The following is a 57671-nucleotide window of genomic DNA, read 5'->3' on the forward strand; positions in this document are numbered from 1 at the left end:
AGTAGATCTACCGCTGCGGGGCGGCGAAGGTGTACCGTTCCGGTTCCCTCGGCGGAAGCGCAGCTTCAGCGGGCGTATTCCTTCGCGATGTTGGCGATGAAGTGCCGCGAGGCGTCGACGTTCAGAGCCTGGGCGCGCAGGTGTTCGTACATCACGCTGTACTTCTGTACGTCGTTTGCCTTCTCCAGGTAGAGGTCGCTCGTGACGCCCTCGATGTAGACCACGCTGGAGTCGGCCGCGTCCGGGAATTCCAGGATCGCGTAGTGGCCGCTGATGCCGGGGTGCGCGCCCATGTCGAACGGAAGTATCTGGACCGTCACGTGGGGCAGCTGGGACTGCTCCACCAGGTGCTCCAGTTGCTCCCGCATGAGCTGTCTGTCGCCGACGACGCGGCGCAGCGAGGCCTCGTCGATGACGGCCCACAGGCGCAGCGGCTGATCGGCCGTGAGGATGCGTTCCTGCCGGCGCAGTCTGACGTTGACCCGTTTCTCGACGTCGGAGGCCGCCGTCTCGGGCAGTGCGCCGGTGATGAGGGCCTCGGCGTACCGCGGGGTCTGGAGGAGGCCGGGGACGATCTGGGGGTCGTACACGCGCAGTGAGGCGGCGTCCGTCTCCAGGCCGATGTAGACGCTGTACGGGATGTCGCCGAAGGCGTGCCACCAGCCCTGCTGGCGGGAGTCCTTGGCCATCTGCATCAGCGAGTCGACGATACGGTGATCCTCCACGTCGTACACGCCGCACAGGTCGCGTACGTCGCGCTGGCTGATGGAGCGGCGGCCGTTCTCGAGGCGGCTGATCTTCGACTGCGAGACCAGCAGGCGCTCCGCCACCTCCTCGGCCGTCATGCCCTTGAGCTCACGCAGCCGGCGGAGCTCTTGGCCCAATCGGCGTCGCCTGACGGTGGGATTGACGTTGGACGCCACGGGAACTGCACCTCCGGCTGAGTGCGTTGTGCGTATGTACTGCTAGACGCTCTACTGCTCAGCAGACTGCCACCAATGGTCATGTCCGCGCTGGGAAATGCCCACACAGGGTGCCGACGCGAGCGCGCGGGGTGGCGGTACCGGTCCGGTCCAGGATGGCCTGGACGACCGGGTCCACTACCCCGCGCGCTTTGCTGCGGCTCCCGAACCGGGTCTTGGGGACGTCGGTGCGGCGTTGGTTGTACGGGTGCTGTTCGGGCTGCGGCCCGGCTCAGTGCGCTGCGACGCGCGCCATGCCGTCGCGGCGTGACTGTGCTTGCTGTGGTTGCGACTGCACAGGTACGGCCGTCTGTGGTCGGCCGCCCGTTGCGGGCGCTCGGCGCGGCTGTGCCGCCACACCGTTCTGGACGTCCATCACGGCGTGCGCCACGAGGCCGCCCATCGGGTCGTGCCTGATTAGATCCCGGAGCCGGGAGCGTGATGAGCGCCCCTCGTTGCCGGGATAAAGGTGCTTGCCGAGTCCCACTGCGTGAGCGAGCGCGGCGAGCGCCGCGGTCCGCGGGTCCGGCGGTACGCCGGTGCGGATCGCACTGTCCAGCCGGGACCTGATTTCCCGGCAGAGCGCCGATTCCGTCGCTTGGTAGCGAGTCGTCGGCAGCACTCCGCACATCTGTCCCGCCACGGCATGCACCATGCCGCACCGTTCCAGATGCGAGAGATACGTCTGGCGGAGCCCCAGTCGAGGTCCGCCGATCCAGTGGACCGCCCGGACCGGGCTGCCGCGCCTGCGCAGCAGTTCCAGTGCGGAGTCCAATGTCGGATCTCCTGTCGGCCGTGCCATCACCACGGCGATACGATCCCCGTCTGGGGCTATCCGTCCTGCCAGAGCCAGCTCTACTAGCTGTGCCCCGGCCAGGCCGAGGTCGAGCGACTGCGGCTGCGCTGTGGTACCCGTTGTCGGGTCCAGAGCGAGCAGCAGAAGCTCCTCCGGAAGTGTTCTGCGGCTCCTGCCCATCCATGCCTCCCCGCGTGGATGAATGACAGGGTGACCCCTCTCACATTCATCTGTCGAGAGCGCCTGGGTGCTTCGTACGGGAACCGGCAGGTATGTCGTTCTCGTCTAGCGAGGAGGCCGGGGTCTCAGACAGGACACTGGTACATGGTTCGGACATCGGACCGCGGACAGCGGACGTATGCGCGGGCGCGTATGAAGGAGGCATCGGTGGCGGGCGAGTCCCCCGACAAGTCGGAGCAGCGGAAGTCGTCGGGGAAGACGGCCCCGGGCGAACGCGATCCGCGGCTCGCCGTTTTCCGGGAATCGGCCGGTACGGCCGAACCGGAGAGCAGCGACCGCGTGGATCAGCCGACAGCAGTCTTCAAGCTCCCCCCGGAAGAGCCCTCCTCGGCGGCCACGGAGGCCGCAGACGCCGAGGAGTCCCCGGGGCACGCTGAGTCCCCGGAGTCCCCGAAGACCCCTGAGGGCGATGCGCGCCTGCGGGAGGCGGTGGCGGCGTGGGTCGCCACGGCCGACACGCCGGACGGCACGGACGGCGCGGAGAGCGCGGAAGGCGCCGACGAGGATGTGGCGCCCGAGGCGGAGGATGCCGGTGCGGACCGCCCCGGCGCCCGCGCTGCGGCCGCCGCCGAGGCGCGGGCCGACGCGCCCACCGCCGAGACGGACCGCGAGGGCGGCCGGGCGGCTGCTGCGGCACAGGAGCCGGAGGGTGCGCCCGCCACGGGCGAGGACTCCGACGAGCCGTCGGGTCGAACCGCTGAGCCCGCCGACGGGCCGCCTGCGGTCGCGCCGGAGGCCGAGGCGGCGACGGACGCCCCCGGTGTGACGCGGGCGGCTGCCGCCGCTGAGGCGCCGGGACGGGCCGAGCAGCCGGTGGACGCGTCCGGCACGGACAAGGACGGCGACGAGCCGTCGTCGTCCGACAGCGCTGCGGGTGCGCCGCAGGCAGGCGCGGACGCGCCGGGTGCTGCCGCCGAGGCGCGGGGCGACGCGCGTACGGCCGGTCCGGCGGAGGCCTCGGTGGCCGCGTCCGACGACACGGATGCGAACGCAAATACTTCGAGCGCTTCGGCTAAGGCTGAGAGTTCGGCCGGCAGCTCGGCCGCAGGGCGTGGTGCTGAGCAGGCCGGGGGCGCGGTCGATCAGGCCACCGCCGTGTTCAAGGCCGTACGGCCGCGGCAGGCCGTGGACCAGCCGACCACCGCGCTGAAGGCCGTCGGCGCGCTCGAGTCCGCAGAGTCCGCCGTCGAGCGCACCAGCAAATTCGTTCCGCTGAAGCGGGACGAGGTACGGCCGGCGGCCGGCAGGCCGCGCAGCACGCCTGCCGCGCCCCCCGCCGGACCCCCCGCACCGGCGGCCGCTCCCGAGTCCGCACCCCTGCCGGAGGCGGAACGTACCCGGCAGCAGCCGCTGCCGCCCAGGCCGCCGCTCGACCTGCTCGCCGAGCTGACGAACACCCCGCCCCCGCCGGAGACCCCGGTCAGGACCGCCGTGCGGCGGGTCAAGATCTGGGCACCGCTGGTTCTGCTGCTGGTGATCATCGTCGGCATCGCGCAGGCCGTACGTCCGCTGCCCGCCCCGCAGCTGACGATGACCGCGGAGCAGGCGTTCACGTTCGACGGCGAAAAGCCCTCGCTGCCGTGGCCCGGGAGGGGCCAGGCATTCATGGCGGCTTCGGGAGTGGGCACGCTGGGCTCGTCCGGCGAGCAGACGCCCGTACCGATCGCGAGCGTGACGAAGGCCATGACGGCGTACGTCATCCTCAAGGACCACCCGCTGAAGCGGGGCGAGGCCGGCCCGCTGATCGAGATCGATGCGAAGGGCGAGTCCGACGGCCAGCTGGACAAGACGGAGAACGAGTCCACGCTCAACACCGTCAAGGAAGGCGACAAGCTCAGCCTGCGCGACGCGATTGCGGCCATCATGATTCCGTCCGCAAACAACATCGCGCGGCAGCTCGCGCGCTGGGACGCGGGTTCCGAGGAGGCGTTCGTCAAGAAGATGAACGACGCCGCCAAGGACCTCGGCATGAAGAACACCACGTACACCGACCCGTCCGGTCTCGACGCGACGACGGTGAGCACGGCCGAGGACCAGGTGAAGCTCGGTCTGGAACTGGTGGAGATGCCGGCGCTCACCGACGTCACCAAGCTGCCGACCTGGACGGACCCCACGGGCAAGAGCTGGCGCAACTGGAACGACCTCGTTCCGTACGACGGGGCGCTCGGCATCAAGACCGGCAGCACGACGAAGGCCGGCGGCAACCTCCTGTTCGCCGCGCACAAGCAGGTCGGCGAGACCGACCAGCTGATCGTCGGTGCGGTCCTCGCCCAGCACGCCACGCCGATCCTCGGCACCGCCATCGGGGCGAGCAAGGAACTGATGCTCGCGACGCAGGACACCCTGACCTCCCGCACGGTCGTGAAGAAGGGCGACGTGGTCGGCACGGTCGACGACGGACTGGGCGGTACGACGCCGGTCGTGGCGACCAAGGACGTGAAGGCGGTCGGCTGGGGCGGCCTGACGGTGAAGCTCGTTCTGTCCGACGGTGGCTCGGCCGTTCCGCACTCGGCGAAGGCCGGTACGGAGGTCGGCATGCTGACCGTGGGCGAGGGAGCCAGTCAGGTGAAGGTCCCGGTCGCGCTCCAGAAGGACCTGGCCGAGCCGGGCTTCGGCGACAAGCTGACCCGCGTCGGCTGACGCCGGGCCGATGAGCGCAGTGCTGCCGCCGGACCCGGGAACCGGCGGCAGCACCGCGATGCCCGCGTGTTAGCGTCCGGGCAACTGTGGGACGCGGGGACGGCGTCCTTGTGTACGTCGGGGTTGTTGGTACCCGGGGGAGACGGGGAGAGCCGTAATGACCACCGCTGAGCCCACGCGCGCTGCGGGCGGGGATGGGGACGAGGACGGCCGCAACGGCCGTAATTCCGGCACGCGGAGCGATATACAGGACGGTATACGCCCCAGTTCGGAGCCAGACCTGGTGCCAAGTTCGGAGCCGGGTCTGAAGTCGAGCCCGGCGCCAGGTCCGCAGCAGCGGGAGCGAGCAGTGCGCATCCGGGTGTCCATGCCCGTGAGCACCGACTCCGCGCCCCCGCCTTCGCCCCTCGCTCCGGACCACGACCGCCGGCGCCGCGTCCTGCGGCACCCCGTGACGGTCGCGACGGCCGCCGCCGCGGTCGTCCACATCGTCTGGTTCTTCTTCTTCGCGAACAGCGGCGGCGACCTCGCCGCCCAGGACGCCTGGGCCGAGTTCGTCGGCCGCCACCCCGACTCCGCGTACAACCTCGCCTGGTACGGCGGGATGCACCCGGTGTCGTACAGCGTGGTCTCGCCGTATCTGATGTCCGTCCTCGGTGTCCGTACGACGATGATGATCGCCGGCACCGTGTCGGCCGCCCTGACCGCGCTGATCCTGGTCCGCGTCAAGACGGTCCGCAACCCCCTGTGGTGCGCGCTCGCGGGGGTCTTCGCCTTCCTCTGCAACGCCCTCTCGGGCCGCGTCACTTTCGGCCTCGGCACGATGTTCGCGCTCGGCGCGGTCGCCGCGGTGTTCTGCTGGCCGCGTCGCTGGGCGGCCAACCGGTGGGCCAAGGCGGCTGTCGCCGCGCCGCTGGCCGGGCTCGCCACGGCGAGCAGTCCGGTCGCGGGCCTGTTCCTCGGCGTCGTCGCGGCCGCGCTGTTCCTCAACAAGCGCCGCCCCGGCGCCTACGCGCTCGGTCTCGCGCCGGTCCTCGTCGTCGCCCTGTCCTCCTGGCTGTTCCCGTTCTCCGGTACGCAGCCCATGTCGCTCGCGACGACCTCGCTGCCGTTCCTGTTCGGCGTCCTGGTGTTCGTGCTCGTACCGAGCGACTGGAAGGCGGTCCGGACGGGAGCCGCCGTCTACGCCGTCGGCGTGCTGCTGACCTGGCTGATCGACTCGCAGATCGGCAGCAACGTCTCGCGCCTGCCCATGGTGTTCGCGGGCGTCGTGCTACTGGCGGCGCTGCCGTTCGCCGCACCCCGGACGGTTCGTTGGTACGCCCTCGTCGTCGCCTTCGTCGGCCTCAACGTCTGGATCGGCTTCAAGAGCGTCGACGACATCGTCCGTACCGCGCCGACGGCGTCCTGGACGCGTGAGCTGGCGCCGCTGGTCAACCAGTTGCAGGAGGTCGGCGCGGAGAAGGGCCGGGTCGAGGTGGTCCCCGCCAGCAGCCACCGGGAGGCGTCGGCGCTCGCTCCGTACGTCAATCTCGCGCGCGGCTGGAACCGGCAGGCCGACATGGAGCGCAACCCCGTCTTCTACGACGACACGCTCCACACCGACACCTACCGCGAATGGCTGGACCGCTGGGCCGTGCACTACGTCGTACTGCCCACGGGTGACCCGGACCGGTCCGGCGCCACGCAGGAGTACGAGCTCGTACGCGCCGGCCAGCCCTACCTCGAGCGGGTCTGGGCCGACGCCAACTGGCAGCTCTTCCGCGTGGACGACCCGACGCCGCTGGCCGACCCGCCCGCGAGCGTGGACCGCGCGGGCGCGGGCGAGCTGACGATCCGGGTGAAGAGCGCGGGCCGGGTGCTGATCCGTATCCCGTACTCGCCGTGGCTGGGCCTGGTCGACGCCGACGGAGAGCGCGTCGAACCGCCCGCCGAGACGCCGGAGTCGAAGCTGCGGGGCGAGGCGACGGGCAGGACGTTCACCAACCCGAACGGCTGCCTGATGAAGGCGGACGAGGACGCGGCGGGGGACGAGTGGACACAGCTGCTCGCGCCCGCCCCGGGCGTCTACCGACTGGCAGCGCCCTACGGCCTGACCCGGGGCACGGCCTGCCCGGAGGAGCTGCGCCGCTGAGTGCAGGAGCGGGCCCGGGCAACTGTCGACCGGAACCGCGGGCACTCGTCTCCTCGGCCGTACCGACGACGGTGTGCCGTTTCGGCCGGAGTCAGTCGAGGTAGACGCGGGCTGCGGCGATCGGGCGTGCGGCCACCTTGTGCGGGGTGGAGGTGTTGACGCCCCAGCGGTAGCCGGCGAAGAGCTTCGTGGTGGGGTCGGCGTAGAACACCATGTGGCCGTAACCGGCGCCGTTGTGCTCGGTCCACTCCGGGGTCCCGCCGGGCGTCTCCTCGATGCGGGTGTCGGGGAAGCCGCGGTAGGTGGCCTCGGCGGTCTCCGAAGCGGCCGGGTTGCCGTGCGGGTTGCTGGTGCAGTCGATGATGTCGAAGACGTAGGGGACGACACCGGTGCCGACTTCGCTGTCCACCGGTGAGCTCCATGTCCCCTTGCGTTCCCGGATCATCACGATGTGTCCGGTGTACGGCTCGCTGGTGCCCGCCGGGTCGTAGTCCAGGGCTACGAGGTCTCCGGGGCGGAGGTTGACCGGCTTGGTGACCGCCGTGAAATGGGGGACGTTAGCAGCGTTCGCGAAGCCCTCGCGGAACTTCTCTGCCGTCGGGTAGAGCTTTCCTGCCTCGGTGTTGAAGTGCTGGCTGAAGTATTCCCTCGTCGCCCATCCGTACGCCGTTCCGGTGCCGTAGGCGCGCTGCAGGACCAGTGTGATGAACGAGGAGCACTGTGCGAACGCGGAGAACTGCTCCGGGTGACCGGGCGCGCCCCAGACGACCGAGGAGTTCTCGTCGGGGAATTCTCCCGCTGTCTTGTAGCGGTTGGCGCCGTCGCTCCAGGGACGCATCCGCAGGTAGTCGATCAGTGCCTCCGCCTCTGTCTGGTGCGGAAGTCTGGTGGAGTAAGGGCTCGGCGGCGGCACTTCGGCAGCCGAGGCAGTTCCCGCAGCCGAGCCGGCGAACACTGCCGCCCCCGCACCCGCGGTGGCGGTCAGCAGACCACGGCGGCTGATTCGGTCAAAGGACATGGAAGTTCCCCCTGTGCGATCGAATGATCACTGATGTGATCACTGATGTCTGCGGGATCCTATGGCAGACGGCAGGTGCGCACGCGGGTCCGGTGGAGCCGTCCCATGCCCGCCCGCGTTACGTGTCCGGCGGCGCCGCGCAGACCGACGGGACGCGGAGCGTGCCCATCCTGTGGTGGCGTTGCGTCTCGTCTTCGAGCTGTCGGAGCAGGCCCGTCAGGAGCCTGTCGTCCGTCGGAGCCGCGAGGAACTCCAGTACGGCGCGGTAGAAGGCGCCCCGTACCCCCGGCGGCATCACGTCCGACGCGTCCGCGCACAGCCGATCGGCGCCCGTCAGTGTCTCGTTCACCGCCCGGTTCGCCCAGGCGTCGCCGTACGAGCCGACGGAGACCGGGAAGAACGGGCGGTTGCGCTCCGGGACGGCGCGCGCCCAGGTGGCCCGTGCCTGGTCCCCGGTGAGGAACGTGATGAGCGCCCGCGCGCCGGCCGTGTCCCTGAACAGCGCCGCCATGTCACCGGCCACCTCGTACGCGCCCCGGTTGTTGTCGAGTTCGGCGACGGCCTCCGTGGTCGGGACGTACGCGATGTCGTCGCCGTACAGCCGCCGGGCGAAGCTGCCCTGGTGCTCGCGCCCGCACCCTTCGTCGGACCGTTTCAGCAGCCCGTTGCCGTCGTTGCCCTCGAAGTCGTTGCTGAGAGCGGCGTCCGCCCGCGATCCGATCAGCCGGCCCCACGTCTTCCACGCCTCGCGGACCTCCTTGCTGTGCCAGGGCAGGTCGCCGGTCGCCCACTGTTCGTACACCGCCGGTCCCGACTGCTGGAGCAGGATGTCCTCGATCCAGTCGCTGCCGGGCCACCCCGTCGTCGCGCCGGAACCCACGCCGATGCACCAGTCGCCCTGCTGGGGAGGGCGGCCCGGATAGTGCCAGACCACGCTCTTGAGGTCGACCTTTATCGGCGTCCAGTACGTGTTCTTGCGGCCGCGGATCGTGAGTTCGGGGGCCCACGGCTCCGGGGAACGCTCGCGGACCTTCTCGGGAAGCGGTACGAGCACACCGTTGTCCGCGTATTCGGTGAGCTCACCGAGGCTGTTCAGTACGGCGATGTCGGGGGGCGATCCGGCCTGCACCTGGGCGAGCAGCGTCTCGCGCAGCGACGTCGTGCCCTGGTAGTCGTACTCGATCCCGTACTCCTTCGTGAACTGGTCGAGCACCGTCTCGAAGCTCTCCTCCTCGTCGCCGGTCCAGGGGCCGAGCACGCTCACGGCCGGGCGTGGCTCCTCGGCGCAGGCGGCGGAGGTCAGGGCGAGCCCGGCGAAGAGGCAGAGGGCCAGCAGCATGCGGAGGGGCCGACGGGGGCGGCTGCGGCGGTTCACCGGCGGCCTCCCGTGCGGCGCCGGGGAACGGCGTACTCGACGAGGAGCGACTGGAGCGTCCACAGGATGACCGCCCCCATTGCCGCGGCTGCGAGCGGAATGAACGCCGTGCCCCGGACCCAGGCTTCGGTGTTGCCCTCCTGTACGGCCCTGTCCATGCCTTTCTCGGCGTCCGTGATGGCCGCCACCTGCGCACTGGGGGAACCGGCCGGTGTCAGCAGGGCGGCCGCGTCCTGCATCAGCGTCTGGCTCGCGTGCGCCTGCCACGTCCCGAACGCGAGCACGGGAACGGCCGCCAGCAGCAACGTCACCGCCGCCAGCGGGATGCTCACCCGCAGCCGGAAGCGCTGCCGCAGGAACACCTGCGTGCCCACCAGCCGCACGCCGAGCAGCACACAGGCCGTGACCGCCACCGGCCAGGCCAGCAGCGGCGCGGCACCCCAGTCCTCCTGGTGGTCCAGCGCCGCGCTCTGGCGGGCCCGGAGCGCGTCGATCCGGGCGAGGACGCTGGTCTCGCCGACGTACATCATCCGGTGTGCGTACGAGAGGTTGGCCTGGCTCAGCAGCGGCCGGTTCGCCTGGGTCCACGCCCCGTCGATGCGCAGGGCGTAGCTGTCGACGAGGCCGGACGCGATGCGCAGGGTCTGCCGGTCCTCGCGGTTGAGGGCGCCCGTGGCGGAGGCCCGGGCGAGGCTGCTCTTCGCCTCGGCGGACTGGGTCCGGAACTCCTCGCCGCGCGCCAGGATGTCCGGCCACGCCGGGTTGTCGGACCGGTACTTCAGGTGGGCGCCGGCGGTGACGTGGGCCTGTTCGAGCAAGGTGTGGGCCCTGGCCAGTTCGACGACGGCCGGGCCGGTGCGGTCGCGGATCGCCACGGAGTCGCTGTGGACTTCGTCGTACGCGCCGAAGAGCGCCGCGCCGCCCACGGCGGTCAGCGTGAGCAGCCACACGAGCTGGCCCCGCAGGTATCCGACGGTGCTGACGCCGTCGGCTCCGGTGGCTGAACGCCAGAACTGGCGCGGCAGGTGTCTCATTCCCCGTCCCGTTCCGCGTCCCGCGGATCGGGCTTCGGCTTGCGCGGCGACGGCAGCATCGTGCTGTGGGCGCGCAGCACCATCGCCGAGTTGATGTCGAGCGGCCGGATGTCCGGGCGTATCTCCACCTCACCGGCCGCCGCGTCGATGATCCGTACGACGTCGCCGAGGCGTTGCAGCATGGGTTCGTTGCCCATCGCGTGGGCGCGGCGCACGGCCTCGCCCCAGGCGGCGCGGGCCCGCGGCGCGTCGTCGGCGCGCAGAGCGGTGCGGCCCTCTTCGAGGCCGCGGACGAGGGCGTCGTGGTGGGCGTAGTGCGCCACCTTGGGGTCATAGGCGCTGTAGAGGTCGCGATGGCGCGTCCAGTGCACCAACAGGGGGCGAGCGGGCGGAAGCCGCGGCGACGGCCTGGACTCGGCCTGTGACGGTACGGCCCCGTCCTGCGACGGCTCCTGGACCACCTTCAGGTCGGCCAGCCACAGCGCACGGTCGACGGGCTCCTGCGGCGTACGGGCCGCTGCGACGCACACCAGGTACTCGCGGGTCTCGTCGCCCCACGGCGGCGTACGGAACTCCAGGCACCGCTCGCCCGCCGTCATGCGTTCGCGCAGCAGGTCGCGGCGGGTGGGGTGGACCTGCTGGACGGTCAGCGGGGCGCTGCCCGGGCGGTGGGTGAGGCGCAGTCGCAGGCCGGTGAGGTGCCGGCCCGCCGACTCGGCGGTGACGGACCGGAACTCGCCGGGCAGCGCGTCGAGGTCGCGTACGGCGTCGGCCCGGCCGTCGAGGCTGTCGGCGACCAGCTGGAGCTCGTCGGGGTCCCAGTCCTCGCCGATGCCGATGGTGTCGCAGGTGAAGCGGCCGGAGCAGGCGGCGAGTTCGGAGCTGAGCGCGTCCGGCCGCTCGTGTTCGTTACGGCCGTCGCTGAGCAGCAGTGCGTGCCGGACGGCGGGCCCGGGGCGGCGCCCGAACAGCTCGCGGGCGAGGGCGAGCCAGCTGCCGATGGCCGTGCCGCCGCTCGGCACGAGGCGGGCCACGGCGTCCTGGGCCTCCTTGCGGGTGGTGGCGTCGGCGCGTACGAGAGTCGTCTCGGAGGGACGGGTCGCGGCGGGGTAGACCAGCTCCGCTGTGTGACGTCCGGCGACGATCGCGAAGTACGTGCCGTCGGGCAGCGCGCGTACCGCCTCCGCCGCCGCGTCCTGGGCCGCCCACAGTTTTTCGCGCGGGTAGCCCATGGAGGCGGAGCAGTCGAGGAGCAGCACCTCGGCCCGGGAGGGGGGCGCGGGCGCCGGAGCCCCTTCAGAAGCTGTGCCGAGGTCCACCTGCACGGTCACCACGGCGCACATGCGCGTCCCTCCCTCGGCTCCGCGCTCCACCGAGACGTAGGGCTGCTGGCTCACTTCGAGGGAGACGGTCCCTGCGGCTGAAGCTCCTGCGTCGACTGCGTCGCCTGTGTCGCCTGTGTCGTCTTCCACGTTTCTCGCAGCTGCCGAATTTTCTGTGCCGTCCTGAGCCATGTGTGCTCCTTGTGTGTCCAGCGCAGTGGCCGGATCCCGTTGGCCAGGTCGAGCAGCGCGTGCGCCCTTACGTCGCCGGCCTGCTGGGAGAGGCCCCGGTACGCCTCCTCCAGGCGTCTGCGCAGCCTGTTCTCGGTGATGTCCCGGTCCTGGACGCGCTCGCGCAGCTGCGCCAGCCGCCGCGCCCTGCTGTCCGGGCCCCCGGGCGCTCTGCCGTCCGGGCCGCCCGGCACCCGGCCGTCCGGGCCCCCCTGCGGTGCCCCGCACACCCAGTCGAGTACCACCTCTCTGATGTGTGTCTCCAGCCGCAGCACCGCGTGCCGGTCCGTCAGCCCCTCTTCCTCCTGCAACTGCGTGACCCGCGCGAGCGCGGTGACGATGGACTCCAGGGGCGGCGGCCCGCCGTCCGGGGGCCGCCGGCCCGCCAGGATGCGTACGATCGCGGTCCGCGCGGCCGTGCGGTGCCGCGAGTCCTTGGGTACGTGCTCCAGGATGTCCAGGGCTTTCTCCCGCTCCTCCCGGGCGAGGTGAATTCGCGCCAGCCCGAAGGCCGCGCTGCCCAGGGAGTGGTTCCGCAGCCACACCGCCTCGTAGTAGTCCCTGGCGCGGGCCGGGTCGCCGAGTCGTTCGTGGCAGTAACCCAGGGCGAGTTTCGGGGCGTACTCGCCGGGGAGCGAGTCGTAGACGAGGTCGAACTCCTCGCGGGCCTCGGCGATCCGGTCGTCGGCGAGGTGCAGCAGCCCGGCGTGCCAGCGCAGGCGCCAGTCGTGCGGGGCCATGGCACCGACCAGGTCGGCGGCGAGGCCGAGTTCGGCGCGCGCCCGCTCGTGGTGGTGGGCGCGCCACCTGGTGCGGCGGGCGAACTTCCGGCGGGCCAGGCCGAGGTGCAGTCGGCAGCGCAGGAGGTGAAGTTCCGGGGACGGCGTCCAGTCCGCGAGCAGTTGCAGCAGGCCCGGCGCGTCGTACGAGATGCGAGCGAGGGAGGCCGCCTGCGGGTCGTCGGGGTCGGTCTTGGGTACGGGCAGACCCGCCGCGACCTCGTCGGGGGAGGGGCGCGCGGCGTTCAGGGGCAGGCGGTGGGTGCCGTACGCCCAGCGGTCGAGGGCGGGGGCCTGGCCGAGACCGCCGTCGAGTGCGGCCGACGCCGGTTCGAAGAGGCGGGAGGGCTCGAAGGTCTCCGTACCGAGCCGTAAGGACCGTAACTCGCGGATGACACCGCGCAGCTGGAGCGACATCTCGGCGGCCGTGGCGAACCGTTTGCGCGGCTCTTCGTCGGTGGCGCGGGCGAGCGCGCGGTGCAGGGACTCGGCTCCGAGTCCGGGGGCCGGGTGGTGCGCGGAGTCGGCGAGCTCGCGCAGGGTGACGCCGACGCTGTAGAGGTCGGACTGCGGGTACGCCCGGCCGTCCCGCTCGACCTCGGGGCCCTTGTAGGGATCGGTGTACGGCCCGGGAGCCCCGAACTCCCGCACCCCGCCCACATCGATGATCTTGATCCCGTCGCCGCAGTGCATGACGTTGTCCGGCTTCATGTCGCCGTACACCTTGCGCTCGTGCGTGTGCAGATAGCCGAGCGCGTCGAGAATCCGGATCCCGTAACTCACGATGAACTCGTGCACGCGCGGCCCGGCGAACGGCTCCTCGTCACGCGCGATCCGCTCGGCGATCTGGTGCAGCGCCATGCCGCCCGCGAACTCCATGACGATGTAGTCGGTGCCGGTGGGGCGGTGCGTCGCGTAGTTGATGACGCGGATGATGTCCTTGTGGTTGAGGTCGGTGAGATGCCGGCGCTCGCGCAGCGCGACCTCACGGGCCAGCGAACTGTGCGGGTTGCGCAGGCCCTTGAGGGCGACCGGCCGGTTGTAGAGCTGGGCGTCCTCGGCGAGATAGACCCATCCGAGACCGCCGTGCGCGATGGGGCCGACGACCTGGTACTGGTCGGCGAGTACGTCGTCGCCGGAGAGCTGGGGCTGGAGCGCGTACGGCGTACCGCAGCTGCAGCGCCCCTCGGACGTCACGACGCCGATCAGCTCCGTGCAGTCGGGGTTGCCGCAGCGCATGACGTGGGAGGTGGGCTGGTCCTCGACGGGCCCGACGAGGAGGGCGGGGTCGGGGACCTCGACGAGCGGCAGGTCCATGAGGCGGTCGCCGGCGGGCGAAAGTACGAACTGGGCGGCCTCGGAGCGCTTCTGGCCCCGTTGGGCAGCCGCCTTCGCCGCAGCAGCAGCCACCTTTGCCGCCGCCGCCGCAGCCGCCGCCGTCGTCTCCATCTCGGCCGCCGCCTCCGCCTCGGCGTCCACGGGCAGCCCGGTGAGATCGCAGAACCCCGTCTCGGTGACCTTCCCCTTGCACCCGGGGTGCGGACACGCCCTCATCCCTGCCCCTCCCCGCGCGCTGCGAGAGCCTCGCGGGCCTCCTGCACGAACCGGTCGACCGCCGCCTCCGCCACCCTCAGCTCGCACGGCCCGCCGGTCAGCAGCCGCTGCGCCTGCTGGTGCAGGGAGGCCGCCGCCTCGGCGATGCCGTGGGCGGCCAGGCGCGCCTGGTGACCGTCGAGGAGGCCGCGCAGGTTCTGGTGGCGGGCGAGCTGCCGGGTCAGCAGCCGGTGGGCGGTCTCCGCCTCCAGCAGTGCGGTTTCCGCGGTCCTTTCGACGTACGACAGCTTGACGAGGAATCCGGTCGTGCCCTGCTGCGGATCGGCTTCGAGGCGGGCCGCCTTGAGCTCCAGGTCCGGGGCGTACCGGGGGACGGACGGGAGGGGGCTGACGCAGGTGGCCGCCCGTCGGCGTAACTCCCGGGCTTGTTCTTCCGTACGGGCGAGAGCGTCGATGCGGCGGCTGATGCGCTCCAGCCACTGCTGGGGGCGGGCCGGATCGAGGAGGAGTTCGTACGTACGGTGCAGGGCGGGGGAGTCGAGCTGCCGGAAGACCAGCAGGAGCCGCCCGCCGCGCCGCACGAGCGTGTGCAGCAGCTCTACGGTCTCCAGCGGCTGGAGGGCGTCGTCCACGCCACGGGCCACGGTGGTCAGCGGCAGGGCGTCGGCGGCGATGCGCGCGGGCAGGGGCAGGATGCCGGGGCCGTCGAGCGCCATGCCCTCGGCGATCTCCTCGGCGATCTGCGCGGGGCTCTTGCCGCTGACGTCGACGGCCAGGTCGAGGCTGCCCGCGCGGGGGGTGGCTGTGCCGGTGTGCTCGGGGCAGGAAGTCGCGACGGAGGTGCGGGGGGACTGCTCGCGGTCGGCGAGGGTGAGCGTGGTGCGCAGGGCGAGGGCCGCGTGCTGGTCCTCGTCCCGTACGAACGTGATCTCGACGTCGGCCAGGTCGTCCTCGCCGGCGAGCCAGCGGGTGAGCCAGCGCGCGAACCCACGGTCGGGGGTGGGGCGGGGGGTTTGTTCGGGACCGGCGGGGACGGCAGGGGTGGTGATGAGGCTGTCCGGGGTTGCCGGGGAGGCCGGATCGACGGCGAGGGTTGCCGGATCGGCGTTGAGGGTTGCCGGATCGATGGCAAGGGTTGCCGGATCGGCGTTGAGGCTGAGGCTGGGCGGGACCGGGGGCCGGCCGCTCACGAAGCGCTCGCGCACGAGGTCGAGGTGCTTGACGATCGTTCCGGTCGGGATCATGTAACCGTGCCGGTAGTGCGCGCCCTCGCGCTCGGAGTCGAGCTTGCTGACGACGATCCCGATGACGCGGCCGGTGCGGTTGTCGACGACTCCGGCGCCGCTGAAGCGCCGCATCAGGGTGTCGGCTTCCGTGACCGGATCGATCTGCACCCACTCGTCGCCGGGACCGCCGGGGCCCTTGATGAGCGCCTCGGCCCACTTGCCGCCGGTGATGCGGGAGGGGTAACCGGCGAAGTGGACGCGACGGTTCCAGATGGTCGGCAGCCGGTGGAGGACGGCGTGCGTGTCGACGGGCGGCGGCCCGGCGAGCTGGAGGAGTGCGAGATCGCCGCTGTGGTCGTCGGCGCGTGGGACCCAGTGTTTCGGTACGACGGTGGCGCGCAGGCCGGCGGAATCGCCCCCTCCGGAGCCGGGGAACTCGACGGTCACGAACGGCTGGTGATCGTTGGTTCCAGCGATCCGGATGACATGTGCGCAGGTCAGCACGAGCCCGTCGCCCAGTAGCACCCCGGCGCCGAGCACCTGGCCGCGTGGGCCGGACGTACGCAGCCGTACTCGCCAAGTCTCTTGATCAGTACGGAAGTTCGTTTCACGGATTGGCGCCCCCATGCTGTACCAGCATAGTCGCGGTAGGTGACAATGGGGCCTTCGCTGCACCGGGGGGATGTGGGCAAGTTGAACATGGACGACGCGACGCAGGGTGTGGAACTGGCGGATGTGATCAGCCAGGTACGAGCCGAACTGGAGGAGGCCCAGCGGCGGGGCAGGGACAGCGGGCTGCGCTTCCGGGTGGAGAGGGTGAGCCTGGAATTCACCGTCCAGGTCCGTCGCGAGACCGGCGGCAAGGGCGGCCTGCGCATCGGGGTGGTCACGGCGGACGTGGGCAGGACGACGGCGCACGACGCGAGCCACCGCATCCACGTGGAACTGCAGCCCCGAGGCCGGGACGGCGGGGACGTGGTGGACGTGGGCGGCGAAACGACGTCCGGGTCCGAGGACGACTGACGCCGGGCCGCGCCCCCAATTCTGCGCATCCTCTGTCTGGCGGCGGCGCGCTCATGCATAGTTGGGCTCTTGGCGACCGGCCGGCCGACTGCCTCACTGGCTGACCGACCTGTTCAGGACGATCCATAGGCTCGGGCGCGAGAAGGTCTACATGGTGTGCGAACGGTGCGGTGGCGGCCGAAGGGGTGCGCTGCCGGGCATGTTCTGCCCCGGCTGCGGGGCCGACGCGGGCGACGGCAGGGTGGCGAGTGGGTCCTGGGTCGCCCGCGAGACCGTCGGGGGGCGGCTCTCCACGCTCTCCCGTCCGCGGAAGGCGCTGCTGGTGACGGCGGTTGTGGTCGTACTGGCGGTACTGGTCACCTCGGCCACGCTGCTGGCCGACGCGGACGGTGACAGCGGCGGCGGTACGGGCGGCCCCGCGGGCAACGCGGACGACCTGGCCCGCGGAGTACCGACCCGGATTGGCCCGACGGACCCGCCCGGCGCCCCGGCGTCCCCATCGGTCAGCGCGAAGCCGACCCCGGACCCGAGCACTCCGGCGGCCACGTCCCGGCCCCCGGAGAAGAAGCCGAAGGCCCCCGAGAAGCCGCCGCCCGTCCAGTACCCCTCCTACACGGCTTGGGCGGGACCCGGCTGTTCCTCCGGCCACTACGAGGAGTCCGGCCGGTTCGAGAACGGCGACGCGGGCTGGTACACGGTCAAGTCCGGCGGTCACGACGCCGATTCGTGCGACGGGCGCTTCTCCGCCGTCCCCATGTCGGGCGCCCCGGACAAGGACCGCGACAACAGCGCGACCTGGTCCTGGCAGGTCGGCGACGCCTTCGACGAGTGCGCGCTGTCCGTGTACGTACCGAAGAGCCGTCGCGACCTCGACGTGGCGGGCAACCCCACCTTCTACCGGCTGCTCGCCGACCCCGACGACAAGGAGTCGTCGTACGCCGCCTTCGCCGTCCGCCAGACCGCCCACCGGGGCAGCCTGGTGCCCGTCGGCAGCTACGAGGTCAAGGACGGCCGGTTCGCGGTGCAGCTGCTCGACCGGGGCCGGGACTGGGGCGACGCCGACTTGGTGGGCGCACACCACGCGGCAGCCCAAATGAAGATCACCTGCCGCGCCTGACGGGGAAGCCCCTTCGACCAGCGGGGCGTGGTGCGCTCATCGGCGTTCAAAGCCGGGGCGGCTGCTGCGGCGGCCCCGGCTACCGGCCGCGCACGCTGCGAGAAGTCAAGGAACGGGTGGCGTACGCGGAAGCCACCGGCGAGCCGATCGCCACAGCGCTCGTGCGCGGCGAACTGCCTTAGCCCGCCACGAGCGGCGACGGCCGGTCGTGCACGGCAAAGACTCCGTACCGTGATCGGTCCGCACGGGGGTGGCCGGCATGCGTACGGCGACTCAACGTTTCTGAGCCCTGTACCGCTTGAGAAGCGCGGTGATCTTCTCGCGGTTGGCGGCGCCGTTCAGTTCGGTCAGGAGATCATCGGGGCAGAGCTCGTAGTGGTCCCCCCACCAGCGACGCCCCTTGTTGTCCCAGATGCGATAACCGCCCGGGACCCCTCTGGCCACATAGCGCCTTCTGCTCACGCTGTGCTCCCTCTTGTCCCGACACGGCCTGCCACACGGTACCCGGAGGTCGCCGGAGCGGCCCTGGGCTGGAGCTGCTGCGGGACGAGTGACCACGGCCCCTTACACCGCCCGCGACCCGGACAACACCGGCCCCTGGCCGGCCTGTAGACCTGCCCGCCTGCCGCGTTCCCGTGCTGCTCACGCCTTCCGCGCTTGATACGCCCCAGAGAGCATCCGAGCCGCTGTTGCCGCCGCTCGGGTCCCGTTGGCCGCACACACAGGCTGTCGCCGCGCGGCCGCCGAAGCACCGAAGGCTCGGCCAGAGAGTGAGCGGTACCTCGTCGTCGACACCTATGTGGCACCCGATCACGCAAAGCCCCTGACCAGCTAACCAACTTGTGCCCACGGCAGGATTCGAACCTGCGACACCCGCTTTAGGAGTTCGATCCGAGCCCGCTCCGGCTGCGGCCGTCGACTGGTGCGACGGCGGGCAGAGACGCTGGTGTTCGCCCCCGTCCGGCGTCGTTGATGTCAGCCGTGGATGTCAGAAGCCCTCTGCGTGCGGTTGCGGTACTTCGCTGCGGTACCGCAACAAGCGGAGAACAGAGCGACGAGGTCTGCAGGTGGGGTTGTCGGTGGCGCGTACTAACGTGCCCGCAGCGTTCCGTCGATGTTTGTACGCCTTGAGGAGCCACGATGTCCGCGAAGGATCTACGCACCCTGATACCGGAGTACGCGGGTCTCGCCCGGGAGACCACCCTCCTCAACCCGGAGCCCGGCGACCCTGGCGTGCGGGAGAGTTCGCTGGGGGGCGAGTTGCTGTGGCCCGTAGACGAGCCGTGGCCGTACTGCGCGCAGGAAGACCACTGGACGTACGGGTCCGACTGGCGCAACCGCACCGAGATCGTCCCGGGTGCGGTGCCGATGGTGCCGATCCTCCAGCTGTTCGCCCGGGACGTGCCGGGGTTGGAGTTCCCGGAAGGGAAGGATCTGCTGCAGCTGGTGTGGTGCGCGCTGATACATGAGCAGGATCCCGGGCCGGTGATGCCGCAGCTGTACTGGCGCAACGAGGCGGAGGTCGTGGCTGGAGGACTGCTGTCCGAGATCCCCGGGGTGAGCGAGGGGGAGTATGACGAGGACCACTTGCCGGAACCGTCCACGTTGTCCCCGACTACCGCGGAGGACTATCCGAGGTGGCTTGATCTACCCAAGGACTTGTGGGAGACCTGGGAACCTCGTCTCCGGTTGCCGACGGGCGGCTCCATGTGGCCACCCGACTCCAACGTCATCGGGACGAAGGTCGGCGGCTGGCCCGCCTGGACGCAGCCTGCCGATTGGCCGAATTGCGAAAGCGGACACCGCATGGAGCACCTTCTGACCATCACCGGCGACATGCAGTTGGGCGACTGCGGCGGCGTCTACTTCTTCCATTGCCGCCAGTGCCCCGGCCTCCCGTGGGACTGGCGCTTCGACTGCCACTGACAGCTGAGGTCGGTGGAGTCTGAAGGACCGAGTCAAGTCGCCGACGATCTTGAAAACCGTCGTGGCAGCGATGTCACCGTGGGTTCAAATCCCACACCCACGCAGATAAACGGCCTCTGGCCAGGTACATCGGTCAGGGGCTGTTCTGCGCGTAACTGCCCGTGAGTGGCCGCTGTTCCCCGGGATTCCCCCCTCGATCGGGCACGGGTGGGGCACGTCTGCTGTCGGGCCAGGCCCCAGTCACAGGACCGCTGTCAGTGCTTCTTGCTAGCTTGTCGCTGGAGACCGGTCGGAGAACCTTTGAGGTCCGCGGTTAAGGGGGGTGGGCACAAAGGTCCCCGGGATCACCTCGGGACTGTGAGCTTAAGGCCGTGGCATCCACCCCCCTCTTCATCTGGTCAGCCCCACTCGAAGCCTCAGCCCACCACCGTCCCTAGCTCCCATCCCGTCTGCCGTCGACCCACGAACGACCTTGACGCCCTGGGCCGCGTCTGCTCGGCTCTGCCTGGGCCGACGGCAGACGGGATGGGAGCCCACAACGCTCACCACGATCCGGCCTGGCCTTCGTGTGATCCGTCTGCACGATGCCCGTCACGGCTGCGCGACCCTGCTGACCGCGGCCGGGGTGGCGCCCCGCGTCGTGATGGAGATCCTCGGGCGCAGTCAGATCAGCATCACCATGGACGTCTACACGCACGTCGTTCAGGACACGCAGCGGGAGGCCATCAGTCACATGGACCGGCTGCTCAAGAGGCGGCCCGGCCGTGAGTGACCGCCGCCGTTGATGTCATCCGTGGATGCCAAAGGGCACCTACTGATTCAGTAGGTGCCCTTTTCCCTTGTGCCCCCGGCAGGATTCGAACCTGCGACACCCGCTTTAGGAGAGCGGTGCTCTATCCCCTGAGCTACGGAGGCGGGGTCTTGTCGAGAGCCGTGCCGGGAACCACCGTGGGATCCGCCGGGACGGGTGAGACAAACGCCCTGGTCAGGCTGCTCCTGGGCGTTGTCGGGAGTGGGTCCCGGAGGGACGCCTTCCCGGGCGTGTGCCCTGGTGGCCGACTGACCGCTGACAGCCTAGCGGATGCGGCTTGCCAAGGTCGCACCCCTTTCCTGCAGAGCGAAGCCATGGCCATGGGATGAGCTCTGGCTGGTGGGTTGGGGGCTCCCGGCCCATCAGACGGCTCCGAGATGGTGCCGGGTGATGGCGTCCCCAGGTTGCCGTCGCTACCCTCGCCATCGCGTCCTGCGGCGAAGTGGCCCTGGCTTGGCCATGACGGCCGGCCTTGGCCGTCAGCGCTCGCCAGTAGCGGTCCGCTGGTAGATGTCGGGGATGCCGTCCTGGTCGTCGTCCCGGTTTTCTTCCTCGTACAGGCGGCGGTAGATCACGTTGCGGCGCTTGATCAGCAGTGCGGCCAGGGCCGCCGCGATCAGTGATCCGATGAGAACCGCTGCCTTGATGTGTTCGGCTGCGGTTGGGTCGGGGAAGGCAAGCTCGCCGATCAACAGGGCGACGGTGAAGCCGATCCCGGCCAGTACAGCGAGCGCGAGGACGTCGGCCCAGGCCAGGTCCGGGTTCAGCCGGGCTCTGGTGAAGCGGGCAGCCAGGTAGGTGCCGGCGAAGATGCCCAGGGTCTTGCCGACGACCAGTCCGAGCACCACTCCGAGGGGCTCCGGCTGGGTGAAGACTTCGCCGAGCGACGCCGCCGAGACACCGACGCCTGCGGCGAAGAGAGCGAACAGCGGCACCGCGACTCCCGCCGACACCGGGTGCAGCAGGTGGGAGGTCCGCTCTGCGGGCGAGGAGGTCTCGCCCTTGTCGCGGGTGGTACGCAGGATCAGGCCGATGGCGACACCGGCGACGGTGGCATGGATGCCGCCGTTGTACATCAGGGCCCAGGTGGTGACGCCGAGCGGGACGTACCACCACCAGCCCCGCACGCGGTGGCGCTGGAGAAGGTAGAAGACGACCAGGCCGGCCACCGCTCCGCCGAGGGCCATGAAGTTCAGGTCGTCGGTGAAGAAGATCGCGATGATCAGGATCGCACCCAGGTCGTCGACGACGGCAAGGGTGAGGAGGAAGGCCCGGAGCGCGGAGGGCAAGTGGGTGCTGAGGACCGCCAGGACCGCCAGCGCGAAGGCGATGTCGGTGGCCATGGGAACCGCCCAGCCTTCAAGGCTGCCCCCGCCGGCCGCGACCGTGGCGGCGTACAGGGCGGCCGGCACCGCCATGCCGCACAGCGCTGCGACGACCGGCAGAGCTGCCGTGGCCGGGGTGCGCAGTTCACCGACCACGAATTCGCGTTTCAGCTCGATGCCCGCGACCAGAAAGAAGATGCTGAGCAGCCCGTCGGCGGTCCAGTGCTGCACCGAGAGGTCCAGGCCGAGGGCCGGTATGCCGAAGTGGAAGTCACGTATCTGCTCGTAGGCCTCGCTCCACGGGGTGTTCGCCCACACCAGCGCCACTACGGCGGCGGCCAGGAGTACCAGCCCGCCGACCGTTTCCGTCCTCAGCGCCTGGGTTACGGCTGTGCGCTCCGGCAGCGGCAGCAGGCCGAGAAAAGGGGAACGTTCGCGTGGGGCGGCAGCCATCAGGAAGTCTCCGGGGGAATCGGCAAAAGGGCATGCAGCCCCTGGGACGCCGACCAGACTTCCCGGCACACCGCGCGTCCGATGCAGCCGCCTTGGGCGGGCTGTTGACGCGTTCTTTACACCCTAACTGCCTCCGACCGATCCCACCAGGCGCCGTTTTACCTGCTGAAACACCTGAAAAGACGGAAACGCGGAAGAGCGGGTCCGTACACACCAAGGCGCGAGGAGGTGTGTACGGACCCGCTCAGGAGCCGGGCCGCCGGGGCGGTCAGACGGTGGTCTTCACCGGCTCTTCGTCTTCGTCGTCTTCGTCGGCTTCGTCGGCCTCGCCGGCATTGCGGGCGCGGACGAATTCCAGGAAGGAGTTCAGTTCGCGCTTGACGACGGGGGCGAGCAGGTACAGGCCGATGATGTTGATGACGGCGAGCATGAACAGCACCGCGTCGGCCATGGCGATCAGGGTCTGCAGCGTCAGCAGCGAACCGGCGATCGCGAACAGTGTGTAGACGACCTTGTACGTCAGCTCGCTGGCCCTGCTGCGGCCGAAGAGATACGTCCATGCCTTGAGGCCGTAGTAACCCCAGGTCAGGACCGTGGAGATGGCGAACAGCATCACCGCGACGGTGAGGATGTACGGGAACCAGGGCATGACCGTGCCGAACGCGTCCGACGTGATCGTGACGCCGGCGACGGACCCGTCCTTGCGTGCCTCGGCCCAGCTGGCGGGGTTGGCGATGACGATGGTCAAGGCGGTCATCGTGCAGATGACGACGGTGTCGATGAACGGCTCCAGGAGGGCGACGAGGCCCTCGCTGGCGGGGTGCTTGGTCTTGACCGCGGAGTGCGCGATCGGCGCGGAGCCGAGACCGGCCTCGTTGGAGAACGCGGCCCGCTGGAAGCCGATGATCAGCGCGCCGAGCACACCGCCCGCGACGCCCTCGGGGTTGAAGGCGCCTTCAATGATCTCGCCGATCGCCGCCGGGACAGCGGTGACGTGCGTCAGGATGACAACCAGGCAGGCCGCGATGTAGATGCCGGCCATGGCGGGCACGAGCTTGCTGGTGACGTTGGCGATCGAGCGGATGCCGCCGAGGAGCACGATACCGACGAGCGCGGCGATGAGGATGCCGAAGAACAGCGCCCCGGCGGAGGAGCCCATCAGGCCGTTCTCGCCGCCGGTGACGGAGACCAGCTGCGCGTAGCTCTGGTTGACCTGGAAGAGGTTGCCGCCGAAGAGGCCGAAGAACAGGATCATGAAGGAGGCGAGGACCGCGAGGACCTTGCCGAGGGTCTTTCCGTTCTTGCCGAAGCGTTCGGCCAGGCCCTTGGGCAGGTAGTGCATCGGGCCGCCGGAAACCGTGCCGTCGGCGTGCACCTCGCGGTACTTCACACCCAGGGTGACCTCGACGAACTTGGTGGCCATGCCGAGCAGGCCGCAGAGGATCATCCAGACAGTGGCGCCCGGGCCACCGATGGAGACGGCGACGGCGACACCGGCGATGTTGCCCAGGCCGACGGTGCCGGAGACGGCGGCGGTCAGCGCCTGGAAGTGGTTGACCTCACCGGTTGACCCCTTTTCGTCGTACTTGCCGCGCACCACGTCGATGGCGAGGCGGAATTTGCGGAACTGTACGAAGCCGAACCAGCCGGTGAAGACGAGGCCGGCGATGACGAGCCAGGCGACGATGAGGGGCAGGTCCGTGCCACCGACGGGCACGGCGTAGAAGACGAGTTCGCCGAGCCAGGCGGCTATGGGCTCGAAGAACCCACTGACGGCTTCGTCGATGGTCTGGGTGAGTGAGTCGAGTGACACTGTGGCTACCTCGTTGGCGCGGGGCCGGACACGGGAGGAGTGCTGCCGGTTGATGTGCGGTATTTGAGCGAACGCCGTTGTCCGATCGGCGACCCTGGGTGTGCGGTCCGCGGACTCGGACCGTGACCACCCTGGTCGTACTGCCGGTGCGTGCCGGCCACTCCGTACAGCGGCCAGTGGTGGCGCCACCTGCGGAGTTGCGCAGTTCTACCACGCCTTTGCCTGATCTTTAGTGACTCAAGTCACATAACCTTCAGTGATCTTCCAAAGTCCCAGCGAGCGAAATCGGACCGTTATGCGGTGACCGAGGTCCGTTCATCGGACACTTATGTCTCGAGGGGCGAGCGGGCGGGGGGATTACCGTGCGATCCGTGCACCGCGCGAGGCACTCTACGCAGGTGCCTCCACTTCCCCCTCAGTACTCTTCCGACAGTGCCGGACACATGATCGTCTGCGGTGACGACGCCTTGGCCCACCGGCTGGCGGCAGAACTCCGTGATGTCTACCGGGAGAGGGTCGTGCTGGTTCGTCCGGGCGGTGGGCCGGCGCTCGGGCCACGGCTTGCCGTACCGGGACAGGGCCGGGCCTCCGCCCTTCTCGGCCGGGTCTCCGCCGCCGTGACCGGGACGCCGTCCACCGACGAGCAGCCCGCTCCCGCCGCCGTGGAAGCCGACGAGCCCACCGAGCCGGTGCTGGCGTCGGCAGGCGTGGCCCGGGCCGCCGCACTGGCGCTCGTCTATGACGACGACGAGACGAACATCCGGGCCGCGCTTGCGGCCCGCCGACTCAATCCCGGTCTGCGGCTGGTCATCCGGCTCTACAACCGCAAGCTCGGCCAGCACCTGGAGGAGCTCCTCGATCAGGCCGCCTTCGTTGCTCTGCCGGATCTGGACCCCGCGGCCCTCGACGCGTCCACCACCGTGCTCTCCGACGCCGACACCGCGGCGCCCGCACTGGCTGCCACCGCCGTCGCGGGCACGAGCAAGGTCGTCCACGCGGACGGGCTTCTCCTGCGCGCCGTGGAACGCACCCCGCCCGGGCGCGGCGAAGTGGCCGATCCGGGCCTGTGCACCCTCGCCCTGCTCTCCGCCACCACCAACGACCCGGCGGGAGAGGAGGGCTCGGACAGCAGCGGCACGGCAGGGCCCCAGCTGCTGCCCGACCCCCGCACCGTCACCACCGCCACCGGACGCGGAACCATCGTCCTCGAAGCGGTGACCCACACCGGCCCGGTCCTGCCGGCCGGTCGTCTGGCCGGCCGGGGCGTCCCGTTCTCCGAGCTCTTCTCCCGCCGCCTGCGCTGGGCCGTCGCCGGTACCGGACTGGCGGTCCTGGCTCTGGCGATCGCCTCCTGGCAGGTCACGGACGACGGGCTGCTGCGCGCCGCCTACGTCACCCTCCTCGACCTGTTCTCCATCAATGACCCCGCCGTCGGCGAGTCCACGGCCCGGCAGGTGCTGCAGCTCCTGTCCGGACTGGTCGGTCTCGCGCTCCTGCCGCTCCTCGTGGCCGGAGGGCTGGAGGCGCTGGGTACCTTCCGCAGCGCCTCCAACCTGCGCCGCCCGCCGCGCGGCCTGTCCGGCCATGTCGTCCTGCTCGGACTCGGCAAGATCGGCACCAGGGTCCTGGCCCAGCTGCGCGACCTCGACATCCCCGTGGTGTGCGTGGAGGAGGACCCCGAGGCGCGCGGTGTCGCGCTGGCCCGCCGTCTGCGGGTACCGACCGTGATCGGCGACGTCACGCAGGAGGGCATCCTGGAAGCGGCGAAGATCCACCGGGCGCATTCCCTGCTCGCCCTCACGTCCTCAGACACCACCAACCTGGAGGCCGCTCTCTACGCCCGTACGGTCAAGGCGGATCTGCGGGTGGCGCTGCGGCTGTACGACGACGACTTCGCCACCGCCGTCTACCGCACCCTGCGCGCCGCCCACCCCGACGCGCTCACCCGCAGCCGCAGCGTGTCCCACCTGGCGGCCCCCGCCTTCGCCGGGGCGATGATGGGCCGCCAGATCCTTGGCGCCATACCGGTCGAGCGCAAGGTGCTGGTCTTCGCCGCACTGGTGGTCGCCGGCCACCCGCAACTGGAGGGCCGCACCGTCGCGGAAACCTTCCGGCCCGGCGCCTGGCGCGTCCTCGCACTGGACACCGCCGCCCCGGCCGACCGGCGCCCCGATCTGGCCACCCCGCACCCCGCCGACGGCGAACAGCACCCCACCGGCCTGGTCTGGGACCTCCACCCCGGCTATGTCCTCCAGTCCGAGGACCGCATCGTCCTTGCCGCCACTCGCTGGGGGCTGGCCCAACTGCTCGGCAGGCACCCCCAGCCTCGTACCGGACCTGGGCGGCCCCGATGATAGGTGGGTAATGCATGCATCTTGACGGGGAGCTGTGCCGGGCATAGCGTCCGGAGGGGTGAGCAAGCGCTTAGAGAGGTTCGTCTGTGCCGAACAATGATCCGTTGCGCGCCGCCGAAGCCGCGCTGACCGCCCCCGGGGCACCCTTCGAAGTCGTGCGCGCCGAGGACGGGAGTCCGCTGTACGCCGACGGGCCCCGGACGCTGCGCGAGTTCGTCGAGGTGACCTGGGCGTACGGCGACCGGCCGTTCCTCGTTTGGGAGAGCGGCAGTTGTTCGTACGGCGAGTTCTTTGCCGCTGCCTCCGCGCTCGCCCGGCGGTTCGTCGACGAGTACGGACTCGTGCCCGGCGACCGGGCCGTCATCGCCATGCGCAATCACCCCGAGTGGCAAGTGTGCTTCTGGGCCGCCCAGTTGGCCGGGCTCGTCGCCGTGCCGCTCAATGGCTGGTGGACCGAGGCGGAGTTCGCGTACGCGCTCGACGACTGTGCGCCCCGCGTGCTGCTCGTTGACGGGGAGCGGCTGGCGAGAGTCGAGACGTGGGTCGCCGGGCAGAAGGAGCGGCCCCGGGTCGTCGTGTTCCACGGGGATGCCGGGGAGTGGGGTGAGGCGTACGAAGGGATCCGGGCCGCCGATCCGCTCCTTGGGCCGCCCGACGTCGATGTGCGGGCCGAGAGTGACGCCACGATCATCTATACGTCCGGCACCACCGGGCGGCCCAAGGGCGCCGTCGCCACCCACCTCGCCCAGGCCGGCGCCGCCATGCACCCCCGGTTCCACGCCGCGCTCTCCGCGCTCGGGCGCGGGCAGGTTCCGGGGCAGGGGCCCACGCCCGTATCGCTGATGACGTTCCCGTTCTTCCATGTCGCGGCCTTCACCGCGCTGTACGCCGCCATGGCGGCCGGCGGCCCCCTCGTCCTCATGCGCAAGTGGGACGCCGGGCGCGCGCTCGAGCTCATTCGCGAGCACAAGGTCACGCATTACGCCGGTGTGCCCGCCACCGCACTCCAGCTGCTGGATGCGGCGGATGCGGCCGGGGACGGGCTCGAAAGCCTCGCCATGCTCAACACCGGCGGCGCCGCCGCGCCCGCCGATCTCGTCGGGCGGCTCACGGCCCGGCACGGCGACCGCGTCGAGCCGCGCAACGGCTACGGGCTCACCGAGACCTGCGGCGGCGTCCTGGCCAACTTCGGGACGGCGTACCGCGCGTATCCGGGGAGCGTCGGCCGGCCCGCACCGGGCACCGAGGTGCGGATCGCCGGGCCCGAGGGGCAGACGCAGGCCGAGGGCGAGGTCGGTGAGCTGTGGCTGCGCGGGCAGTCGCTCATCAGGGGGTACTGGAACGACCCCGAGGCGACCGCGCACGCCTTCGCCGACGGCGGCTGGTTCAGGACCGGGGACCTCGCGACCGTGCGCGACGGGCGCGTGAGCATCGTCGACCGGATCAAGGACCTGGTCATCCGCGGCGGCGAGAACGTGTACTGCGTCGAAGTGGAGAGCGTGCTGCACGATCATCCGGACGTGCTCGACGCCGCCGTACTAGGCGTCCCGCACCCGGTCCTCGGTGAGGAGGTCGCCGCCGTCGTGCAGTTGCGGGCCGGCGCCGCGGCCGGTACGGACGAGCTGCGCGCGCACGTCGGCAGGCACCTCGCCGCCTTCAAGGTGCCCGCCCATGTGCTCGTACGGGACGAACCGCTGCCCCGCAACGCCACCGGGAAGATCCTCAAGCGGGAGCTGCGCACCACCGCGGGCCTCTTCGCCGACGGCGGGTGAGACCCGTCAGGGCCGGCCACGTCAGCGCCGGGTGACGCGGATCCGGAAGTTGCCGCGGTCGTCCTCCTCCGTCACCGACACCCGGACCCCGAACTGCCGGTCCTTGAACGTCTCGCCCTCCTCGAACGGCGCGTCCGACAGCTCCGCGTGCACATTGGGCCGCCGCGTGCAGCCCCCGCTGTCGCGCTCGCTGTCGGCGACGGTCACCGGGCCGTTGCCCGTGTCGACGTCCGCGTCGACGCGGTAGATCAGTACGCCCGGCTTGCAGACGGCCTCGTCGTTGCCGGCCCGGGTGCGCACCTCCACCGCGTACCCCGTCTTCTCCGTCAGGGGTACGAACACCAGCCTCGTCGTGTCGCCGTCCCCTTTGTCGCGCGAGGCGAGCGGCGCCAGGAGGTACTCGCTCGTGCCGGGCGCCGACGCGCAGCGGATCTGCGCGCTGTCGAGCCAGCCGAGCTTCCACTTGTGCCAGCCGAGGAGATCGTTGTTGGCGCCCCAGTCCTCGGACATGATGTCCCAGTGCCCGACCGCCCCGCCGCCGTCCACGGTGTACAGGTCCGGCAGCCCGAAGACGTGGCCGTTCTCGTGCGGCAGCACCCGGAACCCCGTCTCGCCGTACGAGCCCGACCCGTCGTCCTGACGGCTGTAGACGAACGAGGTGTTGGCGAGCGGCACACCGTCGGCGCGCGGCGCGTCGTCGTTGCCGGAGAAGGTGACGGACAGGACGGTGTCCAGGGCCGAGGGCCCGGCATTGGGCGTGACCAGGATGTTGACGAGGTCGTACGCGCGGAAGTCCACCCGGCCGTCGGTCTCCGCGATGATGTCCTCGACGAGGCTCCGGTAGCCGGGTTCGTACGGTGAGCCGCGGTCTATCCCGTACGCCGCGAAGGGCCTCGGCATCCGTACCCACTCGGTGAACGGTGTGACCGGCCGGTAGCGCAGGCGCCCGTACGAGCTCGTCGCGAACCACTTCGTCGTCTGCGGGAAGAACTCCTCGAACCGGTCGCGCGCCGGGCCCTTCCCCGGCGCGTCCGAGAAGTCGATCATGAGGGTGAGGGCGCGTACGTCGCCCGTGGAGCGGGAGAAGCCGGGCGGTGTGGGGAGTCCTTCCGACATCTGTACGCCCATGGTGCCCGCGATCCTGCACGGCTTCAGGGCGGCTTCGTCGGCCACCGACACCCCCTGGTCGGCGGCGGCCACCGGGCCGGCCGAGGCCCTGGAGCCGTTGGCCAGCGGGGAGCCGGCGTAGGTCAGGGAGGTGAGAGCGAGGCCGGTGAGGGCGGCGGCGCTGACTATGTGGCGGGGCTTGCGTATCCGGGGGCGGGTCTGCTGCATAGATTCGCCTTCGGGTCCGCGGCAGCCGGCCGTCCCTGACTGCTCTCGTTCGATCACCCTGTGCCGGGGGCCGTCCGGGCGCCCGCTGGGTGGCCCGATCGTGGGAATTTCCGCGCCGGGCTGTGATCCGGCTCACATGTGCGACTTCGGGAAATAACCGGGGACGGTCTCCCCGTTTGCATCTGTGTCCGCCGAAGCGGGGACTGGGTCCCCGGTTACTTACGAGACGTATGAGACGTACGTACACACGCCCGAGAGGAAGCGCCGTGGCCACCGTCACCCGCACCGAAACCGCCCAGCGCCGCGCCCCGCGCCCGCGGGCCGACGCCGTGCGCAACCGGGAGCGGATCGTCGCGGCCGCGCGCGAGATGTTCGTCGAGTTCGGCCCCGAGGTGCCGCTCGACGAGATCGCCCGCCGCGCGGGCGTCGGCAACGCGACGCTGTACCGGCACTTCCCCGACCGCGGCGAACTGATCCACCACGTGGTCGTCTCCGTCATGTCCCGCACCACCGACCAGGCGCGGGCCGCGACCGCCGAAGAGGCCGACGCGTTCGACGCGCTGCGCCGCTTCGTCCACGCGGCCGCCGACGAGCGCATCGGCGCGCTGTGCCCGATGCTGGTCGACAACTTCGACAAGGACCATCCGGAACTGCTCGCCGAGCGGGGGCGCCTCGAAGAGGCCGTCGACGGCCTCATGGCGCGCGCACGGCAGTCCGGGCGGCTCCGCGACGACGTCGCCGTCGGCGACCTGCTGGTCGCGCTTTCCCAGCTCACCCGGCCGCTGCCAGGCAGCGCGTGTATGAACTTCGATCAGTTCGTGCACCGGCACCTGCAAATTTTCCTCGACGGCCTGGAGGCACCGGCGCGCTCCGTACTCTCCGGCTCTCCCGCGACCATGGAGGACCTGCGCCGGGAGTCGTGACTCCCACCTGACTCAGCTCGACGCCCGCCCCTGCACGTAATACGTACCTTTTTCGCCTCTTCGCATCCCTAGGTGGCTACCTCCATGCCAAAAACACCCGACACCCTCCTCCCTGATCCGAACCGCTGGAAAGCGCTGGTCTTCATCGCCCTCGCCCAGCTGATGGTCGTGCTCGACGCGACGATCGTGAACATCGCGCTGCCGTCGGCCCAGCAGGATCTGGGAATCTCGGACGCCAACCGCCAGTGGGTCATCACCGCGTACGCCCTGGCCTTCGGCGGACTGCTGCTCTTCGGCGGCCGCATAGCCGACCTGTGGGGCCGCAAGCGCACCTTCACCGTCGGCCTGCTCGGCTTCGCCGCCGCCTCCGCGCTCGGCGGCGCGGCCACCAACGAGGCGATGATGCTGGGCTCGCGCGCCCTCCAGGGCGCCTTCGGCGCGCTGCTCGCGCCGGCCGCGCTCTCACTGCTCGCGGTGACGTTCACCGACGTACGGGAGCGGGCCAAGGCCTTCGGCATCTTCGGCGCGATCGCGGGCGGCGGTGGCGCGGTCGGCCTGATCCTGGGCGGCTTCCTCACCGAGTACCTGAACTGGCGCTGGACCTTCTTCGTCAACATCCCGTTCGCGATCGTCGCGGCGGCGGGCGCCTACTTCGTGATCCGCGAGCCGGCCGGCGGCCGCAACCGCTCGCCGCTCGACATCCCGGGTGTCGTCCTCTCCACGCTGGGCCTGGTCGCCCTCGTGTACGGCTTCACGCGCGCCGAGACGGACGGCTGGGCGGCGGGTGCGACGGTCGGCCTGTTCACCGCTTCGGCGGTGCTGCTGCTCGCTTTCGTGTTCGTCGAGTCGAAGGTCAAGTCGCCGCTGCTGCCGCTGCGCGTCCTGATGGAGCGCAACCGCGGCGGTGTCTACCTGTCGCTGGGTCTCGCCGTCATCTCGATGTTCGGCCTGTTCCTCTTCCTCACGTACTACCTCCAGATCGTGAAGGGCTACTCGCCCGTCATGACCGGCTTCGCCTTCCTGCCGATGATCGCGGGCATGATCACGGGCTCGACCCAGATCGGCGCCCGCCTCATGACGCGGGTCGCGCCCCGCTACCTGATGGGTCCCGGCTTCCTGGTCGCGGCGCTCGGGATGCTGCTGCTGACGCAGCTGGAGATCGGTTCGTCGTACGCCGGACTCATCCTGCCCGCGCAGCTGCTGCTGGGTCTGGGTATGGGTACGGCGTTCATGCCGGCCATGTCGCTGGCGACGCACGGCATCGAGCCGCGTGACGCGGGCGTGGCCTCGGCCATGGTCAACACCTCGCAGCAGGTGGGCGGCGCGATCGGTACGGCGCTGCTGAACACCATCGCGGCCAGCGCCACCACGGCGTACATCGCCTCGCACGCCGCCGGCGCCACCAACGAGCAGCTGCTCCAGGCACAGGCGATGGTGCACGGCTACGCGAGCGCCATCTGGTGGGCGGTCGGCATCCTGGTCGTCTCCGCGGCGATCGCGCTGACGCTGATCAACACCGGCCGTCCGGGTACGACGACGGTGGCGGGCGGGGGTACGGACGCGGATGCCGCCGCGGACGCGGCCGACGAGTTGAAGATCCCTGTCATCGCGCACTGACGCCCGCCGCTCGCGCCCCTCTCGTTCCGACCGACCCGACCCGACCCGACCCGACCCGACCCGACCCGACCCGACCCGACCCGACCCGACCTGCCCTGGTTCCGCTTCAGCTTCAGCGGAGCCAGGGCAGGTCCGCGTCCGTGTCCTTCGGCTGCAGCCCCTCCGCCATGATCCGCATGATCTCGCCGAGCTGACGCACCTGCTCCGGGGCGAGCCGGTCGAACATCGCCTGGCGGACGGTCGCGACATGGCCGGGCGCAGTCTGCTTCAGGACCTCGTACCCCTCGTCCGTCAGTACGGCGTTCTGTCCGCGCCGGTCGGACGGGCAGTCCTCGCGGCGCACCCAGCCGTTTCGCTCCAGGCGGGCGACGGCGTGCGAGAGGCGGGAGCGGGTGATCTTCGCGATGCGGGCCAGCTCGGTCATCCTCAGCTGCCGCTCCGGCGCCTGTGACAGCTGCACCAGCAGCCCGTAATAGACGTGCGGCATTCCGGCGTCGCGCTGCAGCTGGCGGTCGAGGTGGTCCTCCAGAAGCGTGGTTGCCTGGAGGTAGGCGCGCCAAGTGCGCTGTTCCTGTTCGCTGAGCCAGCGGGGTGCCGTCGTCATGAACACCACTCTACGACCCACTCCTTGAAGGTTAAACTAGATGGCGTTAAGGTCGTATCGAGCAGAGCTTGAAGTTTCAAGGAAGGATCGGCCATGGAGCGTATGCCCGCCCTCTATCTGAGCCACGGCGCCCCGCCACTGGCCGACGACCCCGTCTGGCCCGGTCAGCTCGCCGCCTGGTCCGCCGAGCTGCCCCGGCCCCGCGCCATCCTGATGGTCTCCGCCCACTGGGAGGAGGCCCCGCTCGCCCTCGGCGCCACCGGGACGGTTCCGCTGGTCTACGACTTCTGGGGCTTCCCGGAGCACTACTACCGCGTGGAGTACGCCGCGCCCGGCGCCCCCGGACTCGCCGAATCCGTACGGAAGTTGCTGCGCGGCGCCGGTACGCCCGTCCAGGACATCCCGGGCCGCGGGCTCGACCACGGGGCGTACGTCCCGCTCGTCGAGATGTTCCCGGCGGCCGACATTCCCGTACTCCAGATCTCCATGCCCACCCTCGACCCGCAGCGGCTGATGGACATCGGGCGCAAGCTCGCGCCTCTGCGGGACGCGGGCGTACTGATCGTCGGCAGCGGCTTCTTCACCCACAACCTGGCCGCCCTGCGGCACCAGGGCGGGGGAGTGCCCGGCTGGTCGGCGGAGTTCGACGCGTGGGGGCGCGAGGCGCTGGCGGCGGCGGACGTGGACGCGCTGCTCGACTTCGAGCACAAGTCCCCGGCGGGCCGGCTCGCCCACCCGCGCACCGAGCACTTCGCGCCGCTGTTCGTGACGCTGGGCGCGTCGGAGGGCGAGCTCGGGGCCCAGCGCGATGTGATCGACGGCTTCTGGATGGGGCTGGCGAAGCGGTCGCTGCAGTTCGGCTGAGCGACCGGAACGGACATCGCGAGCAACCAGAAGGCGGTGCGGGCCGTCTTCAGGGTGAGAGCGCGGCCACGGGCGACGGTCCCCGAGGCCGGTCTCGGGGACCGCGCTGACCTGCACCTCTGAGTGTTCCTGCGGCGTGCGTCGCCCCTCAGGGGCCGACAGGGTACTGCAAGATCACGAAAATGAGTGCACGCCATGGGAATTCTGTCCGGATTCCAGTCGTTGTTTCCATCGAGGCTGGGCACCCGAAGGGAGTCCGGCAGCCAAACAATCGCGACCTACTTACGCAAGGGAGCACGCATGGCAACCCGTGCCGTCGCCCGTCGTCAGACCGCCAGCAGCGGGTCAGGCGGGGTACGCAGCGTTCGCGCCGCAGGCGGGGAGATCGCCGACCGCGACCTGGTCGGCATGTACCTCGACGAAATCGCACGGACGCCGCTGCTCGACGCCGCCAAGGAAGTCGACCTCTCGCAAACCATCGAGGCGGGGGTGTACGCCCAGCAGATCCTCGACAAGGAAGTATCCAGCAAGGCGAACGACGCCTCCCGAGAGGAGCTCGAAGCGCTGGTCGCCGAGGGCGAGCGCGCCAAGGACCTCTTCATACGCTCCAACCTCCGCCTTGTCGTGGCCGTCGCGCGCCGCTATCCGCGCAGCGGTCTGCCCCTGCTCGACCTGATCCAGGAGGGGAACGCGGGCCTGGTGCGCGCGGTCGAGAAGTTCGACTACGCGAAGGGCTTCAAGTTCTCGACGTACGCGACCTGGTGGATCCGGCAGGCCATCACCCGGTCCATAGCCGACCAGTCCCGCACCATCCGGCTCCCCGTCCACCTCGTGGAGGAACTGGGCCGCATCCGGCGCGTGCAGCGCGAGTTCAACCGCATGCACGGGCGCGACCCGGAGCACGGGGAGATCGCGGCCGAGCTGGAGGCCAAGCCTCAGCGCGTCAGTGACGTCCTGGACTGGGCGCGCGACCCGGTTTCGCTCAACATGCCGGTCGACGACGCGGGCGAGACGCAGTTCGGAGACCTGCTGGAGGACACCTCGGCGGTCTCGCCCGAGCAGTCGGTGCTGTCGCTGCTGCGCAGCGAGGAGCTGGAGAGCCTCATAGGTCACCTCGACGAGCGCACGGCGTCGATCATCCGCATGCGGTACGGCATAGAGGACGGCCGTGAGCGGACCCTGACCGAGGTCGGCAAGCAGCACGGGCTGACGCGCGAGCGGATCCGGCAGATCGAGAAGCACGCTCTGCTGGAGCTGAAGCGCCTGGCTCACGACACGGGCTTCGAATCGGCGGCATGAGCGGCCCCAGCGAGGCACGTGTCCTTCCCAGGGCCGAGCCCCGGCGCACTCCCCCCGGCGCCGGGGCTCCCCACATCTACTCTTCCCGGCCGGCGGTCGCACGGCTGATCCGGCCGCCGAGTCCGGCCAGGTAGTCGACGAGCTCACGCGGCTCGGACACCGTGAACTCGCAGTCCACCAGGGCCAGTCGGATCCCCAGCCAGTCCATCGAGTCGGTGGACGTGACATCGAGCCGGCAGCGGCTGTCGTCGCCCTCCGCCGGCTCCGGCGTGCCGAGCGAGCCCGGCAGACGGGCCGCCACGAACTCGGCGGGCGCGTCGAACGTCGCCACCACCCGGTACCGCGACTGGGAGCGGTTCAACGACTGCCGGATGAACTCGGCGGCGTCCCCGCTCGGCAGCCCCCGGGGCGTGAAGCGCGCACCCGTGGCGAACGGCTCACTCACCCGGTCGACACGGAACGTACGCCAGGCTTCCCGGTCCACGTCGTACGCGACGAGATACCAGCGCCGTCCCGTGCTGACCAGCCGGTGCGGCTCGACGAGACGTTTGGTCCGGGACCCGTCGCCCGACCGGTAGCCGAACCGCAGCCGCTCCTGACCGGTAGCCGCGCCCGCCATCACCGTCAGAGTGTGAGGGTCGATGGTCGCGCCGTCGCCGCTGGTCAGCGGGATGGTGGCGGCCTGAAGAGTCGCCACCTGCCGGCGCAGCCTGGACGGCAGCACCTGCTCCAGCTTCGCCAGCGCCCGTACGGAAGCCTCCTCGATCCCCTCGACCGCGTGCCCCGCCCCCGCCCGGAGGCCCACCGCGATGGCGACGGCCTCCTCGTCGTCGAGCACCAGCGGCGGCATGGCCTTGCCCGCGACGAGCCGGTAGCCGCCGTCCGTGCCCATCGTCGCCTGTACGGGATAGCCGAGCTCGCGCAGCCGGTCGACGTCGCGCCGCACGGTCCGGCGACTGACGCGCAGCCGCTCGGAGAGCTCGCTGCCCGGCCATTCGCGGGGCGTCTGGAGGAGCGAGAGCAGTTGCAGCAGCCGGGCCGGTGTGTCGGTCGTCATGCTTCAAGCATGCCGCCGAAATGGGACACACTCTGTCCTACATACGGCCTAGCCTCACTCATATGACTTCAACAGCTCCGCCCGACCGCCGCCGGTGGTTCGCACTCGCCATCGTGATGACCGCCGCCTTCATGGACCTGGTCGACGTCACGATCGTCAACATAGCGATCCCCAGCATCAAGCAGGACCTGGGCGCCACCTTCGGCGCGATCCAGTGGATCACCGCGGGATACGCCCTGGCCTTCGCCGCCGGGCTGATCACGGGCGGCAGGCTCGGTGACATCTACGGCCGCAAGCGGCTCTTTCTGATCGGCATCGGCGGCTTCACCGTCGCCTCCGCGCTCTGCGGATTCGCCGGCGGCTCGGAGATCCTCGTCGCGTCCCGCGTCCTCCAGGGCGCGATGGCGGCGCTGATGGTGCCGCAGGTCCTGTCGATCGTCCACGCCACCTTCCCCGCGCACGAGCGCGGCAAGGTCTTCGGCCTCTTCGGCGCGATCGTCGGGCTGGGCGCCGTGTCGGGCCCGATGCTGGGCGCGCTGCTCACCGAGTGGAACCTGTTCGGCCTGGGATGGCGCCCGATCTTCCTCATCAACCTCCCCGTCGGCATCGCGGGCCTGATCCTCGGCAGCCGCTTCATCACCGAGTCGAAGGCCCCGAAGGCGCTGCGCCTGGACCTGATCGGCGTGGCGCTCGCGACGCTGGGCCTGCTCATGCTGATCTACCCGCTCACCCGCGGCGAGGAGCTGGACTGGCCGTTGTGGGGCCACGTCTCGATGATCAGCAGCCCGGCCGTCTTCGCGCTCTTCATCGCGTACGAGCGCTACAAGACCCGCAAGGACGGCTCACCGCTCGTCGAGCTCTCCCTCTTCAAGGTGAAGAGCTTCGCGGCCGGCATCGCGGTGCAGCTGACCTTCGGCGTGGCGCTGGGCATCTTCTTCCTCGTCTGGACCCTCTACATGCAGCTCGGCCTGGGCTGGAGCGCAATTCGCGCCGGTACGACGGGCATCCCGTTCTCCCTCGCGGTGTCGGCGGCGGCAGGTATTTCCGTACAGATCCTCGTCCCGCGCTTCGGCCGCAAGGTCCTCCAGACCGGCGCGCTCACGATGGTCGCCGGGATGCTGCTCTACATCTGGGAGGCAGACCGGTACGGCACGGCCATCAGCTCCTGGCAGATGGCGCTGCCACTCGTGGTGATGGGGCTCGGCATGGGACTGATCGTGGCGCCGCTGACGGAAGCCGTGCTCTCCGACGTGCCGCGCGAGCACGCGGGTTCGGCGTCCGGCCTGATCAACACGATGGGGCAGATGGGCAACGCGCTGGGCCTCGGTCTGGTGTCTGTGGTCTTCTTCGGCGTCATCGACGACCAGTCGGCCTCGAACACAGTCGGCATGGCCTTCGTCGACGCGTTCCAGAACGCGCTGTGGTGGGCGACGGCGGTGCTGCTGTTCATCTTCTTCCTGATGTTCGCGCTGCCGAGGCGGCCGCGGGCGGGTGCTGAGGAAGACGCGGTCGCGGACACCTCACCGACGAAGGACCCGGTGCTCACGTCCTGACCTGCCTTCACCCGACGGCGGACGGCGCCCGTGTCCGGTCGACACGGGCGCCGTCGGCGTTTACAGCCGCCCGAGAACGCCGAAGAGCCGGCCTTCGGAACGCGGGAGCGCATACGGTCCTCGCGAGCCCGGGAGCCGAGGGACAACTCCTGACCGGCGGCGAGGCGTCACCGGACTCGGGCGCGAAGCTCCATGGCCTCGCGCGCGGCGCGCTCCGTCTCGTACACCTCGCACATGTGCCGGCCGTCCGGCGTCGCCGTGTGCTCCACTTCCCAGAGGCTGACCTCGCTCCGGTCGTCCAGCAGGAACGCGTGGTCGTACAGCGTGAAGCCGGCGTCCCGGCCCTCCACGCTGCACTGGCGGCCGAAGGCCTGGGTGATCTGGTGGGCGACGGCGCGGCTCAGCCGCAGGGCGGTGTCCTGCCCCGGCCGGTCGGTGTTCTCGGCACGGCGCAGAACGCGACGCGCATGGTCGGCGGAGTTGTCCGGGACGAAGATGCGCGGCGCGGTGGACGGCCGCACGGCCATGAGCGTGGCGAGGATCTCGAGGTCGGCGTCAAGGTCCGCGTCCCCACCGGGCAAGCCGAACGCATCGGCGCCGCCGGGGCGCGGCAGCCTGGACGCGGCCAGCCCGGCTTCGGAAGCGTCCGTGTACAGCTCGTGCTGTGTGGTGCCGTCACGGCCCGCGTTGTGCGCCAGCTCCCACAGCGTGAGCGAGGTGCCGTCGGACAGCAGGAAGGCGTGCTTGAACGTCTCGCGGTGCAGGCCCGCGCTGTGGTGCGAGGAATGCAAGGACGTGCTGTGTGCCAGGGCCAGTTCGAGCCGCTCCACAGTGGCGTCGGGCAGGTCGAACGAGTTGAGTGCGCGCCCCAGGAGTCGCTCGAGGTGCTCCTCGGTTGTCTCGTACGGATCGCTCAAGGGTTTCTCCAGGCCGTCGCCGCTTGTTACTTGCCGAGTGCTCAACGTAGCCCCTGGGTCTGACAACGTCGCCGGGGTTGAGCAAAACGAAGGGGGCGCACCCAAGGTTCCCGCGCCCCCTGGTCAACTCGCCCCGCCGGTACGTCAGTAGAGGTCCCGGTACGCCGGGTAAACGCCCCCGGGCCCCTCGACCCCCTCCGCCGCCAGTACGGCTTTCACCACCGCACGGGTCAGCGCGTCCGCCCCCGCCCCCAGCACCTCGTTGAGGGCTGCCGCACTCGCGTGCACGGCGAACGCGGGCTCAGCCGTACCGTCCACCAGTGCCTTCGCGCCCGTGGACAAGGCGAAAACGGTGTCCCCGTCGGTGAGCAGATGCACCGGACGCACAGCCCGCGCGAGCCCGTCGTGCGCGGTCCCCGCGAGCTTCTGCGCCTGCGCGCGCGTCAGCTCCGCGTCAGTGGCGACGACAGCCAGGGTGGTGTTCAGCGGGGGGAGCGCGGAACCGGCTGTCCGCCGCTGCGTCTCCGCCCGCGCGTCGGTCAGCCTCAGCTGCGCCGCCGCGTGCACCTTTGCCGGCGGATATTCGCACCGCCCCTGGAAGTAGCTCCCGTAGACGACCCCTGTCAGTGGATCGACGGCCGACCCGGCGGCGTTGACGACGACGAGCGCTCCCACCGTGATGCCCGAGTCGAGCACCACGGACGCAGTGCCCACCCCGCCCTTCATCGCACCCGCGACCGCGCCCGTCCCCGCGCCCACCCCGCCCTGGGCCACGGGCGCCCCCATGCCGGTACGGGCGGCATCCTCGACGGCGGCCCGTCCGGTGGCGGCATCCGGCCTGGCCCGCCAGTCGCCGCCGCGCCCCAGGTCGAAGAGGCAGGCCGCCGGAACGACCGGCACCACCTGAGCCGGGTCGGGCCCCACCCGGAAGCCCCGGCCGTGCTCCTCCAGCCACGCCATGACCCCGGACGCGGCGTCGAGACCGTACGCGCTGCCGCCGGTCAGGACGACGGCGTCGACGCGCTGCACGAGGTTCCGCGGGTCCAGGGCGTCCGTCTCCCGGGTGCCCGGCCCCCCGCCCCGTACATCGACGGCGGCCAACGCCCCGCCCTCCGGTGCCAGCACGACGGTGGTGCCGCTCAGTGCCCGGTCACCCGGTACGCGCGCGTGGCCGACCCGCAGTCCGGCCACATCGGTCAGGGCGTCAGCCCTCGTCTGGTGTCCCATGGGGTCCTGCGTACCACGCGAGGTCCTCTTCGGTACCGGGACTGCCGAGGTAACGGAACCGGCTGTCCGCCGTACCCTGGAAGCATGAGCACCGCCCCCGCCCACGGACCGCGAGATCCGGAGCAGACGACCGAGCAGAAGGCCGAGCGCAAGCCGCGGCCGAAGCCGGCGCTGGACTTCGGCGATCCACTGGACCAGCAATCAGCGGACGACACGGACCGAGGGTGGGGCGAGCGGCCTCCCGGCGGTGGCGGCAGCGCGGCCGACCTCGCCCGATTCCTGGACGAGAAGCCGCCGCACCACCTCTGAGCGACCCGGGCTACGGCGTGTTGTCGTGGCCCGAGCCGCGCTGCGCGACCAGGACGTCCCTGATCTCCTTGAGCAGTTCGACCTCGGTGGCCTCCATGACCTCCGCGGTGGCCTCCTGCGCCTTCTCCCGCGCCGCCCGCCGCGCCAGGTACTTGGCCATGGGCAGCACCATGAGGAAGTAGACGACCGCAGCGGTGATCAGGAAGCTGAGAACCGCGCTGAGGACAAGCCCCCAGTTGATCGGGATGCCCTGCATCACGCCGTTCGCGTCCGCCTTGCACGGCTGCTTCAGGCAGGAGCTGTACTTCTCCAGGTCCTGCGTGCCGAACGCACCGACCAGCGGGTTGATCACGCCCTTGACGATCGAGTTCACGACGTTGGTGAACGCGGCGCCGATGACCACCGCGACAGCCAGGTCGATCACATTGCCGCGCATCAGGAAGGCCTTGAAGCCCGCCAGAACGCTCTGCTTCTTCTCCTCGCTCACGAATGAGCCTCTTTTCGCATGTGCCGGGGGCGGAGCAAACAGTTCCGAAACCTACGTCAGCAGGTGACGGCCCTGTCCAATCGCCTTTCACGTACCGGTGACATGACAGCTCGCCAGTTCTAGTCAGCACAGTGTCACCGCCAGTTGGGACGTCGTGCCCGCACCGGCCAGCGCGGCGGCCGTGGTTCGCGGTACGGAAAGAACGACCAGCGCTCCGCCGGTCTCGTCGCCGGAGGCCTCGCGCGCCTTCGGCACTTCGGCCACGCGTGCGCCGGCAGCCACCACCCGTGCGTCCGGCGGATCCCCGCCCGGTACCCGGGGGCCGGCCGCCGCAGCGATCACATCGACGCGGTCTCCCCGGCGCAGCAGCCGCACGGTCTCGGCGTCCGCGATACGCACCGGGGCGGACACCATCTCCACCGCCGGTCGCTCGCGCCGCGGCGCCCCCGCCGGGTCGGCCCGCTCCTGCGCCCCCGCCTGGGCCGCACCGCCCGCACGCCCCGCGTCACGCGCCCCAGAAGCGGCGAGCGCGGCGGCGGTCATCGCCAGCCCGGCTGCCATGGCCCGCCTCCTGCGGCGTACCGCACGCCGGAGCCGGTGCCTGCCGCCGCGCACCCGCAGCGGGGCGAACTCGGGCACACCACATGGATCCGGCCCGGGAACGGGCGCCGGGGGAATGGGTACGTAGGGGTAGAGGGACACGGTGACCACCGCCTGCCACGAGGAGTTCCGGCTGGACGCTCCTCACGATCCACGCTCCGCCCGGATCCCGCCGAGCCCTGTGGACAGCACCCAATGTGTGGGTAACTCCCTCACCCGTCAGGGCAGCGCGATCCCCGTGTCGAGCCCGTCCAGCGCCCGCGAGCACAGGCAGTCGCGCGCCTCGTCCGCCGGCAGCCCCGCCACCGCGTCGAAGAGCACATCGCGCAGCCGGCCCACATTCGCCGCGAACACCTTGAGCACCTCTTCGTGGGACACGCCCTCGCCCGTCTCCGCCCCGGCGTCCAGGTCGGTCACCAGCGTCAAGGACGTGTAGCAAAGCCCCAGCTCCCTGGCGAGCACGGCCTCCGGGTGCCCGGTCATGCCGACCACCGACCAGCCCGCCGCCGCATGCCACCGCGACTCCGCCCGCGTCGAGAACCGCGGCCCCTCCACGACGACCAGCGTTCCGCCGTCCACCGGCTCCCACTCACGCCCGCGCGCCGCCGCGAGCGCGGCCCGGCGTCCGTCGGGGCAGTACGGGTCGGCGAAGGTCACGTGCACGACGTTCGGCAGACGGCCGTCCACCGGCGTCTCGCCGTCGTAGAACGTCTGCGCGCGCGCCTTCGTACGGTCCACCAGCTGATCCGGTACGAGCAGAGTGCCCGGCCCGTACTCGGCCCGCAGCCCGCCCACCGCGCACGGCCCGAGCACCTGGCGCGCACCGACGGAACGCAGCGCCCACATGTTGGCGCGGTAGTTGATGCGGTGCGGCGGAAGGTGGTGGCCGCGCCCGTGGCGGGGGAGGAAGGCCACCCGCCGCCCCGCTATCTCACCCAGGAACAGCGAGTCGCTCGGCTTCCCGTAGGGGGTGTCCACCTCGACCTCGGTCACGTCCTCCAGGAAGGAGTAGAAGCCCGAGCCGCCAATCACGCCGATCTCTGCGTTCGCGTTCGCCATGGCGGTCACAGTAGCCGGGCGCGAAAACGCCGAGGACCCCGCCGTCGGAAACGGCGGGGTCACCCAGAAGCGGTGGGCCTAGGCGGCCGAGGAGCTGCTGGAAGAGCTGCTGGAGCCGGAGCCCGAGGACGAGCTCGACGACGAAGCGGTTGGCTTCGAGTCGGACCCCGAAGACGAGGACGACGACGAGGACGTCGACGACGCATCGGCCGCCTTCGAGGACGACGTGGCCGGCGTGCTGCTCGACGAGGAGCCGCGGCTGTCGTTCCGGTAGAACCCGGAACCCTTGAAGACGATGCCGACCGCGGAGAACACCTTCTTCAGGCGTCCCTCACAGCTCGGGCACACGGTCAGTGCGTCATCGGTGAACTTCTGCACCGCCTCGAGGCCTTCGCCGCACTCGGTGCACTGGTACTGGTAGGTCGGCACTTGCTCCTCCTGGCACTCTCACTCAATGAGTGCTAACGACGTTCCATAGTGACGTATTCCGCGAGATCAGTCCACCGTCACAGGCACTCGGTGACTCACGCCACGTGCGGCGACCCGTCCCGGAACCCTCGGCGCCAGCCGCGAGCGCAGTGCCACCAGGGTGGCCAGGGCGAGCGCGGTGCCCGCCAGCGGCACCAGGAATCCCGCGCTCGCGCTGTTCGCGTCCGCCAGTCGTCCCGCGACCGTGACACCCGCGGCCTGTCCGAGCGCGACCGCGCCGGTCAGCCAGGTGAAGGCCTCGGTACGGGCCGAAGCCGGCACCAGCGACTCGATCATCGTGTAGCCGGTGATCAGCGCGGGCGCGATGCACAGGCCGACCAGCAGTCCCAGCCCCGCGAGCAGCGGCACGGAGTGCACCGCCCACAGTCCGGAGGCGGCCAGCGTCAGCGCGGCGTACGCCACCATCAGGCGGCGACGGGGACCGACCTTCCAGGCGATCGCACCGCACGCGACACCGGCGAGCATGTTGCCCGCGGCGAACGTTCCGTAGAGCAGCCCGTTCACGCCCGGGTTCCCGATTTCCTCGGAGAACGCGGTCAGCGAGACCTGCATTCCCCCGAAGACCGCGCCGATGCCGAGGAAGGCCACCGCGAGCACCCGTACACCCGGAACGGAGAGCGCCGAGGCGCGCGGTCCGTCGGACATGGACAGGCGCCCGGCCTGCGGCTGCGTACGCCGCTGAACGGCGAAGAACAGGCCGCCGACCAGCGTGAGCGCGGCCTCGGCGATCAGGCCGGCCGCCGGGTGCACGCCGGTGCACAGGGCGGTCGCGAGAACGGGTCCCACAACGAAGGTGAATTCGTCCGTCACGGACTCGAACGCCGCGGCGGTCGACATCAGCGGAGAGCCCTCGAGCTTGGCGGCCCAGCGGGCCCGCACCATCGGGCCGATCTGCGGAACGGACGCACCCGTGGGAACGGCCGCGACGAACAGCGCCCACATGGGCGCTCCGGAGAGCGCCAGCACCGTCAGTGTGACCACGGAAGCGGTGTGCACGAGAACGCCCGGAATCAGAACCGTGCTCTGTCCGAAACGGTCGGCGAGTTTGCCGCTCTGCGGCGCGAACAGTGCCATGGAAACGCCGGTGACGGCGGCGACAGCGCCCGCGCTTCCGTACGACCCTGTGGTGTGCTGCACGAGCAGCACGATGCCGATGGTCAGCATCGCGAAGGGCTGGCGTGCCAAGAACCCGGGCAACAGGTACGTCCAGGCTCCAGGGGTGCGGAGCAGTTGGCCGTAACCGGGGCGGGTGGTGGTGACCGTGTCGGACACGGTCCTTGCCTTTCTGCCGCCTGGTGACGCTCCCCTGTGCACGCGTGTGTGTGCGTGCGGGAGCCGCCGAGAGCTGTCCTCTTGCGCAGGACCGGCGGTAGATACCAGGACACCCACAGAGAGGGGGCCGGCCGCCGTACGGTCGCGCCAGCTCTGCGTCAGGCAGAGTTGGTCGATCAGTAGACCTTCATGTTACAGGGCATCGCCTTCGGTGCACCTGTGAATACGTACGGATTACGTCACACCGCCTGCGATAGAGACGATCAATGGGAACCCCTGCCACCGGTTCCCAGCCATCCGGCGAGCTTGCCGCCCTGTCCGACCGCCCGCAGCCGCCGCTCGGCGGCGTCCCGTACCGGATCGGTCGCCACCACGAGCAGCTCGTCGCCGCGCCGCAGCACGGTCGTCGGCAGCGGTACGAAGCTCGTCTTGTCCCGTACGACCAGGGTGACCGCGGCCCCGTGCGGCAGCCGCAGCTCGGCCACCTCCACGCCGTGCATCCGCGACTTCTCCGGGATCGCGACCGACAGCAGATGCCCGCGCAGCCGCTCCAGCGGCGCCGACTCGATGCCCAGGTCGGCGGCCTCGGACGAGTCGTCGCCGAGTCGTAGCCACTTCGCCAGCCAGGGCAGTGTCGGACCCTGAACGAGGGTGTAGACGACGACGAGGACGAAGACGATGTTGAAGATCCGGTCGCTGCCGTCGACGCCCGACACCAGCGGAATGGTCGCCAAGATGATGGGGACCGCGCCGCGCAGCCCGGCCCACGACATGAGGGCCTGCTCCTGCCACGGGATGCGGAACGGCAGCAGGCTGATCAGTACTTCCAGGGGTCGCGCCACCATGGTGAGCACCAGCCCCACCATCACCGCCGGCCAGAAGTCGACCAGCAGCTCGTGCGGCGTCACCAGCAGCCCGAGCAGGACGAACATGCCGATCTGCGCGATCCAGCCGAGCCCGTCCGCGAACCCGCGCGTCGCCGGCCAGTGCGGCAGCTTGGAGTTGCCCAGCACCACCGCGGCCAGATAGACGGCGAGGAACCCGCTGCCGTGCGCGATGGCTCCGGCGGCGTACGCCGATACGGCGATGGCCATGACCGCGATCGGATACAGACCGGACGCGGGAAGCGCCACACGACGCAGTGCGTACGCACCGAGCCAGCCCACCGCGAGACCGATGCTCGCGCCGATCGCCAGCTCGAGGGCGATCGTGCCGAGCAGGACGTACCACTCGTCCACCGGGCCGACCGTCGAGAAGGCGACCACGAGGATCACGACAGGGGCGTCGTTGAAGCCCGACTCGGCCTCGAGCACACCGGTTATCCGGGAGGGCAGCGGCACCTTGCGCAGTACGGAGAAGACAGCGGCGGCGTCCGTCGACGAGACGACCGCGCCGACGATCAGCGACTGCCGCCAGTCGAGACCGACGAGATAGTGCGCGCCGGCAGCCGTCACGCCCACGCTCACCGCGACGCCGACGGTCGAAAGGAGGATCGCCGCGGGCAACGCGGGCTTGATCTCCTTCCACTTCGTACCCAGGCCGCCCTCGGCCAGGATCACCACAAGCGCGGCATAGCCGATCACCTGCGTCAGTTCGGCGTTGTCGAAGTGAACGTCGAAGATGCCGTCCTGCCCGATGGCGATCCCGATACCGAGGTACAGCAGCAGGCTGGGGAGCCCGCTGCGGGACGAGATACGTACCGCCGCGACGGCGATGAGCAGAACGAGCGAGCAGACGAGCAGGAGTTCATTGAGCTGGTGGACAGTCAGCGGCCGTTCCTTCCCTCGCACGCCTGCCGGATCGTTCCTCCGGCGGCCGGTACTTCGTTACCTTACCTAATCTTTAACGCTTCCTTGACGCGCTCGATCATCCGTACGATCGCCGTTGGAGGCACCGCGTCCAGGGCGCCGGAGCGCTGCGCCTATGGTTGCTCCAGCACTCAAGGACCACCCTGCCCCTCGAAGGACAGCGATGCCCGCCAACACCACCGCCTCTTCCGGCAAGAAGAAGAAGGGGCGTCGCGCCCGCCTGATCGTGATCGTGCTGGTGTTGGCCCTTGTCGCGGGTGTCGGCTACGGCACGTACTGGAGCATCAGCACGGTGCGCGCCTCCTTCCCGCAGACCACGGGGTCGATCGAGGTCGACGGCCTCTCGGGGCCCGTCGACGTCAAGCGCGACAGTTACGGCATTCCGCAGATCTACGCGGACACCGACGAAGATCTCTTCCGCGCCCAGGGCTTCGTGCAGGCGCAGGACCGCTTCTACGAGATGGACGTCCGCCGTCACATGACGTCGGGCCGGCTCTCCGAGATGTTCGGCGCGGACCTGGTCGACACCGACGCCTTCCTGCGCACGCTCGGCTGGCGCCAGGTCGCGCAGGAGGAGTACGACACCAAGCTGACGCCGGAGACGAAGAAGAACCTCCAGTCGTACGCCGCGGGCGTCAACTCCTACCTCGAAGGCCGCGACGGCAAGGACATCTCCGTCGAGTACGCCGCTCTGGGCTTCGTCAACGACTACACGCCCCAGAAGTGGACGCCCGTCGACTCGGTGGCCTGGCTGAAGGCCATGGCCTGGGACCTGCGCGGCAACATGCAGGACGAGATCGACCGTTCGCTGATGACGAGCAGGCTGAGCGCGAAGCAGATCAAGGACCTGTACCCGTCCTACCCGTACGACCGGAACAAGCCGGTCGTCGAAGAGGGCGCGGTCGACAAGACGACGAAGAAGTACGACCCGAAGGCGTCAGCCACCTCGGACGCGGGCACCGGCACGGGCACGGGCACAGCATCCGGCACTGGCACCGGCACAGCATCCGGCACCGGTACGGGCGTCGGCACAGGCACCGCGGGCAACGCCGCCGCCGACGCGACCCAGGGCTTCCAGTCCCAGCTCTCCGACATCTCCGACGCCCTCGACGAGATCCCCGCGCTGTTCGGCCCGAACGGCAGCGGCATCGGCTCCAACTCCTGGGTCGTCTCCGGCAAGTACACGACCACCAAGAAGCCGCTGCTCGCCAACGACCCGCACCTCGCGCCCCAGCTGCCCTCGCTCTGGTACCAGATGGGCCTGCACTGCCGGAAGGTCTCCGCGACCTGCAAGTACGACACCGCGGGCTACACCTTCTCCGGCATGCCCGGCGTGATAATCGGCCACAACCAGGACATCGCCTGGGGCTTCACCAACCTCGGCGCCGACGTCACCGACCTCTACCTGGAGCAGGTCTCGGACGACGGCTACCTCTACGACGGCAGCACGAAGCCCTTCACCACCCGCGAGGAGACCATCAAGGTCGCCGGCGGCAAGCCGAAGAAGATCACCGTCCGCTCCACCAACAACGGCCCGCTGGTCTCCGACCGCAACGACGAGCTCGGGAAGGTCGGCGAGAAGGCCCCGGTCAGCAACGCAGCCCCCGACCGCGGCGCAGGCTACGGGATCTCCCTCAAGTGGACCGCGCTGATGCCCGGCAAGTCCATGGACGCCGTGTTCGAGCTGAACCGGGCGACGGACTTCAACAGCTTCCGCGCGGCAGCCGCCCACTTCGAGGTCCCCTCCCAGAACCTCATCTACGCCGACACCGAGGGCCACATCGGCTACCAGGCCCCGGGCCGCATCCCGGTCCGTAACGCGGGCGACGGCACCATGCCCGCACCCGGCTGGGACTCGAGCTACCGCTGGAAGGGCTTCATCCCGCAGGACGAGCTGCCGTACGAGTACGACCCGGAGCGCGGCTACATCGTCACCGCGAACCAGGCCGTGATCGACAAGGAGAAGTACCCCTACCTCCTCACCGAGGACTGGGGCTACGGCGCCCGCAGCCAGCGCATCAACGACCTCATCGAGTCGAAGATCTCCGACGGCGGCAAGATCTCCACCGACGACATGCGCACCATGCAGATGGACAACAGCAGTGAGATCGCCAAGCTGCTCACCCCCCACCTGCTGAAGATCGACGTGTCGGACCCGAACGTCCGCGAGACGCAGAAGCTGCTCGAAGGATGGGACTACACGCAGGAACCGGACTCGGCGGCCGCCGCGTACTTCAACGCGGTGTGGCGAAACGTCCTCAAGCTCGCGTTCGGCAACAAGCTGCCCAAGGAGCTGCGGGTCAAGGGGCAGTGCCTCAGCGTCCGTCCCGCCGACGCCACGGGCCCGGTCGACGACCTCGACGAGCGGGTACGCGAATGCGGCCAGCGCGCCAAGGACTCGGCGCAGCCGGACGGCGGCGACCGCTGGTACGAGGTCGTCCGCAAGATGCTCAAGGACGAGAAGAACGAGTGGTGGCAGGCGCCCAAGACCCGGCTCGACAAGGCGACCGAATCCCGTGACGAACTGCTCGCCCGCGCGCTGAAGGACGCCCGCTGGGAGCTGACGGCCAAGCTCGGCAAGGACGTCGACTCCTGGAGCTGGGGCCGCCTGCACCAGCTGGAGCTGAAGAACCAGACCCTCGGTACGAGCGGTCCCGGCTTCGTCCAGTCGCTCCTCAACCGCGGCCCCTGGAACCTGGGCGGCGGCGAGGCGGCGGTCAACGCCACCGGCTGGAACGCGGCGGGCGGCTACGAGGTCATCTGGGTGCCCTCCATGCGCATGGTCGTGAACCTCAACGACCTCGACAGGTCCCGCTGGATCAACCTGACCGGCGCGTCGGGGCACGCGTACAGCGCGCACTACACCGACCAGACCGACAAGTGGGCGAAGGGCGAGCTGCTGGACTGGCCGTTCAGCGACGAGGCGGTCGAGAAGAGCACCACCGACAAACTGGTACTCAGGCCGTAAAACGCCTGACACCGCCCGGCGTCACCACGGCGCTCACGGGGTGGTCGTGCGGTTCTCTCGGGACCCGCGCGACCACCTCTTCGTCGTACAGCAGCACCACCAGGCGGGGCCGCGCGCCGGCCGCCTCCAGCCGGGCGAGCACCCGGTCGTACGAACCGCCGCCCCGCCCGAGCCGCGTCCCGCGCCCGTCCACCGCGAGCCCGGGCAGCAGCACCGCGTCGGCTTCCCGTACGGCGTCCACGCCGAGCCGGGCGCCGCGCGGCTCCAGCAGCCCGAGCCGGGCGCGCACCAGCTGCTCGGCACCCTCGTACTCGGCCCAGTCCAGATCGTTGTCCGCGAGGAGCACGGGAAGCAGCACCCGTACGCCCCGCGCGCGCAGCGCGTCCAGCAGCGCCCGGGTGGCGGGCTCACTCCCGATGGAGACGTACGCGGCGACCGTCCCGGCGTCCGCGAGCTCCGGCAGCTCCAGGGCCCTGCGCGCCAGAACCGCACCGGCCTTCTCGACGTCATCCCTGGTCAACCGGGATCTCATGTCGAGGAGTTCTCGTCGCAACCCGGCCTTGTCAGGCTCGTCACACATCACTTTGGCTCCACAAAACGCCTCGTATGAGAATTTATTGACCGGAGCCTAATCTTCCTCCCATACGCAACGGATATCGTTCTGACCATGACTCAGTCGCACCCCGGGATCAGCAAGGCTGTCATCCCTGCCGCCGGCCTCGGCACCAGGTTCCTGCCGGCGACAAAGGCCACTCCAAAAGAGATGCTGCCTGTCGTCGACAAGCCGGCCATCCAGTACGTGGTCGAGGAGGCCGTGTCCGCGGGCCTCTCCGACGTCCTCATGGTCACCGGCCGCAACAAGCGCCCTCTCGAGGACCACTTCGACCGCAATTACGAGCTGGAATCGGCCCTCGGCCGCAAGGGCGACGCCGAACGTCTCGCCCGGGTGCAGGAGTCGAGCGACCTCGCCACCATGCACTACGTCCGCCAGGGCGACCCCAAGGGCCTCGGCCACGCCGTCCTGTGCGCCGCGCCGCACGTCGGCGACCAGCCCTTCGCCGTACTGCTCGGTGACGACCTGATCGACCCGCGCGACCCCCTGCTGTCCCGGATGATCGAGATCCAGGGGCAGTACGGCGGCAGCGTCATCGCGCTGATGGAGGTCGACCCCGCGCAGATCCACCTGTACGGATCGGCCGCCGTCGAGCCGACCGGTGAAGGCGATGTCGTACGGGTCACCGGCCTGGTCGAGAAGCCCGACCCGGCGGACGCGCCCAGCAACTACGCCATCATCGGCCGCTATGTGCTGGATCCGGCCGTTTTCGACATACTGCGCAAGACCGAGCCGGGCCGCGGCGGCGAGATCCAGCTCACCGACGCCCTCCAGCACCTGGCCGAGACGTATGAATCAGCGGCTGACGCCGCGGGGAAGGCCGGCGGCCCCGTGCACGGCGTCGTCTTCAAGGGCCGCCGCTATGACACCGGTGACCGGGGCGACTATCTGCGTGCCATTGTCAGACTCGCATGCGAACGTGAGGACCTGGGGCCGGAGTTCCGGACCTGGCTTCGCAGTTACGTGACCGAGGAGATGTAGGCACCTTGAGCAGCACGATCTGGTCTGTCGACGAGCACCTTGAGGACATCCTCGCCGCGGTGAGCCCGCTCGAGCCCATCGAGCTGCAACTCCCCGACGCGCAGGGCTGTGTCCTCGTCGAGGACATCACGGTCCAGATCGCGCTGCCGCCCTTCGACAACAGCTCCATGGACGGGTACGCCGTCCGTACGAGCGATGTCGCGGGCGCCACCGAGGAGTTCCCCGCCGTCCTCACCGTCATCGGTGACGTGGCGGCGGGCAGCGCCGAGACGCTCACGGTCGGCCCCGGCGAGGCCGCCCGCATCATGACCGGCGCCCCGCTGCCGCCCGGCGCCGAGGCCGTCGTCCCGGTCGAGTGGACCGACGGCGGTACGGGCGGCGGACCGGCCGCCACGATGCGCGCCGCGAGCGGCGCACCCGAGGGCGCGTCCGGTGAGGTCCGGGTCCACCGCCCCGTCGAGGCGCGGGCGCACGTCCGCGCGCGCGGCAGCGACGTCCAGGCCGGCGACCTGGCCCTGGAGGCCGGTACGGTCGTGGGCCCGCCCCAGATCGGCCTGCTGGCGGCCATCGGCCGCGCCACCGTGAAGGTCAGGCCCCGCCCCCGCGTAGTCGTCCTGTCGACCGGCAGCGAACTGGTGCAGCCCGGCGAGCAGTTGGCGGCCGGCCAGATCTACGACTCCAACAGCTTCGCGCTGACCGCCGCCGCCCGCGACGCCGGAGCCATCGCCTACCGCGTCGGTGCCGTCACCGACGACGCCGAGACGCTCCGCGCCACCATCGAGGACCAGCTGATCCGCGCCGACATGATCGTCACGACCGGTGGCGTCAGCGTCGGCGCGTACGACGTGGTCAAGGAGGCACTGTCCTCGGTGGGCGACGAGGACGAGCCCGGCAGCGGCATCGACTTCCGCAAGCTCGCCATGCAGCCCGGCAAGCCGCAGGGCTTCGGCTCCATCGGCCCCGAGCACACCCCACTGCTCGCCCTCCCGGGCAACCCGGTCTCGTCGTACGTCTCCTTCGAGCTGTTCGTACGCCCGGCGATCCGCGCCCTGATGGGCCTCAAGGACGTGCACCGCCCGAAGGTCCGCGCGGCCTTGATCGTTGACAAGCCGCTCTCCTCCCCGGCCGGTAAGCGCCAGTTCCTGCGGGGTACGTACGACGAGAAGTCGGGCTCCGTCACCCCTGTCGGCGGCGCCGGATCGCACCTCGTCGCGGCCCTCGCCCGGGCCGACGCGCTGATCACCGTCCCGGAGGACACCACCGAGGTCGAGCCGGGCACCGAGGTCGACGTGGTCCTGCTCGGCTGACCGGCGCCCGGTGGGAGTACCGTGTCTGCCCTCACAGGCCCTGACCGGGAGCGCCACACGTAATGAGTACGCACGAACGGCTCACGCACATCGACGAGGCGGGGGCGGCCCGCATGGTCGACGTCTCGGCCAAGGACGTCACCGCGCGCACCGCGCGCGCCACCGGACGCGTCCTTGTCGCGCCGCGCGTCGTCGAGCTGCTGCGCGGCGAGGGGGTCCCCAAGGGTGACGCCCTCGCCACCGCCCGTATCGCGGGCATCATGGGCGCCAAGCGCACGCCCGACCTGATCCCGCTCTGCCACCCGCTCGCGCTCTCCGGCGTGAAGCTGGACCTGGCGGTCGCCGACGACGCCGTCGAGATCGCCGCGACGGTGCGTACGACGGACCGTACGGGCGTCGAGATGGAGGCGCTGACGGCCGTCACGGTCGCCGCGCTCACCGTGATCGACATGGTGAAGGCGGTCGACAAGGGCGCGGTCATCACCGACGTGCGCGTCGAGGAGAAGACGGGCGGCAAGTCCGGCGACTGGAGCCGGGCATGAGTCCCCGCGCCGGAGAGGTGTACAGCCACAGCCACGAGCCGGCGGCCGAGCCTCGGCCCACCGCCACCGCCACTGCTCCCGCGTCGGCGCCGGACGCCTCCGTACCGCGCCGCGCCCTGGTCGTGACGGCCTCCAACCGGGCCTCCGCCGGGGTCTACGCCGACCGGGGCGGTCCGATCCTCGCCGAGGCCCTGCGCGGTCTGGGCTTCGAGGTCGAAGGACCGCAGGTGGTCCCCGACGGCGACCCGGTGGAGCAGGCCCTGCGCGCCGGGGTCGCAGCCGCGTACGACGTCATCCTGACCACGGGCGGCACCGGCATCTCGCCGACCGACCGCACGCCCGACGCCACCCGCCGAGTCCTCGACTACGACATTCCGGGCATCCCCGAGGCGATCCGAGCCGAGGGGATCGGGAAGGTCCCGACCGCCGCGCTCTCCCGCGGACTCGCGGGCGTCGCGGGCCGGACCCTGATCGTGAACCTGCCGGGCTCCACCGGCGGCGTACGGGACGGGCTCGCGGTCCTGGAGCGCCTCCTGCTCCACGCCGTGGACCAGATCAGGGGCGGCGACCACCCCGGGTCCGGGTCCGGTTCCGGATCCCCCCTACCGGGGAGCCAGAGCTGAACGCTTCGTCCTGGCCGGTCGAGCTGGCGGACGGTGATGTCGCCCTCCGCCCGATAAGGCTTCGCGACCAGCGGAGCTGGCGCGAGGTGAACCGGCGCAACCGCGACTGGCTGCGCCCCTGGGAGGCCACGATCCCGCCGCCCGCGCCGACGGGCCCGGTGGCGCAGCGCCCCACGTACCGTCAGATGGTCCGCCACCTGCGCTCCGAGGCGAACGCCGGCCGGATGCTGCCCTTCGTCATCGAGTACCGGGGCGAGCTGGTCGGCCAGTTGACGGTCGCCGGGATCACCTGGGGATCGATGTGCTCCGGGCACGTCGGTTACTGGGTGGATCGCGAGGTGGCGGGCCGCGGCGTGATGCCGACGGCCGTCGCCCTCGCCGTCGACCACTGCTTCCGTACGGTCGGTCTGCACCGCATCGAGGTCTGCATTCGGCCCGAGAACACGCCAAGTCGCCGGGTCGTGGAAAAGCTCGGATTCCGCGAGGAGGGTCTGCGCCCCCGATATCTCCACATCGACGGCGGGTGGCGCGACCATCTGGTCTACGCGCTCACGGCGGAAGAAGCGCCCGAGGGGCTGCTGAACCGCTGGCACCAGGCACGACCCGGCACATCCCATAAATGAAATAAGTGTTCGAAATTGACCGGCTGTTGACTGCAAAAGGACCCACAAAGCAGCCTGTTGATCCGATCAGTCACAAAAAAAGTTCGAGTTATCAGCCAGATCGTGCGACACACCGGCTCAATTGGCGGATGGGCTTGCGCGAACCCCTCTACGGTGTGGGGTGTGAGCAGCAGCGGCCTGATTTACGCAGTCATCGTCGGGGCCTGGGCCGCCTACTTGGTGCCGATGTGGCTCCGCAGGCAGGACGAGCTCAACGAGGCCCGTCCGACGGAACGCTTCAGCACCGCCATCCGGCTGCTGTCCGGACGGGCGGCAATGGAGCGCCGATACGCCAGGGAGCTGCAGGAGCGCGCCGCGGATGAGGCGGAGCCCGACGTGGACCCGGACGCGGTCACGGACCGATTGAGTTCCGTGGACGTCCGGGCCTTCGCCGTGCCCCCGACGCAAGCAACGGAGCGCCCTGCCGCACGCGAGGACGTGCGGGAGAAGGCGCGCGACGGCGCCCGGGAGAGCGTGCGGGAGCACGCGCGGGAGGAACGGCGGGTGCGGGCCGCGAGCGCCGCCGCCGAACGCGCCCGGCGCTCGAAGGTCCTCGCGCGCCGCCGGCGCACCACCGTGATCCTCTTCCTCGGCTTCACCCTCGGCGCGGTCGTCGCGGCGGTCGGCGGGCTCCAGTTCCTCTGGGCGCCGGCCGTCCCCGCCGTACTGCTGAGCACGTACATCGTGCATCTGCGGACGACCGAGCGGCGGCGCTTCGCCTTCACCATGGACCGGCGCAGGGCGGAAGCGGCGGCGCAGCGGCTGCGCGAGCGCCGCCCGCACCCGGGCCGCCGGACCGTCTCCGCGGAGCCGGACGAGGAGCCTGTCGTACGCCCGGAACCCGAACCGGCGCCCGCGGTGTCGCCGCAGGAGGCGGGCCGCCGCGCCCTGGTGGAGCAGACGGACCACGCGGAGTGGGTGGACCAGCAGCGCGAGCGTGAGCGTGGCGCGGCCCGTGGCGAGAGCTGGGACCCGGTCCCGGTCCCGCTGCCGACGTACGTCACCGCTCCCGTCGCCCCGCGCGCCACCGGCAGCGTGGACTTCGGCGACCCGGGCACCTGGAGCTCGGCCCGGTCGAGCACCGCCGAGCCGACGCCCGCCCCCGAAGCCCCGCCGGCCGCCGACCCGGCCCCGGGCCGCCGCACGAACCCTGCCCGTCGCGACCGGAGCCGCGGCCGCACGCCGCTCTTCGACCAGTACGAAGAGGGAGACCGGCCGCGGGCTGCCAACGAGTGACCAGCGAAGGAACGGATTTCCAAGCACCCCGATCGAGGTGCTAAAGTTTCACTCGTTGCAAGGGCCTGTGGCGCAGTCTGGTAGCGCACCTCGTTCGCATCGAGGGGGTCTGGGGTTCAAATCCCCACAGGTCCACCGCAGCTCAGAGCCCCTGCCGGGGAAACCCGGCAGGGGCTCTTTGGCGTTGTGCGGCGGCGTCGTGCTGCGATGAAGGTCACCGCCGCTTGAACTCCGCCGGGCCGCCGTTCATTTCGATGGTGCCGTCCGGAAGGACATGCGTCACAGCCCCAGCGGTTTGGCGAAGCAGCGGCTGTCCTCGTACTCGCGGAAGTGGCCGAACTTCTCGGTCGGTGTGTAACCGCTCGACGTGTAGAGGCTGATGGCCTCCGGCTGCTGCGTGCCCGTCTCCAGCACCATCCGTCTGCGGCCGGCCGCGCGGGCGTCGTCCTCCAGTACGGCGAGGATGCGGCGGGCCAGGCCGATGCCGCGGCAGGCGGGGATCACGTACATGCGCTTGAGTTCGGCGTCGCCGTCCGAGTAGCCCTCGCCGTTCTCGTCCTGGGCGCGCCAGGCGCCGGTGGCGACGGGGCGTTCCTGATCGTCGTACGCGACGAGGAAGAGACCGCCCGGCGGCCGGAACATCGTCGGGTCGAGAGGCGTCGTGTCGCCCTCGCCGTCGTAGCGCTCGATGTACTCCTGCTGCACTTCGGCTTCGAGCTTGACGGCGTCGGGGTGGTCGTAAGGGCGCGGGCGGATATTCATGCGTATCAGCGTACTTCTATGCAGAGTGTCGTGCCGGGTGTTTTCCGGGGTCTGTATTGTGCCGGGGTGCTCACTGTGACAAGCGTGAATGTTAACGGCCTGCGCGCCGCCGCCAAGAAGGGCTTCGTGCCGTGGCTGGCCGAAACCTCCGCCGATGTGATCTGCCTCCAGGAGGTACGGGCCGAACCGGAGCAGCTGCCGGAGGAGGTGCGCGACCCCGAGGGCTGGCACGTCGTGCACGCCCCGGCCGCCGCCAAGGGGCGGGCGGGCGTCTCCCTGTATACGCGGCGGGAGCCGGAGCGGGTGCAGGTCGGATTCGGCAGCACCGAGTTCGACGCGAGCGGGCGGTACGTCGAGGCGGACCTGCCCGGCGTCACGGTCGCCAGCCTGTATCTGCCCTCCGGTGAGGTCGGCACGGAGCGGCAGGACGAGAAGGTGCGGTTCATGGACGAGTTCCTGCCGTACTTGAAGGGGCTCAAGGAGCGCGCGGCGGCGGACGGGCGCGAGGTGCTGGTGTGCGGTGACTGGAACATCGCCCACCAGGAGGCCGACCTCAAGAACTGGAAGGCGAACCGGAAGTCCTCCGGGTTCCTGCCGGAGGAGCGGGCCTGGCTGTCGCGGGTGTTCGACGAGGCGGAGTACGTCGACGTGGTGCGCGCGCTGCACCCGGACCAGGAGGGGCCGTACTCCTGGTGGTCGTACCGCGGGAAGGCCTTCGACAACGACTCGGGCTGGCGCATCGACTACGCGGTGGCGACGCCGGGGCTGGCCGGCCGGGCGGTCAAGGCGTACGTCGAGCGGGCGGCCAGTTATGACCTGCGCTGGTCGGACCATGCGCCGGTGACGGTGGTCTTCGAGCGCTGAGTCCGCTGGGTGGGGGCCGGCCGGCCGGGTGGCTCAGGCTTCTTTCTCGGCTCTGATCAGCCGGTCCATGGCCATCGAGAGTTCCGCCTCGACGACGCTCTTGGCGAGCGGGCGCAGGCGTTGCAGAGAGGCGGCCGACGTGTCGTCGCTCAGGTGGGAGCGGACCATCGCCGCGAAGATCTCCGCCATGGCCGTCGTGTGTTCGCGCACCTCCCTGCCCGCCTGGAGCACAGCGGCCAGCGGTACGCCCTCGCGCACCAGCGCAGCCGACACGTCCAGCAGGCGGCGGCTGATGTGGACGATCTCCTCGCCGTCGGTGGCCAGATAGCCCAGGTCGAGCGCCGCGGCGAGATTCTCCGCGGTGACCTCGCCCGCGAAGTGGTCGGCGAGGGCCTCGGGGGTGAGCCGGACCGGCGTCTCCTCGGTCCAGGTGGCGGGGGCGGCGTCGTCGCCGACGCCGAACAGCTCGCCGACGTCGCGGCCGCTCTCGAAGGTGGTGGTCAGGTCCGCGATGCCGTTCAGGGTGTGGCCGCGCTCCAGCAGCGCGGCGATGGTGCGCAGCCGGGCCAGGTGGTGGTCGTCGTACCAGGCGATACGGCCCTCACGGCGCGGTGGCGGAAGCAGCTTGCGCTCGCGGTAGAAGCGCAGGGTGCGCACGCTGATGCCGGCCTCCCTGGCCAGCTCCTCCATGCGGTACTCGCGGGCTGCCGTGACTTTGTCCACGCCGGAACCTTATGTCGTACCGCCGGTAACTTTCCTCTGTTCCACCCCTACCCATGAGTACGACACTGCTCTACTCTCCCAATCGTGCCAGTGATTGCTGGCAGAGTCGTGGGACCGCGGGAGGCGTCGTCATGGCCGAGCACGAGCATGTACGAGTGGCGGTGATCGGATCCGGATTCGGTGGCCTGGGCGCCGCGGTCCGGCTGCGCCGCGAGGGGATCACCGACTTCGTCGTCCTGGAGCGCGCCGATGCGGTGGGCGGCACCTGGCGGGACAACAGCTACCCGGGATGTGCGTGCGACGTACCGTCCCATCTGTACTCGTTCTCGTTCGCGCCCAATCCCGACTGGCCGCGCACCTTCTCGGGCCAGGAGCACATCCGGGCGTACCTGGAGCACGTCACCGACACCTTCGGGCTGCGGCCGCACATCCGGCTGAACCACGAAGTGAAGATGATGCACTGGGACGGCGACGAACTGCGCTGGGAGATCGAGACCGCGCATGGCGACACGATCACCGCGGACGTCGTGGTGTCGGCCACCGGGCCGCTGTCCGATCCGAAGATCCCGGATGTTCCCGGGCTCGACGGGTTCCCCGGCAAGGTCTTCCATTCGGCGCGGTGGGACCACGACTACGACCTGCGCGGCAAGCGCGTCGCGATGATCGGGACGGGCGCGTCCGCGATCCAGATCGTGCCGTCGATCCAGCCGGTCGTGGCCGGACTGACGCTCTTTCAGCGTACGCCGCCGTGGGTGATGCCGCGCATGGACCGGGCGATCACCGGGCCCGAGCGGTGGCTGCACCGGCAGCTGCCGTTCACCGGGAAGGCGCGGCGCGGACTGCTCTTCGGGATAAGGGAATTGCAGGTCACCGCGTTCACAAAGCACCCGAACCAGCTGGGCGCCATCGAGTCGCTCGCCAAGGCCAACATGGCCAAGGCGATCAAGGACCCGGAGCTGCGGGCCAAGCTGACACCGTCGTACCGGATCGGCTGCAAGCGCATCCTGCTGTCGAGTTCGTACTACCCGGCGCTCGCCAAGCAGAACGTGGATGTGGTGGCTTCGG

47 protein-coding genes, 3 tRNA genes and 2 pseudogenes (1 of these 52 only partly in view) are annotated in these 57671 nt (G+C 70.4%); 25 read left to right on the forward strand and 27 right to left on the reverse strand.

What is annotated here, in order from left to right; genetic code table 11:
* Positions 1-65 precede the first annotated feature (65 nt).
* On the reverse strand, positions 66-923 hold the full coding sequence (locus AC1P0E_RS19775; RefSeq protein ID WP_482743478.1) for a helix-turn-helix domain-containing protein: 858 nt from the start codon (positions 921-923) through the stop codon (positions 66-68).
* 271 nt (positions 924-1194) lie between these two features.
* A complete protein-coding gene (locus AC1P0E_RS19780) occupies positions 1195-1938 on the reverse strand; it encodes a GOLPH3/VPS74 family protein (RefSeq protein WP_482743479.1) in 744 nt (247 codons plus the stop codon).
* A gap of 144 nt (positions 1939-2082) precedes the next feature.
* Here AC1P0E_RS19780 and AC1P0E_RS19785 point away from each other — a divergent pair, with 144 nt between their 5' ends.
* Positions 2083-4638: a hypothetical protein gene (locus tag AC1P0E_RS19785; RefSeq protein ID WP_482743480.1), complete on the forward strand. Its 2556-nt coding sequence runs from the start codon at positions 2083-2085 to the stop codon at positions 4636-4638.
* A gap of 367 nt (positions 4639-5005) precedes the next feature.
* Entirely contained in the window at positions 5006-6772 is a 1767-nt protein-coding gene (locus tag AC1P0E_RS19790) for an MFS transporter (protein WP_482743481.1), read from the forward strand.
* A 91-nt stretch (positions 6773-6863) separates the two neighbouring features.
* Here the strand turns inward: AC1P0E_RS19790 and AC1P0E_RS19795 are convergent, their stop codons facing one another.
* The 6 genes from AC1P0E_RS19795 to AC1P0E_RS19820 all read right to left on the reverse strand — a co-directional run bounded on the left by AC1P0E_RS19795 (position 6864) and on the right by AC1P0E_RS19820 (position 15938).
* Positions 6864-7790 carry a hypothetical protein gene (locus tag AC1P0E_RS19795; RefSeq protein WP_482743482.1) on the reverse strand — a complete coding sequence of 309 codons (927 nt, stop codon included), beginning with the start codon at positions 7788-7790 and terminating at the stop codon, positions 6864-6866.
* A 118-nt stretch (positions 7791-7908) separates the two neighbouring features.
* Positions 7909-9165 (reverse strand): ABC transporter substrate-binding protein, encoded by a 1257-nt coding sequence (locus tag AC1P0E_RS19800; protein ID WP_482743483.1) that lies wholly within the window; start codon positions 9163-9165, stop codon positions 7909-7911.
* Positions 9162-10199 carry a hypothetical protein gene (locus tag AC1P0E_RS19805; protein ID WP_482743484.1) on the reverse strand — a complete coding sequence of 346 codons (1038 nt, stop codon included), beginning with the start codon at positions 10197-10199 and terminating at the stop codon, positions 9162-9164. The genes AC1P0E_RS19800 and AC1P0E_RS19805 overlap by 4 nt, the downstream gene beginning before the upstream one ends.
* Positions 10196-11596 (reverse strand): vWA domain-containing protein, encoded by a 1401-nt coding sequence (locus AC1P0E_RS19810; protein ID WP_482743485.1) that lies wholly within the window; start codon positions 11594-11596, stop codon positions 10196-10198. The genes AC1P0E_RS19805 and AC1P0E_RS19810 overlap by 4 nt, the downstream gene beginning before the upstream one ends.
* Entirely contained in the window at positions 11593-14085 is a 2493-nt protein-coding gene (locus AC1P0E_RS19815) for a serine/threonine-protein kinase (RefSeq protein ID WP_482743486.1), read from the reverse strand. The genes AC1P0E_RS19810 and AC1P0E_RS19815 overlap by 4 nt, the downstream gene beginning before the upstream one ends.
* Complete coding sequence (locus AC1P0E_RS19820; protein ID WP_482743487.1) at positions 14082-15938, reverse strand: S1 family peptidase; 1857 nt, start codon at positions 15936-15938, stop codon at positions 14082-14084. The genes AC1P0E_RS19815 and AC1P0E_RS19820 overlap by 4 nt, the downstream gene beginning before the upstream one ends.
* 57 nt (positions 15939-15995) lie before the next feature.
* Here AC1P0E_RS19820 and AC1P0E_RS19825 point away from each other — a divergent pair, with 57 nt between their 5' ends.
* From AC1P0E_RS19825 to AC1P0E_RS19835, 3 genes and pseudogenes are all read left to right on the forward strand, one after another.
* On the forward strand, positions 15996-16334 hold the full coding sequence (locus AC1P0E_RS19825) for a trypco2 family protein (RefSeq protein ID WP_482743488.1): 339 nt from the start codon (positions 15996-15998) through the stop codon (positions 16332-16334).
* A 151-nt stretch (positions 16335-16485) separates the two neighbouring features.
* Positions 16486-17451 carry an adhesin gene (locus tag AC1P0E_RS19830; protein WP_482743489.1) on the forward strand — a complete coding sequence of 322 codons (966 nt, stop codon included), beginning with the start codon at positions 16486-16488 and terminating at the stop codon, positions 17449-17451.
* A gap of 59 nt (positions 17452-17510) precedes the next feature.
* Positions 17511-17633: pseudogene (locus AC1P0E_RS19835) on the forward strand (deoxyxylulose-5-phosphate synthase); the annotation flags it as partial.
* A gap of 91 nt (positions 17634-17724) precedes the next feature.
* Here AC1P0E_RS19835 and AC1P0E_RS19840 read toward each other — a convergent pair.
* Complete coding sequence (locus AC1P0E_RS19840; RefSeq protein ID WP_482743490.1) at positions 17725-17913, reverse strand: hypothetical protein; 189 nt, start codon at positions 17911-17913, stop codon at positions 17725-17727.
* A 384-nt stretch (positions 17914-18297) separates the two neighbouring features.
* Positions 18298-18364: transfer RNA gene (locus AC1P0E_RS19845), tRNA-OTHER, on the reverse strand.
* Positions 18365-18591: 227 nt separating this feature from the next.
* Here AC1P0E_RS19845 and AC1P0E_RS19850 point away from each other — a divergent pair.
* Both AC1P0E_RS19850 and AC1P0E_RS19855 read left to right on the forward strand, forming a co-directional pair.
* Positions 18592-19377, forward strand: a complete 786-nt coding sequence (locus AC1P0E_RS19850; protein WP_482743491.1) for a YwqG family protein — start codon at positions 18592-18594, stop codon at positions 19375-19377.
* Between the two features lie 559 nt (positions 19378-19936).
* Positions 19937-20149, forward strand: a pseudogene (locus AC1P0E_RS19855) (tyrosine-type recombinase/integrase); the annotation flags it as partial.
* A 70-nt stretch (positions 20150-20219) separates the two neighbouring features.
* Here the strand turns inward: AC1P0E_RS19855 and AC1P0E_RS19860 are convergent.
* The 3 genes from AC1P0E_RS19860 to AC1P0E_RS19870 form a co-directional block, all read right to left on the reverse strand.
* Positions 20220-20292, reverse strand: a tRNA-Arg gene (locus AC1P0E_RS19860).
* A gap of 375 nt (positions 20293-20667) precedes the next feature.
* Positions 20668-21966 carry a Na+/H+ antiporter NhaA gene (gene nhaA / locus AC1P0E_RS19865; RefSeq protein ID WP_482743492.1) on the reverse strand — a complete coding sequence of 433 codons (1299 nt, stop codon included), beginning with the start codon at positions 21964-21966 and terminating at the stop codon, positions 20668-20670.
* A 268-nt stretch (positions 21967-22234) separates the two neighbouring features.
* On the reverse strand, positions 22235-23779 hold the full coding sequence (locus AC1P0E_RS19870) for an alanine/glycine:cation symporter family protein (protein ID WP_482743493.1): 1545 nt from the start codon (positions 23777-23779) through the stop codon (positions 22235-22237).
* 443 nt (positions 23780-24222) lie between these two features.
* On the opposite strand from AC1P0E_RS19870, the gene AC1P0E_RS19875 reads away from it, so the two are divergent.
* Positions 24223-26133 carry a potassium channel family protein gene (locus AC1P0E_RS19875; protein ID WP_482743494.1) on the forward strand — a complete coding sequence of 637 codons (1911 nt, stop codon included), beginning with the start codon at positions 24223-24225 and terminating at the stop codon, positions 26131-26133.
* A gap of 86 nt (positions 26134-26219) precedes the next feature.
* Complete coding sequence (locus AC1P0E_RS19880; RefSeq protein WP_482743495.1) at positions 26220-27905, forward strand: class I adenylate-forming enzyme family protein; 1686 nt, start codon at positions 26220-26222, stop codon at positions 27903-27905.
* A gap of 21 nt (positions 27906-27926) precedes the next feature.
* Here the strand turns inward: AC1P0E_RS19880 and AC1P0E_RS19885 are convergent, their stop codons facing one another.
* The gene (locus tag AC1P0E_RS19885) at positions 27927-29240 is read right to left on the reverse strand and encodes a M6 family metalloprotease domain-containing protein (RefSeq protein WP_482743496.1); all 1314 of its coding nucleotides are present in this window, start codon (positions 29238-29240) and stop codon (positions 27927-27929) included.
* Between the two features lie 230 nt (positions 29241-29470).
* Between AC1P0E_RS19885 and AC1P0E_RS19890 the strand changes: the two genes are divergently transcribed.
* Positions 29471-30163 carry a TetR/AcrR family transcriptional regulator gene (locus AC1P0E_RS19890; RefSeq protein WP_482743497.1) on the forward strand — a complete coding sequence of 231 codons (693 nt, stop codon included), beginning with the start codon at positions 29471-29473 and terminating at the stop codon, positions 30161-30163.
* A gap of 84 nt (positions 30164-30247) precedes the next feature.
* Positions 30248-31780 (forward strand): MFS transporter, encoded by a 1533-nt coding sequence (locus AC1P0E_RS19895; RefSeq protein ID WP_482743498.1) that lies wholly within the window; start codon positions 30248-30250, stop codon positions 31778-31780.
* Between the two features lie 112 nt (positions 31781-31892).
* On the opposite strand, the gene AC1P0E_RS19900 is transcribed toward AC1P0E_RS19895, so the two are convergent.
* Positions 31893-32384 (reverse strand): MarR family winged helix-turn-helix transcriptional regulator, encoded by a 492-nt coding sequence (locus tag AC1P0E_RS19900; protein WP_482743499.1) that lies wholly within the window; start codon positions 32382-32384, stop codon positions 31893-31895.
* Between the two features lie 102 nt (positions 32385-32486).
* Here AC1P0E_RS19900 and AC1P0E_RS19905 point away from each other — a divergent pair, with 102 nt between their 5' ends.
* Both AC1P0E_RS19905 and AC1P0E_RS19910 read left to right on the forward strand, forming a co-directional pair.
* The gene (locus tag AC1P0E_RS19905) at positions 32487-33248 is read left to right on the forward strand and encodes a dioxygenase family protein (RefSeq protein ID WP_482745821.1); all 762 of its coding nucleotides are present in this window, start codon (positions 32487-32489) and stop codon (positions 33246-33248) included.
* A gap of 300 nt (positions 33249-33548) precedes the next feature.
* The gene (locus tag AC1P0E_RS19910) at positions 33549-34547 is read left to right on the forward strand and encodes a sigma-70 family RNA polymerase sigma factor (protein ID WP_482743500.1); all 999 of its coding nucleotides are present in this window, start codon (positions 33549-33551) and stop codon (positions 34545-34547) included.
* A gap of 76 nt (positions 34548-34623) precedes the next feature.
* Here AC1P0E_RS19910 and AC1P0E_RS19915 read toward each other — a convergent pair whose 3' ends face one another.
* A complete protein-coding gene (locus AC1P0E_RS19915) occupies positions 34624-35604 on the reverse strand; it encodes a helix-turn-helix transcriptional regulator (RefSeq protein WP_482743501.1) in 981 nt (326 codons plus the stop codon).
* Positions 35605-35666: 62 nt separating this feature from the next.
* Between AC1P0E_RS19915 and AC1P0E_RS19920 the strand changes: the two genes are divergently transcribed.
* On the forward strand, positions 35667-37157 hold the full coding sequence (locus AC1P0E_RS19920) for an MFS transporter (RefSeq protein ID WP_482743502.1): 1491 nt from the start codon (positions 35667-35669) through the stop codon (positions 37155-37157).
* Positions 37158-37324: 167 nt separating this feature from the next.
* On the opposite strand, the gene AC1P0E_RS19925 is transcribed toward AC1P0E_RS19920, so the two are convergent.
* Entirely contained in the window at positions 37325-38074 is a 750-nt protein-coding gene (locus AC1P0E_RS19925; RefSeq protein WP_482743503.1) for a DUF6227 family protein, read from the reverse strand.
* A 144-nt stretch (positions 38075-38218) separates the two neighbouring features.
* Positions 38219-39301, reverse strand: coding sequence for a P1 family peptidase (locus AC1P0E_RS19930; RefSeq protein WP_482743504.1), 1083 nt, complete (start codon positions 39299-39301; stop codon positions 38219-38221).
* Positions 39302-39385: 84 nt separating this feature from the next.
* On the opposite strand from AC1P0E_RS19930, the gene AC1P0E_RS19935 reads away from it, so the two are divergent.
* Positions 39386-39610, forward strand: a complete 225-nt coding sequence (locus AC1P0E_RS19935; RefSeq protein WP_482743505.1) for a hypothetical protein — start codon at positions 39386-39388, stop codon at positions 39608-39610.
* A 10-nt stretch (positions 39611-39620) separates the two neighbouring features.
* On the opposite strand, the gene mscL is transcribed toward AC1P0E_RS19935, so the two are convergent.
* The 6 genes from mscL to AC1P0E_RS19965 all read right to left on the reverse strand — a co-directional run bounded on the left by mscL (position 39621) and on the right by AC1P0E_RS19965 (position 45307).
* A complete protein-coding gene (gene mscL / locus AC1P0E_RS19940; protein WP_482743506.1) occupies positions 39621-40097 on the reverse strand; it encodes a large conductance mechanosensitive channel protein MscL in 477 nt (158 codons plus the stop codon).
* A 123-nt stretch (positions 40098-40220) separates the two neighbouring features.
* Positions 40221-40658: a hypothetical protein gene (locus tag AC1P0E_RS19945; RefSeq protein ID WP_482743507.1), complete on the reverse strand. Its 438-nt coding sequence runs from the start codon at positions 40656-40658 to the stop codon at positions 40221-40223.
* Between the two features lie 258 nt (positions 40659-40916).
* Entirely contained in the window at positions 40917-41756 is an 840-nt protein-coding gene (locus AC1P0E_RS19950; protein WP_482743508.1) for an S-methyl-5'-thioadenosine phosphorylase, read from the reverse strand.
* Between the two features lie 78 nt (positions 41757-41834).
* Positions 41835-42185: an FmdB family zinc ribbon protein gene (locus AC1P0E_RS19955; protein ID WP_482743509.1), complete on the reverse strand. Its 351-nt coding sequence runs from the start codon at positions 42183-42185 to the stop codon at positions 41835-41837.
* Between the two features lie 66 nt (positions 42186-42251).
* The gene (locus AC1P0E_RS19960) at positions 42252-43517 is read right to left on the reverse strand and encodes an MFS transporter (protein WP_482743510.1); all 1266 of its coding nucleotides are present in this window, start codon (positions 43515-43517) and stop codon (positions 42252-42254) included.
* A gap of 263 nt (positions 43518-43780) precedes the next feature.
* Positions 43781-45307 (reverse strand): potassium/proton antiporter, encoded by a 1527-nt coding sequence (locus AC1P0E_RS19965; RefSeq protein WP_482743511.1) that lies wholly within the window; start codon positions 45305-45307, stop codon positions 43781-43783.
* A gap of 181 nt (positions 45308-45488) precedes the next feature.
* Between AC1P0E_RS19965 and AC1P0E_RS19970 the strand changes: the two genes are divergently transcribed.
* On the forward strand, positions 45489-48293 hold the full coding sequence (locus AC1P0E_RS19970) for a penicillin acylase family protein (protein WP_482743512.1): 2805 nt from the start codon (positions 45489-45491) through the stop codon (positions 48291-48293).
* Here AC1P0E_RS19970 and AC1P0E_RS19975 read toward each other — a convergent pair.
* Positions 48283-48873 (reverse strand): 5-formyltetrahydrofolate cyclo-ligase, encoded by a 591-nt coding sequence (locus AC1P0E_RS19975; protein WP_482743513.1) that lies wholly within the window; start codon positions 48871-48873, stop codon positions 48283-48285. The genes AC1P0E_RS19970 and AC1P0E_RS19975 overlap by 11 nt on opposite strands.
* An 87-nt stretch (positions 48874-48960) precedes the next feature.
* Between AC1P0E_RS19975 and galU the strand changes: the two genes are divergently transcribed.
* The 7 genes from galU (at position 48961) to AC1P0E_RS20010 (ending at position 54392) form a co-directional block, all read left to right on the forward strand.
* Positions 48961-49887, forward strand: coding sequence for a UTP--glucose-1-phosphate uridylyltransferase GalU (gene galU / locus AC1P0E_RS19980; protein WP_482743514.1), 927 nt, complete (start codon positions 48961-48963; stop codon positions 49885-49887).
* Between the two features lie 5 nt (positions 49888-49892).
* Positions 49893-51194, forward strand: coding sequence for a molybdotransferase-like divisome protein Glp (glp, locus tag AC1P0E_RS19985; RefSeq protein ID WP_482743515.1), 1302 nt, complete (start codon positions 49893-49895; stop codon positions 51192-51194).
* Positions 51195-51256: 62 nt separating this feature from the next.
* Entirely contained in the window at positions 51257-51736 is a 480-nt protein-coding gene (moaC, locus tag AC1P0E_RS19990; protein ID WP_482743516.1) for a cyclic pyranopterin monophosphate synthase MoaC, read from the forward strand.
* Entirely contained in the window at positions 51733-52359 is a 627-nt protein-coding gene (locus tag AC1P0E_RS19995; RefSeq protein WP_482743517.1) for a MogA/MoaB family molybdenum cofactor biosynthesis protein, read from the forward strand. Before moaC ends, AC1P0E_RS19995 begins: the two co-directional genes overlap by 4 nt.
* Positions 52356-52982 carry a GNAT family N-acetyltransferase gene (locus AC1P0E_RS20000; protein WP_482745822.1) on the forward strand — a complete coding sequence of 209 codons (627 nt, stop codon included), beginning with the start codon at positions 52356-52358 and terminating at the stop codon, positions 52980-52982. The genes AC1P0E_RS19995 and AC1P0E_RS20000 overlap by 4 nt, the downstream gene beginning before the upstream one ends.
* Before the next feature lie 162 nt (positions 52983-53144).
* On the forward strand, positions 53145-54257 hold the full coding sequence (gene sepX, locus AC1P0E_RS20005; protein ID WP_482743518.1) for a divisome protein SepX/GlpR: 1113 nt from the start codon (positions 53145-53147) through the stop codon (positions 54255-54257).
* 61 nt (positions 54258-54318) lie between these two features.
* Positions 54319-54392: transfer RNA gene (locus AC1P0E_RS20010), tRNA-Ala, on the forward strand.
* Positions 54393-54536: 144 nt separating this feature from the next.
* Here the strand turns inward: AC1P0E_RS20010 and AC1P0E_RS20015 are convergent.
* On the reverse strand, positions 54537-55019 hold the full coding sequence (locus AC1P0E_RS20015) for a GNAT family N-acetyltransferase (protein ID WP_482743519.1): 483 nt from the start codon (positions 55017-55019) through the stop codon (positions 54537-54539).
* 66 nt (positions 55020-55085) lie between these two features.
* Here AC1P0E_RS20015 and AC1P0E_RS20020 point away from each other — a divergent pair, with 66 nt between their 5' ends.
* Positions 55086-55883, forward strand: coding sequence for an exodeoxyribonuclease III (locus AC1P0E_RS20020; RefSeq protein WP_482745823.1), 798 nt, complete (start codon positions 55086-55088; stop codon positions 55881-55883).
* 33 nt (positions 55884-55916) lie between these two features.
* Here AC1P0E_RS20020 and AC1P0E_RS20025 read toward each other — a convergent pair whose 3' ends face one another.
* Positions 55917-56573 carry a MerR family transcriptional regulator gene (locus AC1P0E_RS20025; RefSeq protein WP_482745824.1) on the reverse strand — a complete coding sequence of 219 codons (657 nt, stop codon included), beginning with the start codon at positions 56571-56573 and terminating at the stop codon, positions 55917-55919.
* Positions 56574-56737: 164 nt separating this feature from the next.
* Here AC1P0E_RS20025 and AC1P0E_RS20030 point away from each other — a divergent pair, with 164 nt between their 5' ends.
* Positions 56738-57671: the 5' portion of a flavin-containing monooxygenase gene (locus AC1P0E_RS20030; RefSeq protein ID WP_482743520.1), read on the forward strand. The gene runs 668 nt beyond the window's last position; the window shows 934 of its 1602 coding nt (coding positions 1-934); its start codon is at positions 56738-56740; its stop codon lies beyond the right edge, outside the window.

It is taken from the genome of Streptomyces sp. TRD_SC_5 (assembly GCF_056836825.1).

Bases quoted from the DNA above. Each gene is read 5' to 3' on its own strand.
- AC1P0E_RS19975 (WP_482743513.1), bottom strand. From the start codon at position 48,873: ATGTGTGACGAGCCTGACAAGGCCGGGTTGCGACGAGAACTCCTCGAC.
- AC1P0E_RS19920 (WP_482743502.1), top strand. From the start codon at position 35,667: ATGACTTCAACAGCTCCGCCCGACCGCCGCCGGTGGTTCGCACTCGCC.
- galU (WP_482743514.1), top strand. From the start codon at position 48,961: ATGACTCAGTCGCACCCCGGGATCAGCAAGGCTGTCATCCCTGCCGCC.
- moaC (WP_482743516.1), top strand. From the start codon at position 51,257: ATGAGTACGCACGAACGGCTCACGCACATCGACGAGGCGGGGGCGGCC.
- AC1P0E_RS20015 (WP_482743519.1), bottom strand. From the start codon at position 55,019: ATGAATATCCGCCCGCGCCCTTACGACCACCCCGACGCCGTCAAGCTC.
- AC1P0E_RS19995 (WP_482743517.1), top strand. From the start codon at position 51,733: ATGAGTCCCCGCGCCGGAGAGGTGTACAGCCACAGCCACGAGCCGGCG.
- AC1P0E_RS19830 (WP_482743489.1), top strand. From the start codon at position 16,486: ATGGTGTGCGAACGGTGCGGTGGCGGCCGAAGGGGTGCGCTGCCGGGC.
- AC1P0E_RS19805 (WP_482743484.1), bottom strand. From the start codon at position 10,199: ATGAGACACCTGCCGCGCCAGTTCTGGCGTTCAGCCACCGGAGCCGAC.
- AC1P0E_RS19785 (WP_482743480.1), top strand. From the start codon at position 2,083: ATGGTTCGGACATCGGACCGCGGACAGCGGACGTATGCGCGGGCGCGT.
- AC1P0E_RS19790 (WP_482743481.1), top strand. From the start codon at position 5,006: ATGCCCGTGAGCACCGACTCCGCGCCCCCGCCTTCGCCCCTCGCTCCG.
- AC1P0E_RS19780 (WP_482743479.1), bottom strand. From the start codon at position 1,938: ATGGGCAGGAGCCGCAGAACACTTCCGGAGGAGCTTCTGCTGCTCGCT.
- AC1P0E_RS19850 (WP_482743491.1), top strand. From the start codon at position 18,592: ATGTCCGCGAAGGATCTACGCACCCTGATACCGGAGTACGCGGGTCTC.
- AC1P0E_RS19930 (WP_482743504.1), bottom strand. From the start codon at position 39,301: ATGGGACACCAGACGAGGGCTGACGCCCTGACCGATGTGGCCGGACTG.
- nhaA (WP_482743492.1), bottom strand. From the start codon at position 21,966: ATGGCTGCCGCCCCACGCGAACGTTCCCCTTTTCTCGGCCTGCTGCCG.
- AC1P0E_RS19950 (WP_482743508.1), bottom strand. From the start codon at position 41,756: ATGGCGAACGCGAACGCAGAGATCGGCGTGATTGGCGGCTCGGGCTTC.
- AC1P0E_RS19935 (WP_482743505.1), top strand. From the start codon at position 39,386: ATGAGCACCGCCCCCGCCCACGGACCGCGAGATCCGGAGCAGACGACC.
- AC1P0E_RS19890 (WP_482743497.1), top strand. From the start codon at position 29,471: ATGAGACGTACGTACACACGCCCGAGAGGAAGCGCCGTGGCCACCGTC.
- AC1P0E_RS20025 (WP_482745824.1), bottom strand. From the start codon at position 56,573: ATGGAGGAGCTGGCCAGGGAGGCCGGCATCAGCGTGCGCACCCTGCGC.
- AC1P0E_RS19910 (WP_482743500.1), top strand. From the start codon at position 33,549: ATGGCAACCCGTGCCGTCGCCCGTCGTCAGACCGCCAGCAGCGGGTCA.
- AC1P0E_RS19970 (WP_482743512.1), top strand. From the start codon at position 45,489: ATGCCCGCCAACACCACCGCCTCTTCCGGCAAGAAGAAGAAGGGGCGT.
- AC1P0E_RS19820 (WP_482743487.1), bottom strand. From the start codon at position 15,938: ATGGGGGCGCCAATCCGTGAAACGAACTTCCGTACTGATCAAGAGACT.
- AC1P0E_RS19945 (WP_482743507.1), bottom strand. From the start codon at position 40,658: ATGGCAGCCGGGCTGGCGATGACCGCCGCCGCGCTCGCCGCTTCTGGG.
- AC1P0E_RS19900 (WP_482743499.1), bottom strand. From the start codon at position 32,384: ATGACGACGGCACCCCGCTGGCTCAGCGAACAGGAACAGCGCACTTGG.
- AC1P0E_RS19905 (WP_482745821.1), top strand. From the start codon at position 32,487: ATGCCCGCCCTCTATCTGAGCCACGGCGCCCCGCCACTGGCCGACGAC.
- AC1P0E_RS19895 (WP_482743498.1), top strand. From the start codon at position 30,248: ATGCCAAAAACACCCGACACCCTCCTCCCTGATCCGAACCGCTGGAAA.
- AC1P0E_RS19795 (WP_482743482.1), bottom strand. From the start codon at position 7,790: ATGTCCTTTGACCGAATCAGCCGCCGTGGTCTGCTGACCGCCACCGCG.
- AC1P0E_RS19885 (WP_482743496.1), bottom strand. From the start codon at position 29,240: ATGCAGCAGACCCGCCCCCGGATACGCAAGCCCCGCCACATAGTCAGC.
- AC1P0E_RS19915 (WP_482743501.1), bottom strand. From the start codon at position 35,604: ATGACGACCGACACACCGGCCCGGCTGCTGCAACTGCTCTCGCTCCTC.
- AC1P0E_RS19815 (WP_482743486.1), bottom strand. From the start codon at position 14,085: ATGAGGGCGTGTCCGCACCCCGGGTGCAAGGGGAAGGTCACCGAGACG.
- AC1P0E_RS19875 (WP_482743494.1), top strand. From the start codon at position 24,223: ATGATCGTCTGCGGTGACGACGCCTTGGCCCACCGGCTGGCGGCAGAA.